Raw genomic sequence first — 57,671 nt, 5'->3', positions numbered from 1 at the left:
AGTTCATGACCGGGTTTGAGCGAACTTCGTTATGCGGCAACGCAACGCGGTCCATCGACAGACGGGTGGGAGTCCGAGTTCGACCTCGAACCCAAAGCTACTGCGGCACAATGTGTTCAAGTCGTCACCGCGGACTGACGCTAGTTAGAACACACTGTGACGGATGAGCGCGGTGACTGGATGCGCGCCGTGTTTGAGAACCAACTAGCTGATTGCGCCACAATTGATGTTGGGAGCGGACCGTGCTTCGTGCGGGTGCTTAGCCAGACCCATCGGTCGGCGGCACGATCAGTTGCCGTAGCGGTACCGGCAGGCCGCGAGTCTGATCTCGTTCTCGTCGATCTTGTAAACGAGTCGGTGTTCGTCCGTGATCCGACGTGACCAGTAGCCCCGGAAGCCGTGCTTGAGCGGCTCGGGCTTACCGATCCCCTCGTTGCCGTTACGGTCGATGTCCTTGATCAACGTGTTGATCCGCTTCAGGACCTTGCGATCTTGGGTCTGCCACCAGAGGTAGTCCTCCCACGCGTTCTCGTCCCACACAAGCTTCATTCGAGCAACTCACGCGCGCTCCCGCTACCGTGCTCGAGTCGATCAATCGAAGTTAGCAATCGACGGGCGTTTTCGGGGCTTCTGAGTAAGTAGGCCGTCTCCTTCAGTGATTCGTAGTCATCGAGCGCGACCATGACCACAGGTTCGTGGCCGGCCCGCGTAATAACTACTTCTTCACGGTCATCAGTGACAGCATTCAAGGTCTCCGCATACCTTGCCCGCGACTCCGAGTAGGTCATGGTCTTCATGGATCGTCCTTACCTGTACGTACAGCATATTGTACGCACTATGGCAGACGGGACTAGAAGCAATTGTCACCGGCTGACATCGATGAGTTCTCGGCCGCGACCGGCGGCGGTCAGATCTCGCGCGACCACGTGGCCCCGACGTCAGTCACCCAACAGCTTGTTGGACAATTGGCGATCGAGGCCAGGCGACCACGATGCCGCGCATGTTGTGAAGAATGCTGCGCGAGACTCGCGCATCGTAGGAAACCCTGGCCGTAAATCCGCAGCTACCCGGTTGACGACTTTCGTTCCACGAGGAAGGCGTTGCTCACGCCAAGGCTGGTATCACGTCAGGTTTCTCCAGCGAGCTTCTTGTCGTAGTGTGCTGGGCGTTTTGATTGGTCCCGACGTGTTTGGCTGTGATCATCTGCAGGTCAAACCATTCGGCGAGGCGTGTGCCCACCGTCCCCGTATCGACACCGAGCTCGTTTGCGACATCGCTGTAAGACCATTCTGGGTGTTGAAGGTAGACAAGCACCGTCTTCCAGATAGCGGGATCGAGCCCTCCGCTCGAATGCGTCATGGGCGACGAAGCTTCAGCGTTTAACCGGTCCAGATAGGGGTGCAGCTGCTGAGGTTGCGACTCCGCCAGGACCTCCTCACGCCTTCGTGGCGCACGCAGGATGACGGCAAGTACCTCGGTCATGCCCAGCAGGAAGATCGGCGCAACAGTCGCGATTGCGGCTGCAACTACAGGCGGAACCGTATTGGGGGTCGACGTTGCGTGATAAGCGTTGCCAAGGATCGAAGCCCCAGCCGCGACTGCCAGCATCCCCAGCACAAAGGTGCGACCACGGACTGTTCTAGCGTCTGTGTGATGCGATAAAGCCAGCGCTATGACCGTCGTGGCGACAATCGCCCCGTCAAGAACGACGGGCAAGACCCACGCTCGTCCTGGGTCGGTCCCGGCCATAATCGCCAGCTCTCGGAGCGCGGCGAAAGACAGCCAAAATGATGATGCTGCGATGCCAACGGTCAAGGCGATACCGGTCATCAACGCGGCGAACAACACCTGCGGATGAACTGCAAACACAGGTGGCGAACCGATTGTACGGCTCTGATCGGTGCGCATGTCCGTTGAGACTCCTTCGAAAGGTGGACTGTGTCTGCTGCAGCTACGTCGGACTGCGCTTGGGAGGCGGAATGGCGTACGTGAGCGGGAGATCGGCCCTGGGCTATACGTTTTCATCAACGCGGAAGCTCCACGGCTTGACGAAAGCGGAGCGCACCTATTCAACGCCAGGAGTCAGGTGACCCGTAGGTACAGACGCAGAGCTTGTTCGACTAGGGCGCTTCGACTGCCCGCGCCCCAGTCACTAGCTAGCTGATCGAGAAGCGCCGCGTCAGAGTTAATGACTCCAGCGAGCGGAACACGAGACAGGGGTGCATTGTGTCGCCTACGTGTGGGCCTTCCGTCCGCCCTTTTGAACAAACCCGTACTTGCGCTCGTGACTGCACCCGCCCAATGTGTCTTCAGATCGTCCGCGTGCTCTTCGACCGCGTCGAGTACGACTTGACCGTATGTACGTGCCGTTACTGCATTCGCAGTCCGCTCCTCCAGCGTGAGTGACCGCAAAGCGCCGTAGACCTCGTAGGGCAAAGCTACCTCGGGTGGTGCGACACGGTTTGCGCTGGTTGTCGCCGAGTCTTTTCTTACGTTCTTTCGTCGTGCGTCCGCCCGGCGCGGCGAGTTCTGCTTGTCGTCGGTCCCGGTTTGCGTAGTGACTGCCGGGGCGTGTTCCTCGAATTCTGCAGGCTCATCTGCTACCGAGCCTCGGTCGGAGTCGTCGTACGTTTCTGGCTGGTCGTCCGCTACTACTGCGAGTGCGTGAGCGCGTCCTGCTCGGTCGCCGTTCGAATCGACGACCTCCTGGGCGGCCGTCGCAACACTATTTTGGTCAGCGTTGTCGCGTTCGGTGTTAACTGCGGTAGCGCTGCCCGCGGCTGCAGCGTCTCGGACGAGATTGAGCGGTGGGAGCAGTTCGTCTAGATCGTTGAGTGCATTTGGATCAAATGCGGCCCGGCGCTTTCGTGTGGTCACGCGACACCGCCGGCAACCTGCTTGCGTTCTGCGTTCGCGACACGGCTGAGTATCTCGCGAGTCAAGCCTTGGTAGTCCGATGCCAGCCCGGATGGATCGCGGGACCACAGGCGGTCGCTGGACTTACCTTTCTGACGCAGTCTCTGCAGACGGCTTTTCTGGTCAGACTCAGCTGCTTCGACCAGTTCTAACGGAGTGAGATGGCGTGTTCGAAGATCCACTGCTGCAGCACGATCCGATCGTATAAACGATTCGAACGGGTCAGCGCCGCTGCCTTCGAGAAGTTCGTTGACTTGGTCGAAGACTTCGCGATTTCGTGCCGTCGCGCGGGGATTTGTGTCAAAAAGGACAACACCCAACAGTTGAATCTTGGATCCAGCTTGCCGCGCCCGTAGGTATCGCATCGCGAGTAGTTCGACACCAGACAAGCTGGCGTCGTCATCCTTGGTGGGTACGACAAGGTATCGAGCCGTCCCGAGTAGGGCCTCAAGAAGGGGGGCATCGCCGGGACCGGAGTCGATTAGAACCAAGTCGTAATTCTCGGTTTCATCCAAGTCGTTCAGCGTCTTCGATAGGTTGCCGCGCAGATCAATTCCAGTCTGCGACGCGGTTGCTGCTACAGACGCAACAACGGCGAGCGCCGGGCCACCTGGGACGACATCGAGGTTTGGGCGAACATTCCGGACAGGAGTCAATGCTTGCGAGAACTGCAACGCCATACTCAAGCCGCGTCCGCCGTCGCCTTCAACCCCGAGGTCAGACGAGGAGACGTTGGCTTGCTGGTCGGCGTCGACGACAAGCACGCGCCGCCCCGCTGCGGCGACCATGCCCGCCACGGCTGACACGATCGAGCTTTTGCCGACGCCACCCTTCTGGTTAGCGACCAGCACTGTCCGTGAAGCTGCGGTTGTCGTCACCCGCATGAAGGTACTGGATTAGCGACGCTCCTGCAGTCTGCGACACGCGCGGCCGCACAACTTTCTGTAGAGCTTTGAGCGCTGCCCTGCGTCAGCGCTTCGGTGTGGCCGGGTAACAGGATGTGCAGCAGAACCTACTACTGGCTTTGTAAGTGGCTTTCGAAACGACCCGACATAAGGCCGAGTGCAGACGCTTTTGCACAGCTGGCTCTAAAGCTGCCTTCACAACCGTCGCAGTAGTCGTGCAGCTAGACGCACGGACCGCTCTTGCGCAAGCCGTTGTTAGCGCATGGCAAAAGGCTTGTTGTGCGGTGCATCGTGCGGGCGCTGATTTAGTTCTACAGACAGCAACTAGAGCGGTTACACAACATGCGTGGCTTGCGTACGGATGACAGACCGAATGCACAGACGTACGCACCGCCGCACAGACGGACGGACTTAAGGCTAGTTATCTGAACGGTGCTACGTCCCGGCCACAGTGCTTCTACATGTCCGCCCATGCGACCGCAGTGGCACCCGTTGCCCGGAGCACTTAAACGACCGCTCTTACGGCCATCGCTTAAGCCACCCTTCGGCCCGTATGTATGGCCGCATGTATGGGCTTACTTGCGGACCTACCGAAGGTGTGGAGAAACCTGCAGGTCACGCCCCAAGTAAAGTGTAGTCGACTTGAATCACTTGCGAGTTACGCGCATACATTGCCCCCGATGGGTTCAAGGAGAAGTTCTACTTTTGGGTGCCAAACTTGGCAGGAGGGAGAACACCCTCCGAGGTAGCGAGAAGTGCAAATCATTCGATGGCGCGACCACGAACCTCGAAGAAGGCTGTGCGTTGAATGCGGGCGTCCGACGACATCCCAGAACGGGGAAGCGAGGCTCCGGTGAACGCGCGCAATTTGGGCAGACGGCCAGAGTACTGGATCGGGCGCACCCGCATCAGTGACGGGATGCGGCGCACGTTGGCAAGCCGCACATATTCCGGCGTGCACGAGGATCGACCCAGATCTTGGCACACGACTGTTGCGAATCCCTAGGGTGCGGGGCTAGTCACCACGCGAGGAACAACTCCGCCGTACCCGCCTACAGGCAGTCGACTAGCGCTTGTGGATCAACCCGAGGCACCCGCGTCTCGTTCGGCCCAAATCGGCCGCCCAAGATTGGGGACCGTCCGGCCATAGCCCTACGCCGGTCAGTGAGTGCACCCTTACGTATGGGCATGCATATGGTCTCTGGTGTTGGGACCGGATTGGTTAGGCGGCTAGAGCAAGGACAGGCGTGAGAAATTTAAAACTCCGGCTGAGACCTTCGACCGGTTGGGTCTACAGCCGTTCCTATGGCGATCCGTATGGGCTTACGTCTGGGCTTACGTATGGCGTACGCGCGTATCGCCCAAAAGTACTAGAAAGACGGGGCACGGCACAGAGCGCGGGTCCTGTTGCGTCACCCCGGCCACTTGAGGTGGTCGAGAGCCTTCCGTCACAGTGACAAATCTTGCTCAGACTCGCCATTGCAACCAAATGCACCCGCATACCTGCATGCGGACCCGAACATTGGCAGTGTCACGGTACCGACGCCACAAATCGGCATCTCCTCCGACGGGGATTGGGCGCGAGTCAGCCCGCCACTACACCCAAAGGTCGAATTCCACCCGAACCCGTCTCCCGTGACGAACGGTTAACGGCGGCCCAGTGCGAACGCTCAACGGGTGACCCGGCGCGAACGATAGAAACGTTCGCCTCCTTGCTCGCAAATCTGGCGAACGGTGCTCGGCGAAGAACGCTGCAGTCGAACCAGGTGCCATCTGCCGGCTCGACCAGGGCCGCCATCACGACAAGCAACGCGTACTCGGCCAGGACCGCCAGACCGCTTACCGGACGCTCGAGACCCTGGGGGATAGGTGCGGGGCGAAGCCGAATCTCAGCCCTCGGATTGGACGACGCGAAGAGCCACAGCCTAAGTGAGTGTCGTTCACTACCTACGAGATATGCCAACTGACTCCATCAACCAGACCCAGTTCGAGAACTCCGCAGGTCAGACTGTTGTGCAGTAAAAGCCCTGGTGATTCTTAAGCACGCTTCTGCGGTACCCAGAACCCGTAACGAGGTTGCTCACCGCTGCCACTGGCGCTCTTACGGCCAGGGCCGAACTCGTTGGTTACGCACCCGCCATAGTCACCCTGCATTTATCGGTTTACACAAATGTAAATTGCATTTTCCGCAACGTGTGCAACAAAACACCAGTTCAGTACAGTTTTGCTCTGCAGTCGTGCCGGTGACCTGCGCTAGGCTGCTTCTATGGACTTCCGACCAGGCCGTGCACCTGCGGTGAGCACTGTCGAGGGCACCGTGGGCGGCACATCGATGGCGGTCGAGCCGGAAATCCCTGCCGCCGTCGCGAAACGGATCGCGGCCGCCGTGCAGTCCTCCCGGTCCGAGGGAACCCGCAAGACCTACGCCGCGGCGTGGAGACGCTTCACCAACTGGTGCGAGACGAATGGTCACGTGACGCTTCCAGCACACCCCATCACCGTCGCCGCCTACCTCGTAGACGCTGCAGACACCCGAACCGAAACAGGGGAGAGGGCCTACGCCGTCGCCACCTTCGGCACCTGGATCGCCGCGATCAACCACCAACACCGCACCACCGGCCACCTCTCGCCGTCAGCACACGAACTCGTCACCGCAACCCTGTCGGGGATTCGGCGGGAATACGCCGCGGCGGGGGACCGCCCCCGCACCCCACGAGATCCGCTGCTGGTCGACGACATCAAGCTCCTTGTCGGGACGGCCCGCGAACGTTGCCGGAGTTGGGCGGACGAAGTTCTGGAGCGCCGGGATTCGGCGATCCTGCTGATCGGCTTCGCAGGCGCATTCCGCCGCAGCGAGTTGTCGGAGATGGTCTGTGGAGACGTCGCTGTGCATCGACACGACGGACTGCACGTGCGGCTACGGAAGTCGAAGACCGACCAGGAGGGCAGGGGAGCAGTCAAGGCGCTGCCGTACACCGACTCTCACAAGACCTGCCCGCCGTGCGCGTACGTCCGATGGGTCCAGGTCGTGGCCGCGTTCGACGCCGGCGGCCGTCCGTCGGTAATCCGCTTGCTCCGGAAGCCCGAGCCGTTCATCGGACACGTGTGCCGCGGGGGAGTACCCCGCACCGCCGCCCGCGCACCACTACTCCGCGCCGTCGCGAAGAACGGCAATCTCAGTGCAACCGCGCTGTCCGGGGCCGCGATCCACCAGACCATCCGCCGCCGCGCTGACCACGCGGGCTTCGACCCCACCGCTCTCGCCAAGCTCGGAGGGCATTCCCTGCGCGCTGGGTTTGTCACACAGGGCACCCGCAACGGTGCCGACGGCTCCGCCATCGCACGTCAGACCGGCCACGCCAGCCTCGACTCCGTCGAGGTGTACCGGCGTGAACACGCCCCGCTCGTTGGCAACGCCGTCACCGATATCGGGCTGTAGACAGGAGCTGCCAATGCGGCGAAAGAAGGCTGGTCGTGCGTTCCTCGGTAACGAGCACGTTCATATATCGACACCAATTGCAGATGTTGAGGCCAATCCAGTGCGGACCCCGCAGCGGTAGTAGCGTGCACACAAAAGTATTTCTGGCGGTGGTCCTGATCTACCGCCATCGGCAGAGTTCGGAGATATGTTGCAAAGCAAGCGTTTGCCGGTCTCGTCACCATGAGCGCGATAGATGCAGTCCTCGCTACTAGACCTAGCGACGATGCCGGTGCCCAAACAGCTGATCGTTATGACTGGCAGGCAGCCATGGCGGCAGTTGATGGTCTATCGTGTTACTACCAACATCTCGAGAGTCCGCAGTCAGGCCCTGTGCGCATAATTTGCGAATTGCATGAAGATTGGGTTGTTCAGATCGGAACCGGTGCGCAACTGGTGTCTGCAAAACATCGAGAACCCTCATCCGGTGCCTGGCCGACAATTAAGGCGTTGGTGGAAGACGGAGGCCTCGGCCACTTGTTTGCGCGATGGCTGCACCTTAAACGAACCCCGACAGTGCGCTTGGTGACCTCCGCCGCCACCGCCACCGGGGATCCCTCCGACCTGGCGCGATGCCCTGACTTACTAAAGCTGCAAACCTCCGGCGAGGAACTAGCAGAAGACGAGACTACGACGCTGCGTCACTGTATCGACCAAACGGCACGATCGCTGATGATGTATCGAAAGGGGCTCCCGTCTAGTTGGCAGGCGGCAGATGGCGCACGAGCCAAAAACCTTATCCCTGGAGAAGACCTACTCGATGCGGTTACCGCATTCGTAAAAGTCCTCGTCATCGACCAGGCGCGTCCGACACGAGACCTAATCGCGCACGCCGCACCAACCTTGTACGCACGACCGATCACCGCAAAAATGGGACACCCAGACCACCTCGCGTCAGCAGTGTGGGAGGCGGTTCTACAACTCTTCAGACTACGCATGCGCGACCGAGGACCGTCGCTCCGCGGAGGGTTGTCCCCAGTCATCGCCCGTCCCGAAAACGAAACTCGTTCAGCCTCGGACTCGGCCCTGGAGACCAGAGTGGTCACCCTGGACGACGTCGTCCTTGCGGTCAATATCGCTCTCTCGCATCCCGTCGCTTACCTGCCTCCTCAGCCGAGCCCGCGGACGACCAAACTTGGCATCAAGATGTCTGTAGGCGATTGCTCTGATACAAGCATCGAACGGGCAGAGCGCCTTCGCCTCGATTACGTACGTTACCGACGAGAAAGGGGCAAAAGCGTCCCCGGCAGTTCCGCGGAACAACGACAGATCGAGCGGAAACTACACCGAATCGCTGACGAAGAAACTGAGCAAGCCCGTGTGTCGACAGGAAACTGGGGTGGAGATCTCTGGTTGTCTCTTTCGCGGCGTTTGGAGGATCCCTCAGCCGACATGATGGACGCTGGGCTTGATGGCGACCTCATGCTCGGGGGAATTTGCGACTTAGCTTCACGCTGTCAGGTGTGGTTCAGCCCGCGTTTCGACGTCGATTCAGTTGCTTCCCACGCGACATCCGCTGCGAGGAGCCCGAAGAAATGACCGTAGACCCTGTAGTCGAGCACCTAGAGGCGTTGCGTGAAGACTTGGCCTATCATCAGATCAGAGTACTTCTGCTGGTAAACGCCGTCGCCGCGACCGAAGGACACAGTAAAAAGATCGATGGCCTGACCAAGCTCGCCAAGCTCGACTTCCTAACCCGATACCCAGCACTTGGACCTCTCGTTCTCGACAAGCTTTCCCCTTCCGACGCGCGTCTCCACATCGATGAGACTGACGGCCTAACACCAACCGACGTCGAGGCTCCGATGACTCGATACAAATATGGCCCTTGGGACGACCGCTACTACCCGATCATCGGATCGTTGGTTGGTCGGGGCCTGCTGAAATACGTGCGAGGCAGGAAAGGTAGTGTCGCCTTGACGCCGACCGCGTTGGGAAAAAAGACTGCACTGGAAATGGGGTCGCTGCCCGACTGGTCGCTTATTAACGATCGCTGCTACGCAGTGGCGGATGGCGCAGCTGGCCTAAACGGTTCTGCACTCAAAAATCTTATCTATAGCAATTTGCCTGCGCTTATGGACCGGCCGCATCGAAAGTTGATCAAGTGACAACGTCATTCCGGTTGAACAGCATCACGCTTCAAACGACACAGGGCACGGTTGAGCACCGCTTTTCAGGAGCACTCACAGTCCTAGCCGGCAGCGTTGGTGTCGGTAAGAGTACTCTTTTCGAACTTGTCAAGTATGGACTTGGCGGAGATGGTCTTCTAGCAGAGGTTGTTACAAAGAGTGTCTTGAGCGTTTCGCTCGACATCTCAATCAACAGCAATAACTATCTGCTGACCCGTACAATCACGCCTACCCATGCAGATGCCCGGGTCGTCAAGGTTGTCGACCTCGTTGAACAGTTCAACCTCCCCGACCATTTCACAGGTTCTGACGAACCCAGTTTGAGCTCGTTACTGCTCGCTGCGATGGACCTACCCGATGACTTGCGCGCAGCTACCACACAATCAGGCAGCACAAACCCTGGAACGCGAATTAGCTTTTATGATGTCTTTAAATACATGTATGTTTCCCAGGGTAATATCAACGAACAAATAGCAGGTAGTGGCGATTCGTGGTATCAACCTAAGCGCAAAGCGGTGTTCGAGCTGCTTTTCGGATTAACAAATCCAACAATTCTAGACCTCCAGTCAGAGGTCGCTCGAACGAGAGGCCAGTACGAGCAAGCTCAGCACGACTATCTAGTTGTAAGACAGTTCTTGGAAGACAGTAATACGCAGAACCGCATTGAAGCCGAAGTTCGCCAACATGAAGCTCTACAGGAAAAACAAAACGCCGAGCAGATCCTAGCGCGGATCCAGACGTCAATTTCTCCAACCTTGGATCACGAGACTAAGACTCTACGAGAATTGCTAGCAGAATCAGAAAGGAATACAGCCGATGCGCGCAACAATTTGACAATACTGATTCAGCAAAAACAAGACTTTATCCGCGAACGTGCACTTCTCCAGCAGGACATTGCCCGTACGAAACGTATGATAGATGCTGGTGAGCGACTGGCCAAATTCGAGTTCGCCGTCTGCCCTCGGTGCATGCAAGACGTGCGCAGTCGACCTATTCCTGATCACGCGTGTCGTCTATGTCTTCAGCAGGATCCCGTTGAGGCTCAGGGGGGAACCCAGAGACCAGAAGATAACCACGAGTTGCTCCACCTCGAAGATCAGATACAAGAGTTCGACACCCAAATTTTCAGCATGGAAGTCGAGATAGCCAACCTGTTCGAGGTGGTATCTAGCAGAGAAAGCTTGATTGCCGACCTTAGTGCGCAGATAGAGCTGCGGACCAGCAACCGAATCACTCCGCAACTGCAAGCTTTCGCCGATGCGACCAGCAAACGCGCACAGTCCGATTTGATTATTCGCGAAATTGAGAAGACACTAGTCCAATGGGATCGAGCAGACGATCTTGAGCTCAAAGCTGTATCTCTACAAGACCGCCTCGCATCACTCCAGGATGACTTATCTGCAGCTCAGAATTTGTTGGATTCTCGCCGAATCGAGATCTTGGATGAGCTGGACGACGAATTTCACCAAACAGCGTCCGCCATTGGAATTCCCGGCGTGCATCAGGCGTCCATTAATCGTAAGACGTATCTTCCAATGCTCAACGGAATAGCATTCCAGAAATTTAGTCCGGTCGGCGGCGTCCGCACCGCAACGCAGGTCGCCTACTGGGTGTCACTCATGAACGTTGCGCTGCGGAGACGTGACACCTCTTATCCTGCGTTCTTACTCCTGGATAGCCCGCGAACCTCGTTAAATGACAGTGACGATCTTTCGTCGGCACTGTATCAGCGACTAATCACAATGGCTGACGCTGCCCAAAGTCGGGTTCAAATTTTGATAGGCGACAACGAACTGCCAGCGCATTACCGGAAAGATTATATGCAACTGGACTTCGACTACGACCATCCTACGATATATACGCTCCATCACCCGGGGCGAGAAGCTGTCACACTTCTCAATGCCGCGCCACCCGATGACGCCGGGACAAGCCCCTCAGACTGATCCCTAGGCCAGGTAGGAACACTGCTGTCGAAACAGCGTCAAGGTGTCTTGACGATGCGGTAACTGCCGTTCACGCGCCGCGCCCCTCGTCGACCGACGCTGTCGGCTGTTTGACTCGACCGACCGCATGTACGTCGTTTGATGAACGGGTGGCTGTCCGTCGAGCAGCTTGTGGCGCGCTCTCAGACCTGGCCGACGGCCACAGAGATTGCGGAATCGGGAAGAATGGTGATGCCGGTGTCGCGTTGCAGCGTCTCGATCAGGTCTGTTTGTTCGGAAACGTCGGTCTCGGTCGCAAGGTTCCGATCGACCAGTGAGGCTACCTACCGCTGCCCGCCGTCCCGATTACTGGCGCGCCGAGCACCGCAGCCGCAATGGTCATTGTCGATCCCGCACGGGCCGGCATGGCGTCGGGTGCCGTCAACGCTGCCCGTCAGCTCGGATCTGTGCTGGGCACCTCTACCCTGGGTGCCGTGCTGACGCCAGCTGTGGCACATCGTCTACCCATAGAGCTCGCCGATCCGGGGGGGGGGAAGCGTCGAAACTCGACTTGCTGTCGAACGACCTATGAGCGAGAGCCGCTCATAGGTCGGTGATGTCGGCGAAAGCGTCTCGGCAGCAATGGGTTCTGCGTTCACCTCCGGCGTCGATACCGACCTGTCCATCATCGCGGTGCTTTTCGTTGCAGGTGCCGTACGACGGTGTTCTTCGTCGACAACCGACCTCACACCCGCACCTTGACGGCGGCGGCAACGCCGGGGGCGGCTGGGCTGCCCCAGTAAAGATCGGACCAATCGCAATGCTTCGTAGGCATATCGCCACGAATCGGGCACGGTGCCTCGCCCGTTCACGCCATCAACAGATCCGAGGAATACATGACCACGCTGTGGACCGGGTTATCGAGGCGCACGGAGGACTCAAGCGCTGGAAGCAATTCAAGACAGTCGAAGCCGATGTGCTCAGTAGCAGTGAGCTGCTCGAGAGAAAAACAGATCAGAGTGCAGGCGGAAGTGTTGTGCGCGCTCCGGTGAACATGCACGAACAGACGGGCTACATCACCCCGGCAGAGGCCGACAGACGCTCGTCCTTTCGCCCCGGCCGCAACACCATCGAGACACTCGATGGCGACTTGATCGTGGAGCGGCTCGATCCCCGTTCGGCGTTCTTCGGCCATGATTGGATACCCCATGGAACGCGTTGGACAGCGCCTACTTCTCCGGGTACGCGATGTGGAGCTATTTGACTGGCACAGAGCCTCGGACCGACGGCAGCGCAGTCAACGGTCGGTGCGCTTCGAGTACGTACCGACGGGACGCGGCCGCGAATCCACCCGGCGGCCATCGTTACGCTCTAGGCCTGGGGCAACGAATATGTCGAGTTGCATCATGTTGCAGTCGTACTCGTCGAAAAGGTGGGTGCGACCATCGACCCAGTCGTGACGGACCGCCGAACTGACCGCACCTGGCAGCGGACCACGCTCAGTGCGTATCTTGCCCGACTCACCCGACTTCATGGGAAGTACTCGACACCCAACGCCGATTGCAACGTCGGCCTCGCCCAATACCGCTGGGGATCAACGAGGTTCCCCGGATGGCTGACTGCAGGCGGTGCAGGAGCCTTCCTTCGACCAGGGCTGAGCGCTGTCGGGGCGTACCCAAGGTAACACCGCAGACAACGCTCAGCCCTGCGAACAAGTGCGGACGCCGCAATCAACGGCGGTTGAACCGCAAGCCACCCCCGGATGGGTGTGCACGAGCACTGTGCGGGCGATTGATTCGTGTTCGATACGCGGTCGTTAGGAAGTGGTCGTCACGGCCGGATCGGTGCCGCTGCGCATAGGCTGGGTCATGAGCCGCGCAAGACCCGGCAGCGTGGACGCTAGGAAGTGGACGCACGTCAAACTGAAGGCGATCGACGCGAAGGCGGCGAGGTATTTCGGACCTGTCGACCAGCCGGAGTTCAGCGCGATAGTGATAGGCCACCCGACTATTCCGGCCGCCGCTCCCAATGCGATCGAGGGCACAAGCACCAGCCACAGCTGGTGAGCCCCTCGCAGCAATCTCAGAAGTACGAACACCAGAGAGCCACCCAGCACGACGTCGAGGGCGTCAATGCCGCCCCACCAGATCGGGTACCCCGCAATCTTCATCGGCGGGTCACCGAAGAACTCCAAAATTCCTATCCAGGAGGACAATCCGATTGCGATGAAGTCGACGATCACGACGAGCGCATAGATTTTCCAGACCTTGCCGGTGCTGACGGACCGCTCGAAAAGTCGTGCGACGACGTAGATCAGTCCGCCGCAGAACCATCCGTATCCGATGGGCACGAATATGGGGACGGCTCGGCCAAAGGATTCGAGGACTGGTAGTCCCTGTATTGGCGGATAGCCGACGAGAACCAGGTTGTCGAGCCACGACTCCATCAAGCCTGAGATCATCCCGCCCACGAGGATCAACGGCAGGGCGGGCCCGATGCGTCTTTCGCGTGGAGAGAACAACCACCAGAGCGCGAACGAGACGGTGATCAACACCATCAGGATCGTGTAGATGAGCAAGGCTGTATCGGGGGAGTCCCGTATCGGCATGACGGGAGCGTTGGCCAGGATCACGATAGGCTTCCTTCCATAGAATCCAGGAATTGCGGTGGGTGTAAAAGGGTTCCTGCCGTCTGTGGCGCGCCGGATCGGACGCGGCGAAGGCGCGCAGTCGCGTGGAGCTGGCCGGCGTCGAGATGGGACTCGGACGAAATCCGCCTGTACGGTTAGCTACCCCACGAGCACAAGGGCGACAGATACCAGCGTTGAGGGCACGCCCTTCATTCTGAACGCTCGTGGCGGTATCGCCGCCAATTCTGACAGACAATCTGTCAGAATTCAACGGGCAAGACGACACTGTTGGATCCTGACGAACTACGCTCCGCGCCAAGCAGTTCGGGCCGTCAAGATAAGCCGACAACGAGTTGCGAAGAAGGAGGCTCGAATGAGTGGACCGAGGAAGTACGGCGGGGTTCGTGCCGAAGAGCGCCGCTCGGAAAGAAGATCGCGGCTACTCGATGCCGGCCTGGACCTTCTCGCAGGACAACCGGCGCAACAACTCACAGTGACGGCGGTGTGTTCGCATGCTGGTCTCACCGAGAGGTACTTCTATGAAAGTTTTGCTGACCGTACCGCGCTACTCGACTCGATCTTCGACGCAACGGCGAAAGATATCGCCGCAGACCTGTCAGCCGCCATCGGCGCGGCTACTACGCCAGCGGCCAGGAGTTCTGCGGCCGTGGGGTCGATACTCGATCAATTCACCTCGGACACCCGGTTTCGGCGAATTGCTGTCAATTCCGAGCAGAACGGCACGCTTTCCCGGATGCGGTACGTACTTGCGCGCAACCTCAGCACGTCGCTGGAGCAACACGCAAGCGACCTGTGGACAACGAACGGGAACCGTACTCGCCTCAGCATCGCCTGCATGGCAGGCATCGCTGCAATTGCCGAACCAATCGCTGCGTGGGCTCGTGGGATACTCGAGATCGACCGTGCCACATTGGTCTTGATTTGCGGCGGCGTCCTCATCTCGACCGGACAGGCTGTCTTCGACGCCGACTCGAGCAGTCGGAAACTTTGAACGACAAAGGCAGACAGGCCGTTTGCTTTCAACTATCGGGTCTCCCCGGTTCGCCCGCTGCATTGTTGCTGATCTGCATAGGCGGGGTAACGCTGACCGGGATCGGTGGTGTCGAGGCTTTCCTGAATGGCGACCTGCGCGTTGTGCGGCAGCGTGTGCATGATCTGACGCACGCGCTCCTGCCTGCGTCCAACGGCCTGGCGCACGGGGGTACTGGGAGTCGCCTTCATCTGCGGCACGATGCCTTCCACGTCGTCGACGCCACCGGCGTGGTGCCCGGCGTCGACCATCGCCTGCTCCTGCGCCATCTGCGCCTCGTCCTTCTCCTCCGACATGCCGATCGGACCGATCATCGTTCCGTTGAGGAACTGCTTGACCACCGGCTCGTCACTGGTGAGAAGCACCTCACGTGGACCGAACATCACCAGCTGACGACGGAACAGCATGCCGATGTTGTCGGGCACCGTCCGAGCCAGGTTGATGTTGTGCGAGACGATCAGGATCGTGGCATCGATCTCGGCGTTGATGTCGATCAGAGTCTGCGAGATGTACGTGGTGCGAACAGGATCGAGGCCGGAGTCGGGCTCGTCGACCAGAATGATCTCGGGATCGAGCACGAGAGCGCGGGCAAGGCCGGCGCGCTTGCGCATACCACCGGAAATCTCGCCGGGCAGCTTGTCTTCTGCGCCGAGCAGACCTGTCAGCTCTAGCTTCTCCATGACGATCTTGCGGATGTCGGACTCGGACTTCTTCGTGTGCTCCCGCAGCGGGAACGCGACGTTGTCGTAGAGGTTCATCGAACCGAACAGCGCACCGTCCTGGAACAGCACCCCGAACAGCGTCCTGATCTCGTAGAGCTCACGCGAGGAGCACTGCAGGATGTCGGTTCCGTCGATGAAAATCTTGCCCTGCTCGGGACGCAGCAGGCCGATCAAGGACTTCAGGAAGACCGACTTACCGGTACCGGAAGGACCGAGGAGCGCACTGACTTCACCCTTCGGCAGGGTCAACGTCACGTCCTGCCAAATCTTCTGTACACCGAAAGACTTGGTCAATCCTTCGACCGAAACCTCGACTCCCATTTAACTGGCAACCTTTCTGCTGGAACTTGAATTCGACGCTGTCAGGGCGAGGTACGACCGAAGGACCTCGGACTCACCGTGCGCGTCGGTGAATCGGTGAACCGGTGAACCGATCGAAGTCAAGCCATCTCGTCTGCGGGGCTTTCGACCCAGGGCAAGAAGCTCGGCAGGTCCGCACTGACCTTTCCGGGAAAATTCGCCCGACGCCGTTCGAGGAACGAGGTGACGCCCTCGGCTGCGTCCGCGGTGGTCAGCACGTTTGCGATAAGTTTCGAGTGCAACAGCTGGGTCGAGAACGGTAGATCTTGTGAGCTCATCCGATACAGCAATTGTCGGGTGATCGCGACCGAGACGGGCGCAGTGTTAGCGACCAGCTCATGGGCGATTTCGTATGCGCGTGCCAGTAACCGACCCTCAGGCTGGATTTCGGTAACGAGGCCGGCGGCGCGGGCCTCCTCGGCACCGAACACCCGGCCCGAGATCATCCAATCGACGGCCGTGGGTAGACCGACCAAGCGGGGTAGGAACCATGTCGATGCACCCTCGGGCACGATTCCGCGACGGGTGAAGACGAATCCGAACCGTGCGTCCTCTGCTGCAAGCCTGAAGTCGGCGGACAGGAGGATGCTCGAACCTGCCCCGACGGCTACACCTCGTATGGCCGCGATCACCGGCTTGTTCATGCGGAAAATCTGCATCGAGCACTGTCCGGCGGGCTCAAGGAACGTCTCATCGAGATCGGCGTCGCCCGTCGTGTCGAAGGATCCGCCCGAGAGATCGGCACCGACGCAGAAATCTTTTCCTTCACCGGTGAACACGACCACCCGCACGGAGTCGTCGCTGTCCGCAACAGCGAATGCGTCGGCGAGCTCCTTGGACATCATGACGGTGTACCCATTTCGTGCAGCGGGTCTGTTCAGCGAGACGGTCACAACCGGACCGTCGACCGAATACTTGATCTGTTCGTACTCACGCATCGATGAACCCTTTCGTATGTGACCCGAAGCATGCTCTTCTGTTGACAGAGTGTCAATACAAAGGACATGATCGAGCCGGAATTAGGAATTTGAACTGGACATTCTCGTTAACAGGAGGTCAACATGACAGTTATTCAAGGGTTCGCGCGGATGAGGCCGTCGTGGATGGACGAGGAACTGGACGCGGTGGCGGACTTGGCGCGGTCGTTTTTCGCCAAGGAGGTCGAGCCCCACCAAGCGCGATTCGCACAACAGGGATTTCCGGACAAGGACCTCTACCGACGAGCCGGAGACCTCGGGTTGTTGTGCATGTCGGTTCCGGAGGAATACGGCGGCGGCGGCGGCACTTTCGCGCACGAAGCGGTGCTGTTCTCCGAGCAGGTATTCGGCGGGGACAATTCGATGCACCTCGGAGTGCACGCCGGCATCGTCCCGCACTATTTCTTGGCCTACGGATCCGAACAGCAGAAGCAGCGCTGGTTGCCGAAGCTCGCCTCGGGGGAGTGGGTGGCCGCTATCGCCATGACGGAGCCGGGAACCGGCTCGGACCTGCAGCGGATCAAGACCCGTGCGGTGCGCGACGGTGACGATTACTTGATCAGCGGTGCAAAGACTTTCATATCGAACGGGCACAACGCCGATCTGATCGTCATTGCCGTCAAGACCGACCCCGAAGCAGGTGCAGCAGGTGTCTCCCTCATCGTCGCCGAGGTCGACGATTCGACTGAGGGATTCACGCGCGGTCGCATCATTGACAAGATCGGGCAGAAGGGCCAGGACACCACCGAGCTCTTCTTCGACGATCTGCGCGTCCCGGCCACCAACCTGCTCGGTCCGGGCGAGGGCCAAGGCTTCAAGCAGTTGATGACCCAACTGGCACAGGAACGCCTCATTTGCGGCATCGCTGCGGTGACTGCTATGGAACGCGCGGTGGAGCTGACCGTCGAATACACCAAGAGCCGTCAGGCATTCGGCAATTCGTTGTTCGATCTGCAGAACACACGATTCGAGCTGGCCGAATGCGCCACCCTCGCTCGAGTCTCACGCAGCTTTCTAGACGAGTGCATCGAGAAACATCTTCGTGGTGAGCTCGACGTGTCCACTGCGGCGATGGTGAAGTACTGGCTCACCGATCAGCAATGCATCGTGGTCGATCGATGCCTGCAGCTTCATGGGGGGTACGGGTACACCACCGAGTATCCGATCGGGCATATGTACGCCGACGCGCGTATCCAGCGCATCTACGCCGGCGCGAACGAAGTGATGAAAGAACTCATCGCACGCACCCTCTGACATTTCATTTCCGAAAGGCAAACAACAGCGTGAGTACCGAAGCATTCATCTACGACGCGATCCGCACCCCGCGCGGTCGCGGTAAGTCCAATGGGTCGCTGCACGGCACCAAGCCTGTGTCGTTGGTGGTCGGCCTGATCAACGAATTACGCAGCAGGAACACCGGTCTGGACCCGGAAGCGATCGAGGACATTATTCTCGGAGTGGTGACGCCGATCGGCGACCAGGGATCGTGCATCGCTCGAACGGCTGCACTTGCCGCAGGCCTGCCGCACACTGTTGCCGGGTTTCAGCTCAATCGGTTCTGTGCGTCCGGACTCGAAGCGGTCAATCTCGCCACGCAGAAGGTGCGCTCCGGGTTCGAGCAGCTGGTGATCGGTGGTGGCGTCGAATCGATGTCGCGAGTTTCCATGGGTTCGGACGGCGGAGCCTGGGCCATGGACCCTGCCACCAACTTCGCTACCTACTTCGTTCCGCAGGGAATCGGAGCCGACCTGATTGCCACGATCGAGGGCTTCACCCGCGAGGACGTCGACTCCTACGCACTGCGTTCCCAAGAACTCGCCGCGAAGTCCTGGGCCGGCGGATACTTCTCCAAATCAGTTGTGCCGGTACACGATCAGAACGGGATCGTGGTTCTCGACCACGACGAGCACATGCGTCCGGACAGCACGTTGGAGGGCCTGGGGAAGCTCAAGCCGTCATTTGCCACTGCCGGTCAGCTCGGCGGGTTCGACGCCGTCGCGCAGCAGAAATACCACTCGGTCGAAAAAGTCGAACACGTCCACCACGGCGGAAATTCCTCGGGAATCGTCGACGGTGCAGCCCTGGTGCTGATTGGCAGTGAACGGGCAGGCTCGGACCTCGGACTGACCCCGAGGGCGCGAGTGGTGGCCACGGCCACCTCGGGCGCAGACCCGACCATCATGCTGACCGGGCCGACGCCGGCAACCCAGAAGTTGCTCGCGCACGTTGGACTCGGCGTCGACGACATCGACCTGTTCGAGATCAACGAGGCATTTGCGTCAGTCGTCCTGAAGTATCAGAAGGACCTGAACATCCCCGACGAGAAGCTCAACGTCAACGGCGGGGCCATCGCAATGGGTCACCCGCTGGGAGCAACGGGCGCGATGATCGTCGGCACCATGGTCGACGAGCTCGAGCGGCGGGACGCGCGCCGCGCGGTAATCACCCTCTGCATCGGCGGCGGAATGGGCGTGGCCACGCTCATCGAACGCGTCTAGTCACATCCGAAGTCTCCGCGGAGCCACTAGTTCAGACCATTCTCGAGAAAGCGAACACATGACCGACCAGAACGCCATCAAATGGGAATCGAGGCCGGACGGCATTGTCGTCCTGACCATGGACGACCCGAACCAGAGCGCGAACACGATGAACGCCGCATACATCACCTCCATGAAAGCCACGGTCGACCGTCTCGAGGCCGAGCGTGAATCCGTGACCGGTGTGATCCTGACGTCGGCGAAGAAGACGTTCTTCGCCGGTGGCGACCTCAACGATCTACTGGCAGTTACCCCCGAGCAGAGCGAAAGCTTCTTCCGATCGGCCGAAGGAATCAAAGCCGATCTCCGACGACTCGAGAAGCTCGGCAAGCCGGTCGTTGCCGCCATCAACGGCGCCGCACTCGGCGGCGGACTCGAGATCGCGTTGGCGTGCCATCACCGCGTGGCGCTGTCCGGTAAAGGAACACAGATCGGTTTGCCCGAGGTCGGTCTGGGACTCCTCCCCGGCGGCGGCGGCGTCACCCGCACTGTCCGCCTCCTCGGCATCACCGAAGCGCTGACCAAAGTCCTTCTCCAGGGCCAGAAGTACAGTGCCGAGCGCGCCGCCGAGGTGGGCCTGATCGACGATACTGCGGCCTCGCCAGAAGAACTGATCAGCAAGTCCGTGAGCTGGATCGAGGCGAACCCCGAAGCCGCCGCTCCGTGGGACGTCAAGGACTACCGAATCCCCGGCGGAACACCGTCCACTCCGGCATTCGCCGCCAACCTTCCTGCCCTGCCAGCCAATATCCGCAAGCAGACACGGGGGACCAATCTCCCTGCGCCTCAGGCGATCGTGGCTGCCGCCGTCGAAGGTTCGCAGGTCGACTTCGACACCGCGTCCACCATCGAGTCGCGCTACCTGACCGAACTGGCGACCGGTCAGGTCGCCAAGAACATGATCCAGGCGTTCTTCTTCGATCTGCAGCACATCAACTCGGGCGGGTCTCGTCCCGACGGGTACCCGAACCACACAGCGCACAAGGCAGTTGTGCTGGGTGCAGGAATGATGGGCGCGGGCATTGCCCATGTCTGCGCCAAGGCCGGCATCGACGTCGTGCTCAAAGACGTCTCGCTCGAATCCGCGGAGCGGGGCAAGGCCTATTCGGTCAAGATCGTGGACAAAGCGGTCGCCCGCGGAACCATGACACGTGAGAACGCCGATGCGCTGCTCGCACGGATCCATCCCACGGACAAGCCGGAGGATGCCGACGGTGCAGACCTCGTGATCGAGGCCGTGTTCGAGGACCCGGCTTTGAAGGCGTCGGTGTTCAAGGAGATCGAGCAGTACCTCGCACCCGATGCCGTTCTCGGCTCGAATACCTCCACTCTGCCGATCAGTGGACTCTCACAGAACGTCAGCCGGCCGGCAGACTTCGTCGGTCTCCATTTCTTCTCGCCGGTCAACAAGATGAACCTGCTCGAGATCATCGTCGGAGACCAGACATCCGATGCCACGCTGGCCAAGGCCATCGACATCTCGCAGCAGATCCGCAAGACGCCGATCGTCGTCAACGACAGTCGCGGGTTCTTCACCAGTCGCGTGATCGGCAAGTTCCTCGATGAGGCTATCGCGATGGTCGGCGAAGGCATCGACCCGTCGTCGATCGAGCAGGCAGGCCTGCAGGCCGGCTACCCGGCAGCTCCACTGCAGTTATACGACGAGTTGACGCTCACCCTTCCTCGCAAGATTCGCGAGGAGACCAAGGCGGCAGCAATCGCCGACGGAACTGGTTGGCAGACACACGGTTCGGAACCTGTGGTCGATCGCCTGATCGACGAGTACGACCGGAAGGGCCGTTCGACCGGTGGCGGTTTCTACGCATACGCGGACGGTAAGCGCACCGAGATCTGGCCGGGGATTCGCGAGCACTTCACCAAGGACGGATACGAGATCCCGTTCGAGGACATGAAAGAGCGGATGCTCTTCGCCGAAGCCATCGACACGATCAAATGCTTCGACGAGGGCGTGCTGCGGTCGGTGCCCGACGCCAATATCGGTTCGGTGTTCGGCATCGGGTTTCCGGCGTGGACCGGTGGCGTCATGCAGTACGTCAACGGTTACAAGGGTGGACTGGCGGGATTCGTGGAGCGGACTCGCTACTTGGCCGACAAGTACGGCGCTCGATTCGAGCCGCCGGCCAGCCTGATCGAGAAGGCAGACAAAGGCGAGTTGTACACCTGAACAGGCTGCCGGTGACGAGTTCGGGTGCTGCAGTCCGGATCATCGGTGCGGCACCGCCCGGCCGACTATCTCGCGCAGCCCCGGAGTCGATCGCCCCCCGACGAGTACCCACCAGTGAGGAGTACCCATGAGTGTCGTGGCATTCACCCGCGGCGGTGCAGGCGAGTCCCTGTTGCTGATCCACGGGATCGGTAGCCGAAGACAGGTGTGGGATCCACTCCTACCGGCACTGACTATGCAGCGCGACGTGATCGCTGTCGACCTTCCCGGCTTCAACGGCACCCATGTGGGGGATGTGACACCGACGGTGGCGGGCTACGCCGGCGCGTTGGCGGAGTGGTGCGTGGACCAGGGGATCGAACAGCCGCACGTCGCGGGTCACTCGCTGGGGGGTGCCATCGCCCTCGAACTGGGAAACCTCGGGTTCGCGCAGTCGGTGACGGCGTTCGCGCCCATCGGTTTCTGGGGTCGGGCAGGTCGAGCGTGGTGTCGGGGAGCGCTGTCGTCGTTACGGCGAGCGGCGGTGCCGCTGCAGCCGCTACTGCCACATCTTGCCCGATCGAGGCCGGGCCGCGTTGCAGCAGCGGGAATGCTCTATGGGCAAACCCATATGTTGACTGCCGACTCGGTGGTCGAAGACTCGCGGGCGTTTCTGGCGGCCGCGGCATTCGACGACGTGCTCGCGTCGTTCGGCGAGTACACGTTCTCACCGCACAGAAACCTTGGACTGATACCGGTCAACGTGGTGTGGGGTACACGAGATGCATTGTTGCCCTGCATTACTCAATCATCAGAGGTCAGCCGACGCTTACCCGGCGCTCGTCAGGTGCGTGTTCGGAGCGGCGGACACGTGTCCTTCGTCGACGACCCGACGCTGTGTGCTCAGGTTCTGCTCGGCCGACATGCCGGGTGTGGATGTGCCGTCGATGTGGCCCTCCGCTGACCAGTGTCTGCACTGGACGACGCTACGTGAAACGCTTGAGATACGGACTGAAGCGGACGACGTCGACCATCGGTAGTGTCTCCGAGCCCAGGACGCCGTCGATCGAGCGGACGCACTGCGACACGAGGTCGGTTAGGTCGGTGTGGCTGCGTGCGGTCACCGTCATGGTCATGGCGGCGGGCCCGATCGTAGTTGCCAGGAACACTGTCTCGGGCAACGTGAGGAGTTGTTCGGCGATCGAAGCGAGACGCGAACGTTCGACGCTGAGCGTCACGTTCGCTACCACACCTGCGTAGCCCATCGAAATCGGTTCCGCCATAGCGACAATGCGGCACAGGCCACTTTTGTCCAGTCGTTCGATGCGGGCGCGGATGGTGCCCTCGGCAACACCGAGTGCGCGCGCGACCGCCCGAGACGACTGTCGGCTGTCGTTCAACAGGGCTTTCATCACGGCAATGTCCAGGTCGTCGATTTCCAGTGACGGGTTGGGTAATCGGATCGGCGCAGGGTTGTATGCCATGAAGAACTGGCGGCCTCGATCGGTGATTGCCGTCTCGGTGGCTATGTCGGCGGTGATCTCGCTCAGTCCGTCGATCGCAGGCAGATCATCGTTGACGAGTTGGTTCAGTTCGGCGCGATCGCGGACCACGAAATACGCGACGAGGTCGTACGCGCCCACGACCACTGCTACGGCCTCACAGCTGTCCAATTGCGTGATCGCTGCCGCGACGGGAGTAGGCGAGCCCCTCGTCTTGAGGCGAGCGATGACGAACCAGTCGAAGCCTGCCACCTCCCAGTCGATCAGGGCGGTGAAGATGAGACTGCCCGACGACATCAGTTTCTTTAGGCGAATGCTTACCGCAGATTCGCTGATTCCGGTCGCAGTAGCGAGCTGGCGGTTGGTCGCGCGGCAGTCCTCGAGCAGATGCCCGATCAGAACTCGGTCCATGGAATCCACTTTGCCGCCACCATCGAGCTGTGAACCGCGCTCGACCGTGCCTATTCGGGGTTGACGGGACATCGCGGGCGGCGCGATCCGTGCGACGTCGGCTCGCAGGGTGAGCATCGCATGTCTCCTATTCGGACTTCGAGAGTCGACGGTCCGCCGATTATGTGCACAAGCCTACTTCCGGCCGCCATCCGACGGAAATCGCGTGCTACGAGGCGTCTTATAGTGCGCATGTTTGACATGGCACGTGATCTGAAGCATAGTTAGCGACGAAAGTGCGCTTTGCGTAGTAACAAAAGCCTGAATCTGTGCAAACTACTGCGTCTGGCGATCCACACCGCGGTTTTGCAGGTGCGAGGTGGGTGTTCAAAATCCACCCTGAAAAGTGAACGGTTGAGACGAAATGGCAGTCAAGGGAAAGAGTCGATCAGCGATGCGTCGTTCGGGCATCGCCACTTCGGTCGCGATCGTCGGAACAGGCTTCGGCGGACTCGCCGCAGCAATCGAGCTGAAACGTGCCGGCTTCGACGACATCACGCTGTTCGAGAGGGCATCGACTGTAGGCGGGGTATGGCGCGACAACACCTACCCCGGTGCAGCATGCGACGTGCCCTCGGCGATCTACTCGTTCTCCTATGCACTCAAGCCCGACTGGTCTGCGTTGTTCGGCACCCAGGCGGAGATTCGGGACTACTTGCAGTGGGTGTCGGACGAGTTCGACATCACCCGCCATATCCGATTCGACGCCGAGGTCACGGCTGCCGAGTACGACGACGCCACCCGAACATGGACCGTGACGTCGCAGTCCGGGGCGACCGAGACGTTCGACGTCGTGATCATGGCAACCGGCCAATTGAGCAGACCGAAGATGCCGTCCGTCGAGGGGCTCGAAACGTTCCTGGGTGATTCGTTCCACTCCGCCCAGTGGCGCAGTGATGTCGATCTGCGTGACAAGAAGGTCGCAGTCGTCGGAAGTGGAGCCAGTGCAGTACAACTCGTACCAGCCATTGCCGACGTGGTCGGTGACCTGACGGTCGTGCAGCGCTCCCCGAACTGGGTCATGTGGAAGAGCCGCCGCGTCCCCAGCAAGGTCCAGACGGCCATGATGCGTCGCTCGGCGTCACTGCGCAAACTGCATCACAACATTCTGTTTCTCGCCTACGAAACTCGTTACCCGCTGGTGCTTCGGCTGGCAAACCCGGTGCGCGCCCTTTCGTCGTGGTGGCTGATCAGGACAATTCGCAAGAACCTGTCGGATCCGGTGGAAGCGAAAGCAGCCGTGCCCGACTACAAACTCATGTGCAATCGACTGCTGTTGTCCAACGAGTGGTATCCCACACTGGGCCGGGACGATGTGCACCTTGTCGGTTCCGCCGTGACGAGGGTCGATCCGACCGGCTTGCTCACGGCAGACGGACGCCACATCGATGCCGACGTGATCGTGTGGTGCACCGGGTTCAAAGCCAGCGAGTTTCTCGCTCCGATGACCGTCATAGGTGAGGGCGGCGTCGACCTGCACGACGAATGGACCGAAGCAGCCACCGCGTACCTAGGAATGTCGGTGCCCAAGTTCCCCAATTTTTTCATGCTGTTCGGGCCCAACACCAACAGCATCACCAACACCATCGTGTTCTTGCTTGAACGGCAGGCCGCATACATCCGGCAGGCGCTCGAATATCGCGAGGATGCGAACGTTCAGACCATAGCGGTGAGTGCGAAGACCAACGCAACGTTCCAGCTCTGGCTTGAGGGGAAGATGGCACAGACCGTTTTCACCGATGGCTGCCCGGGTTGGTACACCAACGCCAGCGGCAAGGTGACCGCGATGTGGCCGGCCTCGCATCTGGCCTACGCGCGAGCGACGGCTCGATTCATTCCCGACGAATACGACCGAACGCCCGCGGCAGAGCACACCACCCCGTCCGAAAGGCCCGAAACCATGTCTGTCGACACCCATGTTCTCAGCCCTGCAACCCTATGCTCGGCATTCGAGCGAACCGTGCAAGCGCACCCGCACCAGCGCGCGCTGAGCACCCCGGATGGTTCCGAGTCCTATACCTACCAGCAATACCTGGAGGCAGTGCGCGATACGGCCGCAGCGCTGAGTGGATCGGGCGTCCGCCGAGGCGATGTGGTGCTACTGATGTTCGAGAACCGCCCCGTTTTTCACATCGTCGATCTCGCGGTCGCACACCTCGGTGCGATCACGTGCTCGGTGTACAACACCGCACCGGCCCGCGACATTGAACACATCGTGGCCGATTGCCGTCCCGTCCTCGCGATCTGCGAGCCCAAATTCGTTGCAACTCTGCGTTCGGCGGTGAACGGCCGGGCGCCATTGATCACAACCGGTGAGGCCGAGCCGTCGGCTTCGGCACTCGCTGAAGTTGATCGTCCGACAAGTTTTGATTTCGATACCTGCCGGCGTGCGGTCGAACCCGACGACGTGCTGACACTGATCTACACCTCGGGCACAACCGGTACGCCGAAGGGCGTCGAGTTGACGCACCGGTCGATGATGGCAGAGATCATGCTTGCCGGTGAGCGGCTGGAAATGCGGCCCGGCGATCGGGTGCCGTCGGCGATGCCGATGGCGCACGCGGCGCAACGTTGGGGAACCCATTACAACGGAGTCACGTTCGGGCTGGACGTGGTGTGTATCGCCGACGTACAGCAAATGGTGGCAGGTCTGCAGACCATCGCGCCGCACATCTGGGGAACTGTTCCTCGTGTACTCGAGAAAATCGTCGCTGCACTGTCCGCAAAGTTCGCTTCCGAGCCGGACGAGGCAAAGCGCAACGCCGTCGCCTCTGCCCTTCGAGTAGGCGAGCAAGTCGTTCTCGCCCGCCGCGAAAACGATTCCCTCTCGGCCGATCTGGCGGCCCAACATGCCAAGGCCCTGCCGGTGTTGAACGCGATCGTTGCCTCACTGGGTCTGGCGAACCTGCGCTGGCTGATGGTCGGTGCAGCACCGACCCCTCCGCACGTGCTGCTATTCATGGAGGCATTGGGAATCGAGATCGTCGAAGTCTGGGGCATGACGGAACTAGGTGCCGTCGCGACGATCAACCCGGTCGGCGAGCAGCGAACAGGAACAGTCGGGCGAGCGCTGCGTGGCGTCGAGCTACGACTCGCCGACGACGGTGAGATCTTAGTGCGCGGGCCAATTCTGATGCGGGGCTACCACAACGACGCGGAACGCACTGCCGAAGCGATCGATACGAACGGCTGGTTGCACACCGGCGACATCGGATCGCTCGACGACGCCGGGTACCTCTCCATCGTCGATCGGAAGAAAGAACTCATTGTCACCGCATCCGGGAAGAACATCTCCCCGCAACGGGTCGAAGCTGCAGTCAAGGCCGAGAGCCCGATCATCGGGTCGACCGTAGCGATCGGGGATGGCAAACCGTTCATCTCCGCGCTCATCGTGCTGGACCCGGAGGTTGCGCACGCGCGAGGTGCGGCGCTGGGGCTGCCGCCACTGGATCTGCAGTCCGTAGCCTCCCACCCCGATGTCGTCGCCGAGATCGAGGCCGCGGTCGAACGAGCCAACACACAGCTGGCCCGCATCGAGCAGATCAAGCGCTATACCGTCGTCTCCGACGTCTGGGTTCCCGGGGGGACCGAGCTCACCCCCACCATGAAGCTGCGTCGTCGGCCCATCGCAGAGAAGTACGGCGATGTCATCGACGAGTTGTACGCATCAGTGGAGGCAGTGCGATGAGGCTCGCGATACCTGACATCGACACCGCGGAATCAACAGCGGTGTTCCACTCGCATGCCCCGGCCGACGGCGTGGTCATCGCGAGCTTCCCGGACATGGACTCGGCAACTGTCGATGACGTTGTTGCGCATGCGCGTTCGGCCGCGGACCGTTGGGCCGCGGGAGGTGCCGTTCAGCGCAAGCGAGCGTTGTCGGCCTGGGCCGGTGAACTTTCGCGTGTGAGCTCGGACCTGAGCGAGCTCGTTCACCGCGAGAACGGCAAACCCCGCGATGACGCGTTCATGGAACTCGTCATCGCGCTCGAGCACATCGACTGGGCTGCACACCATGCTGCGCGTGTGCTGGCTCCGCGCCGTGTCTCGGCGGGAATCTTGATGGCAAATTTCGGAGCGCGAATACAGCACGAACCATTCGGGGTCGTCGGCGTCATCAGCCCGTGGAACTACCCGGTTTTCGCACCCATCGCGCCCATTGCGTCTGCGTTGGCCGCGGGAAACACCGTTGTGCTCAAGCCGAGCGAGTACGCGACCGGTGCGGCACGCGAGATCGTGGACGCGTTTCGTCGGGCCAATCCCGGGCTCGACCCAGCAGTGCTGAGCCTGGTGACCGGTCGTGGCACCACCGGTGCTGCGTTGGTGGCGTCCGATATCGACAAGCTCGAGTTCACAGGATCTCCTCGCATCGGACGCATCATCGGTGCGGCGTGTGCCGAGACCTTCACGCCGGTTGTCATGGAATGCGGAGGCAAGGACGCCTTGATCGTCGCAGCCGATGCCGATGTCGAGGCGGCTGCCGACGCGGCCGCCTGGGGCGGGTTCAGCAACGGCGGGCAGACGTGTGTCGGCGTGGAACGGGTCTACGTCGATCGAACGGTGTCGGAACGGTTCATGGAGGCATTGACAGTACGTCTGAAGGATGCCCATGCCGGCACTGCGGGGTCATGCACGTACGGCCCCATGACGTTGGAGGCACAGTCGGAGGTCGTTCGTCTGCACGTTGATGCCGCGGTCGCCGGGGGAGCCACCACCCCGCTGGGCGGGATCGAACGAATCAACGGCAGGCTGATCGATCCGATCGTTCTGCTCGGGGCCGACGAAAGTGGACCTGCAGTGCAGGAGGAGACCTTTGGGCCAACGGTGACAGTCAAGATCGTGGAGTCGATCGAAGAGGCCATCGCGCGCGCGAACGGCACCGAGTTCGGTCTGGGTGCGGCCGTGTACTCCAGGTCCGACGGCCACCGCATCGCAGACAAGTTGCGATGCGGAATGGTGTCGATCAACTCGGTGCTGGCCTTCGTCAGCATTCCTGCGCTGCCGTTCGGCGGCATCGGATCGAGTGGGTACGGCCGCATTCACGGAGCCGAAGGATTGCTTGAGTTCAGTCGCACGAAATCTGTTGCGGTCAAACGGTTCGGCATACCCGGCATGAACGGGATGTTGCTCGATCGTGCTGCGATCACCATACCGGTGTTGAAGATCATGACCAGGCTGCGATACTCCTGGCGTCGGGGCGGCATCGCGTGAGCCGAACCAGGAAGTTCAGTCATTCGGCGACCACCGTGGCTCCGGTATCGGTAGTAGCGCAGACACTGTCCGATGCCGACGGTTGGGCGCGCTGGGCACGGCCGTACATCGCGCGATCTCGGTTCGAGCGATGGGGAACCGACAGTGTCGTCGGAGTGGGCTCGGTGCGAAGGGTAGGAGCCGCGCAGGTGTGGATACGTGAGCTAATCATCGGTTGGGATCCAGCGGCTTACCAGACCTACACGATCGTGCGCCCCTACCTCTTCGTGCGCTATCGAGGTGCCGTGAACTTCACCGAGCTCGCCGGCGGTGGAACGCAGCTCACCTGGTCGGTCGAGTTCGAACCACGTCCGATGCTGTCCGGTCTCGCGTTGAAATCCGTCATGTCGTTCGTCATCGCCGGTGTAGTCGCACGTTTGACCGCCGAGTGCGACTCGGTTCACCGAGGTCGGAAGTGGGAGGTACGCCGATGAGTGTCGACATTCGACCGGCAACTCTGGCAGGTCGTACCGCGTTGGTCACCGGCGGATCCCGGGGTGTCGGTGCCGGCGTCGCTCGTGAGTTGGCGCATCTGGGAGCCGATGTGGCGATCACCTACAACAGGCGGCCCGAAGACGCCGAGGATGTCCTGACGGCGGTCCGAAGAACCGGTGTTCGCGCCATGGCACTGCAGCTCGATGTCGCGGACACGGACAGTGCTGCGGGTGCGGTAGAGCAGATTGCCGAGACCTTGGGCGTTGTCGACCTCTTCGTGAGCAATGCCGGTATCGCGAGTACCGGTCGCTCGATTGCGCGTACCTCACTTGAGGAGTTCGGGCGTCTGATGGCCGTCCACGCATGGGGTCCCATCGCACTCATCCAGCATTTGCTTCCGGGGATGCGGGCGCTCGATCGTAGCGACATCGTGATGGTATCGAGCGCAGTCACCGCAACGCACCCGCCCGCAACAGGCCCGTACGTGATTGCCAAGCAGGCCATGGAATCAGCGTGCAAAGTGCTTGCTCTCGAAGAACGCGAGCACGGGGTGCACGTGAACATCGTTGCACCGGGGCTGGTGGCAACCGACATGGGCCGCCGGTTGGTCGGCGCGGGCGGTGAGAGTTCGGACTTCGACTCGACGGCAGCGACGAGCCCCTTCGGGCGCGTGTGCACCCCTGCCGATGTGGGTGCTGTGGTCGGTTTCCTGACCGGTTCGGCCGCCGAATACCTCACGGGTGTGCGGCTCGCAGTCGACGGGGGCGGCGCGACGGCATCGATCTACTGACTGACACGAAAATCCGACTACCGATCGAATGGAGCGAGATGACGAACCTTACCGAAAAAACAAACTCAAGGCCCGCACCGCGTGCGAAAGATGCGCCGCCAATCGACTGGGCGCTCGGCCCTGGCTCCGTGACGTGGAAAGTCATGGAGGACCCGGCAGTGTTCTTCATCGGCCTACTTCGGGAAGCGCTGCTGTTGACACTGCATCCCGATTTCGCAGCTGCGGCGGTCGATCACGACAGCTTCGCCGACGACCCCATGCTGCGCTTTCAGCACGTTGCGATGTACACATACGGCGCGACGTACGGCACCGTCGAAGAAGCTGCGCGTTACAGCGCGATGGTCAACAGAACCCATACTCGTATCGTTGGAATGGAGCCGATGACGGGTAATCCGTACCAAGCGCACGCCGAGTACGAGCTGGCGCTGACTCAGGTGATGCTGGTGGACTCGTTCCGAGAAGCGTACGAAGCGCTCTACGGCGAGCTTTCCGCAGTCGACAGAGACCAATTCGTGCTCGAACAACAGGTGCCCGCTGCCATGCTCGGGGTTCAACCCGACCACATGCCCAGCACCTTCGGGCAGATGGTCGACTTCCTCGCGCACGCACGAGTGAAATTCGCCTCGGGCCTGCAAGCCCGCGCAATTCTGGAGCCGTTCGCGTCCGGTAGCTATTCCCGTGGGACCGCTATCGGCGATCTGCCGACACACCTACGGCTTCCGGCTATGTTCGGACTCCGTGCCATGGCCGACATCGCGATATCGATCATGACACCCGAAGAACGCACCCTCATCTCGATCGGCCGGCGCCCGAAGCTCGGTAGCAAGACGGCGGTGAAACTGTCGTATCGAGCTCTGTCGGCATTCGTACGCAGTACGCGCGGGACACAGCTGTTCAGTTCGTTCGTCAAGCCCAACGTAGCGGGCATCATCGAGACCGCGCGCATCGCGCAACACGCACCGGGTGCGCGAACACGTGCCGCTCAGTTCGTAGTTCCCAACGCCTATGCGGTGCTGTGGGTTCCACCCGTGCTGGTTCCCAACTGGCCGGGTTCGACCGCCGCCTACAGGTTGGGTGACAGAACAGTGGCGAAAGTAAGTACGCACGCAAGCAACATCAGCTGACCGACCGTCGCCGGTCTCATCTCAGCCGAGACCGGCGACGTCGACCACGATGGTGCGCAACGTGGACGTCAGCAGCAGCTGAACCTCGTCGCGAGTCAGCGATTGTTCTTTGAGCCACAAGCGGCTGGCCAGCTTTGCCAACGCGCCGTACGCGAGCATGTGAACGGCCAGTTTCTGTTCCTTCGGTCCGTCGCCGCGAATTGCCAGCGCATCGAGCATCCTGCTCACGGCGAGCTGATCCGCCTCGCGCATTATTCGTCCGACGTCGTCCGAGCTCGATCCCGAGTCGATGGCAATGGTCGAGACCCAAATGTTCCGGTGTCGCCATGCCACGGTGAGGTAGCGGGCAATCGAGGCCTCGATTCGATCGTCGAGCGAATCCCCTCTGATGCCGGCGGGCACCACGGCTGGGATGTGCGAGAGCCTGCGGACCACTTCCAAGTAGAGGTCGCGCTTGGTGCCAAAGTAATGGTGAATCAAGGGCCGCCCGACGCCGGCAGCGTCGGCGATCTCACCTATCGATACCTCCGAAAAACCCTTCTCGAACAGGCGCATCGCGACGCTGATTATTTGTTCGCGGCGCTCGTACCCGTCCATGCGCTTGTTATCGGCAGTATTGATGGCCATTGTCACTGGGCTCTCGGTCGAGTGACGCGCCGGAAATAATTCGTGTCGCCGATGGTAGCCGTCATTGCGTCACCGGGGTCCGCGTCCAAGTCGATGGGAGCGGACAAGCTGGCCGAAAGCATCATTTGATTGACACTATGTCAAGGATTCTGAGCCTGCAAGTGGAGCGAAACATTGCAGATTTACCCGCAAAGGTGTTGACACCTTGTCAGTAATACGTCACATTGGTTCCACTCCCTTTCGGTGTGATCGCCACAACATTTTGGGCCGTCGGGGTTCAGTGCCACAGTACGAACGAGTCGCAATGCAGAACGGACCACAAAGCCGCAATGAATTTCCAACGTACTGTCCACGACACTCCGGCCTTCGCCCATGGGGCGACTCGATGACCACCGCGGACGTCGGCGTCTCGAAAGCCGAACGACGTACGAACGCCGCCCGAGCCGGTGTGCTGCACACGGTGTGGACCTACCTCAACACGGCACCTGCCCAGTCGGCGGCAACGATCGGACGAGCTGTTCTGCTGGCGGGATCGGTGATTCGCCATCTGTTCGCCGACATCGCCAGACGCAAGTTTCCCGTGGACGAGGTCCTCGACGAGATGTGGCTGCTACTCAAGGTCACCATGTTGCCTGCACTTCTGATGGCGGTGCCCCTCGGTGCCGAAGTGTCGGTTCAGGTGGGCGGTCTGATGAATCAGGTCGGCGCAAGTTCGTTGGCCGGTGCGGCGTCGGGTCTTGGCGTGGTGAGTCAGGGAGCACCGATGGCTGCGGGCTTGCTGATGGCAGGTGCCGCGGCGTCGGCCATAGCCTCCGATCTCGGCTCCCGAGCCATCCGTGAAGAGATAGACGCCATGCGGGTCATGGGCATCGACCCGGTTCAGCGACTGGTCATGCCGCGATTCATCGCCACGATCGTCATCGCGCCCATGTTGTGCGTGGTCATCATCGCCGCGGGTGTGGCGGCCGGCCTCCTCATTGCAGTCAATGCCAATGACGTTGTGCCGGGCAGCTTCTGGCAATCCTTCGGTGCCTTCACCACGCCCACCGATATCTGGTTCGCGATCGCCAAGTCCTTCGTCTTCGCCGCACTGGTGGTGCTGATCGCGTCGATCCGTGGCCTCGAGGCACGCGGTGGACCTCGAGGCGTCGCCGACGCAGTCAACGCGTCCGTGGTGCTGAGCGTCGTGGCGATCTTCCTGGCCAACCTGGTGATCAGCCAATTCCGATCGATGTTCTTCCAAGGACAGTTGGGTTGAGATGACAATCGCGAGATATTACCCGGCAGAGCGGATCGTCAAGCCTTTCGTGTTCGCGGCGGACAAGACGTCCGACGCGTTGTCGGGAGTGGGGCGGGTGCTGCTGTTCACATTCAGAGCGTTCGTGTCCTTGCCGTTGACGATCCGGCACTACCGCCAGCAGACCTTCAAGACGATGAACACCATGGCCTGGGGCAGGGGCTCACTCATCGTGGATGGGGGAGTCGTCAGTCTGTTGGTCATGCTCGGCGTTGCGGTCGGTGCCGTGATCGCGACCGAGGCGTACGACGCTCTGGACCTACTCGGTTTCGGCGCGTTGAGCGGAATCATCGGTTCCTTTGCCAACATTCGTGAAATCGCCCCTATTCTCACCGGTATCGGCTTCGCGGCGCAAGCCGGCTGCCGGATGACCGCCGAGATCGGATCCATGCGAATCTCGGAGGAGATCGATGCCACCGAAGCGCTCGGCATCCGCGCGATACCGTTCGTGGTCGGTACTCGAATCATCGGTGGCCTGCTGGTCGTGTTGCCGAGCTACCTGCTCGGGTTGGTGGTCAGCTTTCTCACCGGCGCTTTTCTCATCAAGACGATTCACAGTGAGTCACCCGGCACCTACGACCACTACTTCGCACAGTTCATCAGCTTCGCCGAGGTGGGCACCTCGGTTCTCAAAGCGGTCGTGTTCTGCGTCCTCGTGACGGTCATTCACTGTTACTACGGCTTCTTCGCCAGCGGCGGCCCCGCCGGGGTCGGCATTGCTTCCGGCCGTGCCATCCGCGCCAGCCTGGTCGTGATCGTAGTGGCCAACTTCGTTGTTTCCGTATCCATTTGGGGCCTGAGCCCCGTCATGGTCTTCACAGGGTAGGCGGACGTGCACCAAGATTTCATTCGAGGATCGGACTCGACTCAACGTCGCGTCACGCGCAACACTGCACTCGGAGCCATAGCAACCGTGCTCACACTGGTATCGGTCGTTCAGCTCGTGAACGCACTGTCCGACGACGACAGCGGCGTTGTTCGGATCGCCATCGAGACTCCGGCGATAGCTCCGGGGGTCAGGCCGGGAACGACCGTAATCCTGCACGGCACACCTGTCGGATCCATCGCGGGTCTGCAACGCAGCCGAACCGATTCGATCAGTATGGATGTCGAGTTGGATGCCACCAAGATCGTCGGACTGACCGACGGGTTCGCGATCGACTTCCGGCCGGAGAACTACTTCGGAGTCACCGCACTCAATGTGGTACCCGGATCGGACGGGTCTCCACTCGTGAACGGGGCCAAGCTGATTCGGAGTTCCGCGGCCGACTACACGATGTCTACGATGATTGAGAGAGGCTCCATCGTCGCTGCCGGTTCGTTATCGCAAGACATGGTGGACATCGTCGAAAAGATTCTCCGGTACACCAACGGACTAACTCCATTGTTGCGGTCAGGCTTGATCTTCACGGACGTGCTCGCCAAGACACAGCGGGAACTACCGGCTGAGCTGCTGGCGAATGCCGACGACATCATCGAAACGCTCCCGGATTTTCTCGGTCGGACGGTGGACGGCGCGCAGGAAATCTTCGACGGCGAATACAACCGCCAGGCCGACGGCACGCTGGGTGCCAATACCGCGACGCTTGACAAGTCGAATGCCGGTTTGGCCATCGCATCCGGGGCGTTGTTCTCGGCTGCAGGAACGCTTCTTCGATCTCATGCCACCGAGCTCACGCCGGCGGTGGAGATCGTGCGTCTGTTCGCCGAGCCCGTACCGGGAATCGTCGGCTCCGGCACGCTCGGACCGCGACTGCGTCAGACGGTAGGTGTGCTGAACGACGCGCTGGGAGGTGGCGGTGAGAATCCGACGGTCCGCCTCAAAGTAATTCTCAACGATTTGCCGGGCATGGCGGCTCCGCTGGCACTCGGTGGACTCACCGGAGAGGTGCTGGGACAGTGAGAATCTCGCGTCGATCCTTGCGTTCGCTCGCCAAGATCTCAGTCGTGGCTGCAGTCTCGGTCCTGCTGTTCGGCATCATCATGAACGCGGTGGTCAATCCTGTTGCGGGAGAGACGAAAACGTATACGGCCGACTTCACCGACGTCTCCGGCCTGCGCCCCAACGGCGACGTACGGGTCCGAGGTGTCCAGGTGGGCAAAGTACAAGAGATCGACATCGTGCAGCAGGACGGACAGACCATCGCCCGCGTTCGGTTCACCACGACGATGGAGCAGCCGGTGACCACTGCGACCAAGCTCGCGGTCAAGTACCAGAACCTCACCGGAGTTCGATACGTCGACATGGAGTCCCCGGACGGCGGCGCACCCACCGATACCGTGCCGCTGGCCCGGACCACCCCGTCCTTCGATCTCACCACTTTGTTCAACGGACTTCAGCCGGTGCTCGCGACGATGAACACCAACGAAATCAACGAGATCAGTCAGAACGCTCTGACCCTGTTGCAGGGAGACGGCGACGGATTGGCACCAATGCTGGACTCGCTGCAGAAGCTGGGCGATTTCGCGACGGATCGACAACAGGTGATCTCGACACTGGTGGCCAACCTCGCCCGCATCTCCGACAGCTTCGGTGGAAAGTCCGACGCGATCATCGACATCCTGCGTTCGCTCGAAGTACCCGTCGACGCAGCCATCGCAGTATTGGACGAGTTCGTCGGGACTTCGGTACTCGGGCCCCAGTTCCTCGGGCCGGTTGCGTCGATACTGCGCACCCTCGGACTGGAAAAGGGACAGGACTTCAACAAGATGATCTCGGATGCATTCGGCACCGTCGGTAGCTTCGGTCAGGCGCTGCAAGTGCTCCCGGGCACGCTCAGCATCCTGGACTCGCCGCGAATCGGAATTGGCGGTGCGTCGGACATGCAGTGCACGCACGGGCCTGCCGATCTACCCGCCGACGTCACCGTCCTACTCAATGGAAGCGGGGTCACCGTATGCCGTCTCTGACACGACGCCCGCGGCGAGTTCGCGACTTCTCCGAACGCCAACACGCCATCGGACTCTTTGCGATAGTGGTGACGCTGGCGATCATTGCGGCAGCAACGTACGTCTACCTCGAGCCGCCCGGACAGCAGGTCGTGTCGTTCGAGTCGACGGATGTCGCGTCACTGAAGACCGGGGCCGACGTGCGAGTGGCCGGTGTCTCGGTCGGTTCGGTGGACGAACTCGTCCTCGGGGAAAATTCGGTCGAGGTACGAGCCAAGATCGACGATTCTGTGTTCGTCGGCGACACCACGTCGGTCGACGTCCGGCTGCTCACTGCCGTCGGCGGCTATTACGTGACGCTCTTGCCCAACGGCAAGGATGCTCTCGATGGTGCCGTCATTCCGCAATCGCGTGTAAGCGTGCCGTACTCGATCGCAGATGTGCTTCAGCAGGCACCGCGCATAACCGATGCGGTGGATCCGGTGGACGTCAGCGCCGACATCGAACAGGTGGCATCGGGACTGTCGAACAATGCACAGTCGGTCGGTTCGGTGATCAGTGGACTCGATTCGATCGCGGAGGTCATGAATCACCAGCGCGAACAGATCACGACCACACTGAATCTGGCGCAGTCATATGTGCACACCTTCAATGTCAATCGTGAGTACGTGTTCGCATTGATGAAGAAGATCGAGCTCGTGCTTGCGCGGTACAACGCAACCTGGCAGGGGTTCAACGAGACGTACCAGTTGCTCGGCGAAATTCTCGAACGAGTCAGTCCGATCGCGTGGTTCTATTACGACAACCGAGCGCGAGTGAAGGAAGCAGTGACAACCCTGAGAACCGGATTCAGGTCGATGCAAGAACAGATGAATCCGGTAATCGATCAATTGACGTCGATTTTGACGGCTTTACGCGGAATTGCCGATCGTGGTGGACCCGATGATGTGGGTAAGAACGTGATTCTGGCATCCGATGTTTGCGTACCTCTGCCGGGCAAGGGGTGCTGACAGTGGTTGGACGGATGAGTATTGCGGCGGCGGTTGCGGTGACCGTGTCGCTCGCAGCGGCAGGCACGGTCATGTTTACTTCTGCACAGGGCGAACAGGATTCGAGCTTCTGCGCCTACTTCGCCGATTCGATCGGGCTGTATGTCGGAAATCCGGTGACTCAGATGGGATACGACATCGGTTCCGTCCACAGCATCGACCCGCAGGGTGATCGTGTGCGAATCGATTTCGACATCGATACCAATCGCAGTTTCCCGGCCGACGTCAAGGCCGTGATCAGATCGAAATCGTTGTTGGCCGATCGCAGCCTCGAACTGGTGGGTAATTACGGCTCGGGCCCGGAGCTCCCGCATGACGAGTGCATCGCACTCACCGATACGGCGACACCCAAGTCGCTTTCCGAAATAACCGGGTCGGCATCGGATTTCCTGCAGGCCGTGTCCTCGGATGACACCGAGTCCGTCGCGACCGCAGTCGAGGGACTCGACGATGCGCTGAAAGGCCAAGGCGAGAACATCGATGAGCTCTTCGCCAACGCCGAGGGCGCGATGACCAACCCGGATCGTGCCGTCGCCGACGTCGGTACCATTGTCACCGACCTCGCTCCGTTCACCACAACCACTCTCGACAACTGGGATACAGCGAAGCAGTTGCTCGCCGTTCTGCCCGAGGATCTGGAGGTCGGCGCGTCCGGGCTCTGGGACGGCGTGACCAAGTTCATCGGAGGACTTTCCCCGGTGCTCGCCGACATTCTCGACATTCAGGTCAACTACGGCGAGGACATCAACGGTATTCTCGGCGACGCATCCACCGCGTTGCGACTTGCCTCGACGCGGTCGGCGGACGTGAGCGAACTGTTCTCCGTCATTCCCGTGACGAGTCAGCTGGTGTCGGAGCAGCTCGATGGATCACCTGCTCTGCACGCGGCGCCGCCGCAGATCGCGGTGAACGCTCCGGATCCCCAGTTGCTGTGCACAGCGCTCAACACCGTTGCGCCCACGACGTGCACCCCCACAGCCGACGGTGTGTTGCTGCGTGATCTCGGTGTGCTGGACGGCGTGCTGGCAGGTGCTCAGCCATGAACTTTCCACGACGAAACGCGGCAGTGCTCGCGATCGGGATGGCGACAGCCGTCGTGTTGACCACCTCGTGTTCGATCGGCCCGGAAGACCTGCCGTCCCCCCGCGGCGGAGCGATGGACGGTTACGGTATCGAACTGGACTTCTCCAGCGCACTGAACCTTCCGACCGGAGCCAGTGTGATGTTGGACGGGCTGCGCATCGGCGAGGTGGAAGAAGTTCGCACCGGCGATGAGTTGGTGGTAGTTGCCGCGATCATCGCCGCCGGGAACGAGGTTCCCGGTGCGGCCACCGCGACCATCCGTCAGGACACCGTGCTAGGCGATACCTACGTCGCCATCGCGCGCCCCGGGCCCGATGAGAGCGACACCTCCGTACTGGCACCCGGGGAGTCGATCCCCCTCGATCGAACGGCCTCGGCTCCGACGCTCGAAGACACCCTCGCGGTACTGGCAACTTTCGTCAACGGCGGAACCATTCAGCGCGTGGAGAGCTCCATCGCGCAGGTCAACGACGTGATGCCGAACGCGGTAGACCTGCAGAAGCTGGCCGCCACTGTGGCTACGGACCTCGAAGACCTCGGGGCCAACACCGGGCAGGTGGACCGACTGCTGCGCGGGCTGGACGACACCGCGATCGAGGTGAACCAACGAGAAGCCAGGATCGACGCGATGCTTGCTCCTGAAGGAGTAATGTTCTGGGACAAACTTTCTCGCCAGATCATCGTGCACATCGGCACGTTGCTGCCCTCCATCGGCAGTATCTTCGCGGGCGGAACATGGCTCGTACCGATGCTGGAAGCTGCAGATCGAGCTCTGACCTCGGTCGTCCGTAGTGGCATTGACCCGGTCTCGGATTCCGAACTGGTTTCCGATTTCGTCCGGAAGACCGTGGTGCCGTTCGTCGAACAACCGTCCGTGGACATCGCCTCTGTCGAGACCTCGGATGGCCTTCCTTCCGCCGACGTGGAGAACGTATTGCGAATATTGGGAGCTACTCGATGACGATGCGAACCGTGTACTCAATGCTCGCCATGCTCATGGTCTCGCTGGGTTCGCTGGTGTACATGACCTCTGTCGGCCTGCCCATCGACTTCGAATCCGAGCGTCGCGCGTCGATGACCATCGAAGCCACGAACGGATTGGTGGTCGGATCTCGAGTGCTGTTGCGCGGCGTCGACATCGGCACGGTGACCGCTATCGAACCGAACGCGGATGCCGTGCGTGTCGAATGGAAGTACAAAGCGAAATACCGATTGCCGGTCGACAGTGACTTTCGAGTCGACACTCTTTCGGCACTGAGCGAGAGCTACGTGGGCGTCTTGCCCGCCGCAGATCTTGGTCCGTACCTCGGAGACGACGCGGTGATCGACTCGGCCCGCGTGACGGTTCCCTCGACGATCAACGATCTGTCGGAGCATCTCACTCGGCTGCTAAATCAACTGGACACCGAACAGATTCGCTCCATCCTCGGTGAATTGGAGATCGGTCTCCCCAGCGGATCCGGCACGATCGACACGATTGAGCGAGCCGGCGCAATCACCGCCGCCATGCTGGAGGACACGACAGCTCCGCTTTCGGAGGTGCTCGTCAACGCGCAGAGCATGCTTGTCGACAGTTCGTTCATTCCACCGGGGCTTTCAGGTACTGCGGGCCATATCGTGGACTTCGGCCGCGGATTCGACGGAACTATGTCCGCTGCAGTTCTACTCACCAATTTCTCTCCTCTTCCGGACTCCTTGGTGTTGGGAACCGGACCCTTGATCGGCAACCTTCAGGCCTTCCTGGACCGATCTGCGGCGGATATCAAGATCCTCGCAGTGGATTCTCTACCCGCAGCGCAATCCGCCGCTCAATCAATGCGCACGGTGAACCTCTCGGCGTTGCTGGACGGCGCTCTGGCACCGATCGGAGAGGACGGTGTTGTCACGGTGAACATAGGCGCAGGCAGATGAACAACCCCATCGATGCAACGAAGAACAGGAATGAAAAAATGACGACGAAAGAGAAAAACCTGTCCTGCGACACCACCGACGAGGGCGGCGGTGACGCCTCTTCTGCCACACCACCGCCGAACCGGCTGGGTGCGGGACGTCAGGTCAGCGTCAGGTCGATCATCACTTCTGTCATCGCTGCAGTCTTGGTTGTCGCTATAGCAGTGCTGGGTTGGATGTTGAACACCAAATCCGATGAGTTGTCGTCGTTGCAAGCCGCTGCGGCCAACGACACGCGGGCGGAGGACATAGCGTCCAATTACGCTGTCGGAGCGGCACAAATGGACTTCACCAAGACGGACGAGTGGAAAACCAGGCTCGTTGCCGGTACGTCGCCGGAACTGGCGAACAGGTTGACCCAGGCTGCGACGTCGATGGAACAGATCACCGCTCCTTTGCAGTGGACGTCGACCTCCACACCCATCACCGCAACGGTCAGATCAGAAGCGGACGGGACGTACGTGGTCGACTGTTTCGTCAACGTCGTGACCAAGAACAATCAAGCGCCGGAGGGCGTCCAGTCCACCGCGACGTACTCGGTGACCATCGACAGCGCAAACAACTGGCTGATCACCGACGTCGGCGGAATCGGAGCCATGATGGAGGCCAAGTGAGCGCCCGCCGCCTCCTCGCGTTACCGTCGAGCAATCGGTCTTGCTTGAACCCGGGATACAGTCCTGCGCATCGAATAATGCCCATTGTTGTAATAGCTACACAGCAATCCGTTGACTATCGGGTGACTACGTAGTCGATCGATTCGTATCGTGCTCAACGTACTGGCTATGTCGTCGATCGTGCTCACCGGGCAGTTGATCTCCGATCCCACCTCACTGGAAGAAGACATGATCTCTCAACCTCCGACGCTCGAATCGGCTGTCGACCCCTTCTGGATTCTGGCCGTATTCAGCGTGATCGCCTTTCTTGCAACGATATACGCGCTTTGGTGGAGCTACAGAGGGCGTGACGCCCTTCCGGTGTTCGCCTGCTTCGGAGCATTCGTATGCTCGCTCAACGAGCCGTTCTATGATTCCCTCGGCAAGATCGTCTATGCCGATAATGCGCACATGGCGTTCACCGGATTCGAGCGCGAAATTCCATGGTTTCTGGTACTCGGATATATTCCGTGGGTCGGTCTCGGCCCTTGTTTCGTGGCACGCATGTTGTCGAGGGGTAGTGCACCGCGAACACTGTATTTCTGGGCTGCTGCGTCATTCGTCTCCGTGGTGGTCGTCGAATCACTGGGCAACGCGGTCGACGGTTGGGACTACTACGGCGACGCGCCTCTGAAATTTCTGGTCGTCGCTCCTCAACTCGCACCGGTTCCGATAGTGGGCGGACTTCTCATCTTCGCACTCGCATACCCACTGCGTGGATGGCAAAGGTATGCAACCACATTCGTCGTCTCGACGGTGGGTCTCCCGATGGTTTTCGCAGCAGCCTCGTGGCCTCTGTACGTCGGATTGAACTTCGAGTTGCCTACCTGGCTCGATTGGATTCTCGGTCTGGCAATGCTCGGATTGACGGCAGGCTTCGTGTGGGCAGCAGTGCACATCGGTGCAACTGTGCGCACGGCGCGCGCACAGGAGGTTTCGATCGACGCGATACCGATACAGTCCGCTGTCTGACATCGGGAATGCACGGGCAGGGCCGTGTCGACTTCAGCGCAATCGTTTCCACACCCCACAAGGAGTTTTCATGCGAACAGTCGGTCGCAGGACACCGCACACCCGCCGGGGAGATAGGGCGGTCGTCATCGGCGCAGGCCACAACGGGCTCACCGCGGCCTGCTATCTCGCCCGCGCGGGAATGGACGTGACCGTTCTCGAGGCGTCACCACGCATCGGCGGAATGACGTCCTCATACGCAGCGCTCCCGGAATTCCCCGAGCATCTACTCAGCGCGGCGTCGATCGACGCTGTGTACTGGCGGGCGTCGACAGTCCACTCCGAACTCGATCTCGACAATCACGGTTTGCGATTCGTAGAGCACGATCCGGCGTGGGCATGGCTCGACGAATCAGGGCGCTCGTTGATCTTTCAGCGCGATGTCCGCAAGACCATCGACGACATCGCGAGGTTCTCTCGCCGTGACGCCGAGCGCTACGCGGAGTTCGTTCCGGCAGCACGGCGTGCGCTCGACATTCAGGATCTGTACGGAACAGGTGCGTCCAACAAGGTCGGCGCATCCATGCTTCGGGCTGCGTTCCGAGGCATCCGCAATTCCGCCACTCGCGACCTCTTGGGATCTGCCCTGACAAGGTCCGGTACCGAGGTGATCGAGGCCTTGTTCGAGAGCCCGGAGATGCGGGGCGCTTTCGCCGCAATGGGCAACATTCTGGGATCCATCACCATCGACGGCAGCGGAATCGCCGCCCTGGCAACCGCGCCCCTCCACAAATACGGCGTGGGCCGAGCGGTCGGCGGGATGCAGGCTATCCCCGACGCGTTGACTCGTTGTCTGGCATCGCATTCGGGCCGCGTACTCGTAAACAGTGAAGTGGATTGCATCGTGGTGAACAACAGGCGAGTGACCGGTGTTCGACTCTCGAATCAAGAGTTCATCGCGGCCGACGTCGTCGTGTCCTCGGTCGCCCCCCAGATCACCGGATCGCTGTTGCGCGATGCCGACGTGGACGAGTCTGCGATCTTGCGGCGCGCTCCGGCGAATGCGCTCAACATCGGTTGCTTCAAGGTCGACATGGCGCTCGGCGGAATGCTCTCGCTGCCGCGGCATCAGCGCAGCGACGGTATCGACATGCGCAAGCCGACAATGATGTTCGGCAGTTTCGAGCAGGTGATCGAAGCCGAACGCCATTCGCGCGAGGGTCGATTCCCTATCGACCCACCATGGTGGGCGACCATTCTCTCGGCGACCGATCCCACGCAGGCACCGGAAGGTCAGGACGTGCTCTACCTGTACGCCCCGTCGCCGGTGCATCCGGTGACGCCGTGGATTGCGCAACGCGAGCAAGCCGCGAGCGTCTTGGTCGACGCCGTAGCCGGAGTGATCGACGGAATAGCCGAACACGAGCTGGGTCGCGTGGTGGAAACGCCGGAGGATCTCGAGACTCGACTCAAGGCACCCAACGGATGCATCTACCACGTCGACCAGATCGTCACCAGACTCGGACCGATGCGACCCGGACTCGGATGGGGAAGCGGTGACAAGCAGGTAAAGGGCCTGTTTCTCGGTGGTGCCGGCTCACACCCCAGTGGTGGTGTCTCCGGTATTCCCGGGCAGATCGCTGCGCGATCCGTTCTTGCCGACCCTCGATAGCGCCGAGTAGGGTTGTGCGGCAATCGTTGTCGCGAGCGGATCGAGACCGGTCGCCCAGTCCGCTTCGCTTCGATCGTGCTCGACGGTGAGCGGGTCGGTCGGGGTGAGGGTGCGCCATCGCGTTCGAGGGTGCGTGGCGTTCGGGCAAGCACCTTCTGCTGACGCCGGTGATCCGTATCGTTCCCTTTTCGGTCGCAGTAGCGGGCGTCCGGTGTCCCGGCGAAACAAGGGAACGGGAGTGCCGTGGCCGAACACCCAGCGCAGTCCCGCAACCTCGAAATCCAATCGACCACTGCAGCAACGACACCGATGTAAGCGGGCGCTGCCGTCACGGTCTTTGCAACGGCGGTTTTCGCCGTGACCGCCACCGAATATGCCCCCGCCTGGGTGGTGCTGGAGCAATCTCCAATGACTTGGGTGTCAGTCGGTATACGCGGCTTCTGGCTGTGCGTTTCATTGCTGGAATTGCCCACGGGGACCGAGAGCGCCCACCATTTTCCGGGCGGTGCTTTGCGCTCTCGGGGCCGTCATAGCTGGTGGTTCGATCGCACGTCACCGACTGCTGTCATTGTTCGGTGTCAACGGGATGAGCCGGATTGCAGTCCGACGCCGACTTTCGCCAAGAGCACGTCCCGCAGCGTTGCGTCCGGGTCGATCTCGATGCCTGCTCGCTTCTGCGCTCGCGCGATCTCGGCGATGACCAACCAAACGAGCAGCGCGGTGAGAACGATCGTGGTTACTCCGCCCACATAGACGAGCACCATCGACGCGTTGCCATTGACCTCGGCGGAGTAATTACTGTTCAGCGCCGTGAATACGGGCCATCCGAGTGCGCCGTTCAGACTGGCGTACAGCCCCGGCAGAATCGGAATGACGATCAACTTGCCCCAGCCGACAAGTCGGTGACGCAGCAGGAAGAATACCAAGCCCGCCGTCAGCTGCAGAGCTCCGTCGATCGTGTACCACCACGCCGGCGCACCGAAGATCAGGAATGGTTGCTGCCCGTAATAGCGGTACAGGCCGAGTTGAGCCCCTGCGATCTGCAGCGCCGCATCGAACAGCCAAGAAAGCGCGTAGGCGTATACAAAAAACTTGACGCCTTTACCCAGAAAAATAGCCCGATAGATCACGAAGCTCTGAAGTCCGAAGAAGAAAGCGTAGCCCAAAACGACGTACAAAGGAATGTGACGCCCGAACAATTCGACGGTGACCGCTACGTTGTCGGCTGCAAACCACAGTAGGCCGAGGTAATCGAGATATGGTTCGAGCAGCCCCATGAACAGGCCAGCGATCAGGAACACCAATCCCAGCGTCTCGCCTTGCAGGGCCAAACGGATGACCCAGGCCGCAGCGGCCGCGAAGAATGCAACACAGACAACCGTGAAGGTCACGCTCCACGAGAACGGTGCCGAGAGATCGGTAGGCGGGATCGGGTACATCGGTGCTACTTGGCCGAGCACTTCGACAATCAAATTCTCCTCCTGCGTCCCCCGTCGACGGGCTGACGGTTTCGACAGTATGTCACAGTATCCCCAAGAATCTGATACATACGCATCAATTACTCTGTTCTGCTACGCAAACTGCGCCTTTCGTCCGGTTTTGTATCAAAGTTAGCTGATGCCTCGCACGCGATGCCGGAAACTGTCGAGCCGGGCTGCGAGCCGTGCTCGTAGCGTCGGCGAGAGTGAGCAGCCAGTTGCCACCGGTCACGTGCGGTTGTGTCGGACTGAAGTGCAACTTTTCATCCCACCAGCTCGGAGTCGTGTTCCCAGACTGCGATGTGGAAGAACCGGCGCGGGATCGTCGCGCCCCGGTGCACCGGATCGTCGGCGGCGAAGATGCATCCGGGAAATATCGGCGGCCGCTCATCGCCCACAAAGCAGGCACCATCACCGACCTGAGCGTCACCGCAGGTGACGCCATCACCCAAGGCACCGTCCTCACCGAAATCAAGTAGCCGGGTTTTGCAATGCATCCGGGTTCTATCAGCAGTGTTCGATCGGGCAAGCACGACTTCGAAGACACGCGTCTCGCTCTGTCTGCGTTGCTGCATGTCGCGGACACGGTACGGGCGCATCTTGAGGCGTAGCTCGCAGGTCTGGGCTTGAGTTGGGCACGTTACGAAGTACTCGACGCGGTTGGAGAACATGGGCGAATGACGTGCGGCGATCTCGGACGTCATTCGCGCACGATCGGTGCCACGGCAAGCGCTCTTGAAAAGTCGGGGTTGGTCTCATGCGAATCGAATCCGAACAAACCGCAGCAGTTGGTCGTAGCGCTGACCAGGAGGGGCGACTCCCTCCTCATCAGGGCCAATCGGGCACTGATCGACCGAACGCAGGGTGACACCGATACCACTCCCGTGTACGACGCGATACACATCATTGAACGGCACTGCACCAGGGCTCGACCGACCGCTCACGTCCACTCGGTTCATTCAAGAGTCTCCACCCGAGATGCACCAGTGAGTAACACATAGTTCATGTCGACATCTGGCGACCTCAGAGGCATCCCCGGTCGGTAATTGCTTCGTGACCGGCGACAGTGAACGTGCTCTGCAATTCCAACCAATCAGTCTGTCGCCCGAACACGCCCAGTTGGAAATGGCGTCGGGTTCGCGGTTGGCCGATCCCGACGTCGGCGTCTGCCGGGCGGTCGGTGTCGTTCTGGACGACGTGACCGGATACGTAGTCGTATAGGGGATCTCGGCTGACTCGTGGCCTGTAAGTCTGGGCATCCGCGTGGACTTCCTTCGTGACCCGCCGATAAACGGAACGCCGATCACAGCGACCGGCGACACCGTCGCCCGTGACGCCACCAGCGGAACGACACAGGGGGGCCGCTCGCGACCCTCGCGGCTCCCTTCTTGCGTTGATCACCCACCGACAACACGTTCGAGAACAAATGTTGCCGGCGGCGAATTCACCGCCGCTTCGGCGCGCCCGCGTCTGCCAGATGGGTGAGCGGTACACCGTACGTCAGAACGGGTCTGGCGGCCCGGTATCCATCACGGCGAGGATGTAGTCGTGGTCGGGTGGATCGGCCGGGTGATCGTCAGCGATCGCGAACAATGACCGATCGGGCTCGGGCGGGGTGCGTGCCTCCTCGCGGGTTGCGAGCCATTCTCGCCAGACGATGCGTTCGGCGCGGTGGCGCACGATGCGGGCACGGACGGCCGATGTGAGGCCGTGACGATGGCCGATGTCGTCGAGTTCGACCGGCCCGACCGCGATCTGGTTGTTTTCGACCGTGAGTAGACCGGCGACGCGCAGATCCAACAGAGCCTCGTATCCGCTGGTTCGGCCGACCCCGACGACGGTGAACAATTCATCCGGGGTGAGGGGTTCTGGTGCGGCGACCACTGCGTCGTAAAGGACGCGGTGACGCCAGCCGATGACACTCCAGGCCGGGTGTACCGACTCAACCTCTGCTGCCCCTGTCACGGTGTCCATTACCGCCGCTCGACCCGCGTGAGTCGGTACCAACGCGTACCGATCCGGGTTCTGGCCCACTCCTCGTTCGATCAGCAACAGCGGTGCGCCCTCCAGGTCTCGCAGCCGCTCCAGAACTGACCACACGGTTGATTCAGGGAGCATGCCGGCGGCGATGGACAGTGACCGGCCACCGACACCGACAGTGGGAACACCTTCCACTATCTCCCCTGAGACTGCAGCGGCCCACGCCAAGGCTTGAACGACTGCATGGGTAGTCCAACGGTCTCGCCGATGGAGAAACTCGGAAGCGACCCAGGTTTGAGCGTGGGTAAGCCATGAACGAAATACCGGATCGTAGGTACCCCCTGTGTGCTTTTGCTTGTGCCCGGTATCCCGGACTGGATCGGGGAGTGTCGATGCGGCCCAGTCGAGGGCGCGGGCGGTGTCGCGGCGGATGGCGCGTTCGGGCTCGGCGTAGCGGGCGTACGCGGCGCGCACGCCCGCCCAGGCAGGTTCGGCGACGCGGGTGAGGACGTCGGCGGTGCTGGCGCCGGCGAGGACGGCGTGGGTGATGACGGACTGGCGTGCTTCCGAGCGTGAGGGCCAGCGGCGGGTGTCGATGCGGCCGGTGCTGGCGAAGTCGAGGACGCAGCGCGGCGGCGGGGTGGAGCGGCAGAAACGCGGATGCAACCGGGCGTCGCCGTCGCTGCCGAGGACGCGTTCAGCTGACGTCTCGGCGCGGATGTGGGCGTCGATCGGGCTGGTGATCGCTCGGCCCGTTCCTCCGAGCAGGGCTTCGAGCCGCTGGAGTGTGCCGACATCGGACCCGACGGTCAGGATGTCGGACGCTGCAGGCGGGTCGAGCTCGACGAGGGTGCGGTGGCCACCTTCTTTGCACTGCGAGCCTGGGACTGTGATGCACCCGGTTTTGTGGTTGGTCATCGGTGTGATGTCCAACGTGGGAAGTCGCGCTGCGAGAAGGCGCAACAACGGCCGGATCTCGTCAGCGGTGACCGTTTTTCCCGGTGCCAGCGGTATCAATACGTGTCGGCCGCCGCTGGTCGATTCATCGACGACTGCGCGGCCACCGCATTCGGTCAACCAGGCCAACAGACGCTGGGTGTCGGCGACAACGCAGGCGTGGCCGTGGTGTTTGGTGTCGAAGTCCAAGGCAACGATGCCAGCGCGCCCGCGCGAGAACAACGGCACAGCTGATGGCAGTGCCGGCCTTTTGACCGTCAACGGCCCCGCGGACACGTATTTACGCGTCGTCGGGTCGTACAGCCTCATCGATCGGCGCGCCGCAATGGCCGGTGCGAATCGATGCCACAACCGGTCCGCAGTCGCATCCCGATCGACGACACGAGCATTCAATCTTGTACCTACTTCAGGGCACGATGTACCCTGAGACATGTCCGCCAAGACAGTCCCTTCGGGGAAGAGCACCACAGAACGAGTTGCGAGCTAGTCACTCGCTTCTCTGACTTCAGAAGCCCTCGGCCCGCACGCCGGGGGTTTTTGTCATCTCAAGGTGCTGCGTAGATTTAGTTGGACGTAAGACCCAAATGTCGATTCAGGTCGAGACGGCTACGCAGTCAAGGGCAGTACCCCCTGTTCATGCGCGCGATTCAGTTCGCGCGCAAGATCTTCGCGGTCGCTGGCAATCGCGATCAGATCAGCGACGTATTGACTCAGAGATGTCGCGCCAGCCGAGCTTCGCTGCGCCTTGAGCGTGTCAATCAGCTCCGAAGGCAGTCGGACAGTCAGCGACGTCCGGTCACCCTTACTGGGCATCGGCATGGCACGGCCTCCTTCGTCTACTTCCGCGGTCCCAACCGGTGTCTATCCTGAACCAGAATCATTTTCGAAGCGTTGAGACACGCCGAGGAAGTCACCAGGAATTACACCTCTGTCATTCAAACGGTCTTCACGCGTTGCCCGGTTCGCACTCATTTGATGCGTCAGACATGGTCGCCGACCAGTGTCTGTAAACGTGGGGGACACTGTCTGGCATGGAGATCGCCCAAACCATCTCGAAGACTCTGCCTCATCCGCGCTACCGACTGCCGTTTGCCGGAGACATCGTTGGCCTCGATACTGCCAAGCCAGTTCAAAAAGAGATGACAATGGCCTCTGAACTTGGGGGGATCTACGAACGCAAAATTTTTGGCCACCGACTCGTGGTGGTCTCGGAACCGGAGCTTGTCGCGGAAGTCAACGACGAGAAGTACTGGGCCAAATTTCTGGCCCTGCCACATCGAAAGCTACGCGCCATCGGCGAAGACGGTCTGTTCACCGCGTTCAACTCAGAGCCGAACTGGCATCGCGCGCACGCCGTGCTCGGGCCGGCGTTCAGCAAAGCGGCCATGCGCGGTTACCACGAAGCCATGCAGGAATCAGTCAACAAACTTCTGACCTCGTGGGACAGCGGATCGGGTCCGGTAGACGCCTACGACGAGTGCTCGAAACTGGCCTTCGACGTGATCGGGCGTTGCGCCCTATCGCATGATTTCGGCTCGTTTCGCCAGCCCGTGCCCTTTGCGGACGCCATCGCTCGCGTCCTTCAATTTGTCAACAAGTCATCGAACGATGTACCGATCATTCGCTCTGTCCTAGGGCGAGGGGCGACGAAGCAGCACGACGAGGACCTCCAGTTCATACGCCACACTGTCGACTCCCTGATCGAACAGCGAATGGCCCAACCTGACTCCAACACAACGTCTTCGGATCTGCTCGAACACATGCTCAACACGCCGGACCCCCATACGGGCGACAGACTGACACTGGAGAACATCCGCAACCAGATCATCACTTTCTTGATCGCGGGGAACGAGACAACAGCATCGACCATCGCCTTTGCGTTGCATTTCCTGAGCACCCGACCCGATGAGATGCAGCGGATACGGGCCGAAGTCGACGCCGTCGCTCCTGATGGCACCGACATCGAGTTCGAGGATGTGCCCAAGCTGCGACGGACACGACATGTAGTCGACGAAACTCTCCGCCTGTGGCCAGCTGCACCCGGTTACTTCCGCAAGGCACGTGAACGCGGCGCAACTTCGCTGGGTGGATACGAGGTGCCCGAAGGATGGGTCTTTGTGCTCCTTCCACAGCTTCACCGCTCGCCGGAGTGGGGGCCAGAGGCACACACCTTCGACCCCGACCGGTTCGCCACAGGCCAGGCCAGCGACACCAACCGCCGCATCTACAAGCCTTGGGGCACTGGTCTGCGAGCGTGTATCGGCCGCCAATTCGCCCTACACGAGGCGGTGCTTGCGTTGGCGTCCATCGCTCGTCGGTACGAGATTCGGGCAGACCCCGATTACCAGCTCGACGTGCGAGAAGCCGTGACAATGAGGCCACATGGCGTCAGACTTTCTGTTTCGCGGCGGCCGTGACTGTACCGTCGTCGGTCTAGGTCGATCAGGAAGGGGAACCTGTGGACATCGTGAATAGCTGGCACCTGGTGGAAACCTTGGTTCCAGGACAGATGACAGTCATCAGTACTGGGGGGAAGGTCCGAGATTGGACCAAAATCGATCGCTTGTCACCTGGGCCTGAGTTCGATCTGCATGGTTTTCTGGAACTCACACGCAGTTCTTGCGCCGAGCAAGATGTGCTCTTCAAAGGCCGTCGGCGTCAAGCTCGGATTCGCGCAGTACCAGTTCTGGGGCCGTCAGGGGAAACCCACGGCATACAGGTCTGGGTGGGGGACCCGAAGGTCGAACCCGATCCTGTGCGCACCGTTTCCGGAATAGCCTGGCTACTCGAACGCACCGTCATCGAGCAGACAGTCGAGGCTTCCGCGATGTCCGGTGTCTCTGCCGCTGATCACGTGCCGGAACGAACCCCGGCGGAGTACAACGCCAAGGCCGTCAAATTCGATGGGTGCGAAGAGTTGTTCGCCCAGGCACTGGTCCCTACCCACGGTCAGAAGTGGGAGGGCCCAATGTCCGTTCTTCACGCAGATGGCCGAATCATGCGTTGGCATTGCTGGGGCCGGGGGAGAACTGACCCTCCCAACGTCGGTCTGAGGCTGCTCTGGCACGACGTGACAGACACAACGGAACCCGACAAACCGACATTGGCTGAGCTGGGAATGCCGAGCGGCCTCGAGAGCGGTGGCACACGCATCGCTGTATTCGACGGCCGCACCGGGATTTTGACGATGTGGCTGCCGGAAGCTCCAACCTGGGTGAAATGGCGTGACCTCACAAGCGGCTGCGGCGTGTTGCACGACGACGACCGAGCGACACTGTCAGATGCTCTAGAAAAGTGGACTCACGATACGTCACCTGTGTCAGCTGATGTACGCGTCCGTGCAATCGAGGGCGGCGACGCAACCGGCTGGAAGTGGCAGCAAACCCGACTCGAACTACGGCCCTACCCTGGACAGCTTGGTGACCGGCTGGTCCTTGCGGTGCTCCCCGCGCTACAACCTTCCGAGCAGGTGCTCGAGGTTCCCACTCCCTAACAGATCGTGATAGCTTCGCCCTCGGCACCTTCCGCTCTCCCGAAGAGCTGAAGATTTCCTGTCGGCCGCATGGCCCTCAGACGCAGCCTTTGAGCACCACGTGGAACACATTTCACGTGGCTAATAAGCACGCGTCTTGGAGCCAGAATGTCGATCCAGAGTCAGGTCCCCAGTCAGGCCGGTTCGCCCCGTGGCCGCTTCCGCACACGCTCGTATGCCTCGCTAACCCGTTGCGCCGGGTACCCCAACGCTTCCGCTATCTGGCGGGCGGCCGGCGCGCTCAGCTTGCTCTGCCCGCGCTCAAGCGCCCCGATGTACTGGCTACTGACGCCGATTTCGCTCGCCAGCATCCCCTGGGTCAGCCCCCTGGATATTCGCAGATCACCGAGGTATTCCTCGCCCTCCGGCACTGAGACGAAATCGCTGATCTCGCTCCCAAATTCCTTAGCGCATCGAGCAAGAGTGTCTATGCGGGGATGGGACTGGCCTCGCTCCCATTGTGAGTACGTCGTCAAAGCCACTCCGAGAACGCGCGCAACCTCGGCACCACTCAGCTTGAGTTCAATTCGTCGTGCCCGCAGCTTGTCAGGTGCGAAACCACGCAACCGACGCCTCACAGAAGGAACCTCACGAGAGGACACGATGCCACTTGTCCCAATTCGGTAGCACATAAAGCATGTTTAGATGATAATGTATAGAAACAGTTGTTTAGACAATGCGATCGAGGTTCGCCCCTGGGTGTCGGCAGAGCAAGATTCGGCTTACAGACGCACACCGCATCAACCGCAGCGTCTACGCATCACTGATACGCCAAAGAAAGCGAGAATCCAACTGGCACAGAGTTACTCGAATTAGCAGACTCCAGATGCGCCGTGATTGGTCGTCCCGAAACGCATCCGGAGTCCCCTCCACCTACAGAACAAAGCCCAATATCGGGCCCAACTTGTATCCGCAGGGGCTCTCCCAGCCTATGCGGATCTAGCAGAACCGCAATCGGATCGGAGACACCTATGACATCTGTCGCGCAACCGCGAACGTTACATCCGAGCTCCACCTGCAATCCCGGCACCGCTCTCTGCCCCTCGGTCAACGACCATGTTGCGGGCCTGGCCGTGTGTTCGCTCCCAACCGTGCCCCACCACAGCCACCACAGGCTGATCTGCGAAGAGACGGGCGCGGTAATCGGTGAATGGACTGACGCCAATGCGACGTTCCTGGAACCACTCCCACGGTCTCCGCTCTTCAGCCACGTGGCCTAGTACCCCCAATCTCGACTGACGCCTGAAGAGGCGATCAGTCGCGAGGGTCTACGCGGCGAACTCACCGCACTGAGGCTCCCGTGTAGCCCTTCAGTTGGTGGACCGGCGCGAGGGTCGCGTGGTGACGCTTCGACCTCATCGTGTGCCGAACTGCGCGACCCCGCCGGGACATCGAACACATTCCACAACTCCACTGACAGAAAGGAATACGACCGATGCCTTGGATCTTCTCGCAGCTTTGGTTCTGGCTCGGCCTGCTGGGCTGAGCGCTCGTGGATGCCAGCGTGCAACGGACGCACGCTGGCATCCACTCCCAAGGCATCACCCATCGTCCGCGCTGAGGGATCACCCGAAGGCTGACCCTCGTTTTCGGTCGTTCTCCCAGCGCGGACGGTGGTGGTTCCACCACCAATTACTCCTGCCACACCCGCCCAACACCGCTGCCTCGCAGCGACTTACGAAAGGAACCACCACACATGTCTCCCCAGCAAGGAATTGGCGGACGTCACCGCCGCCGCAGAGAACGGGCACTCGTCCTCACTGCCGTACCCGTCGCCGTCGCACTGGCATGGGGCACCGCAACCGCACACGCGGCACCGCAGGACTTCGTGACTGCACCCGACACCGCCCAGTCCGACACCACCGACACCACCCCCGTCGCGCCGCCGCCGGCCCCGACCCAGGAACGCCAGTTCCTGCCCGGCTACCAGGCCTCACCCCAGGTGCAGCAGTCCCAGTGGCGTAGCTACGACGACTACCGGTCCGGCAACCAGCAGTCCTCGTACCAGAACACCTACTACGAGCCCGCTCCCGCGCCGCAGGCCGCGCCGACCGACGCACCCCCTGCCCTGCAAGCGGCCCCGCCGCCCCCGCCGCCGGTTCCGACTGTGCAGCGCAAGGTCATTGCACCGATCAACGCACCCGAGGGCTACGTCCTCGTCGGCGGCGAACTCGTGCCGTACGACCCGAACCTGCTCGATCCGAACCTGGTCAAGCAATTCAACAACACCGGAGCCGCAATCCAGGCCGACGGCGGAAACTGGCTGGTGGACAACGGATTCGCCGATGCCTCTCGCGCCGACCGTATCGCTGCGGGCACCATCACCGGCGTCGTCGCAGGCGGCGCTGTCGGCCTTGCCGCTTCCGTGGCCCCTGCCGCAGTGATCACCGGCACCGCAGCCGCCATCGGCGGCGGACTCGGCGTCGCAGCCACTACCGGCACAGGTGCGATCGTCTGGGGCGGACCGGTCGGATGGGTCTTCATCCCCGGCGCAGCGGCACTCGCCGGAGCAGGAGTCGGCGCTGCCCTGTCGGCTCCGATTGTGCTGGGCCTGACCGGCACAGGTGCGGTCATCGGCGGCATCCTCGGAGCCACCGTCCTCGGCGGCGAGCAGCAGATCATCGAAGAGCCCGCACCGCTTCCGGCACCCGAGAGCATTCCGGCTGCCCCCGCTGCGCCCCTGACCGTCGATTCCCCCAGCGTCGAGAACGCCATCGACACCACCGTCGACCAGATCCAGGGCAGCCTCGACCTCGCCCCGGCCGACGTCGACCAGGCCGCCACGGCGGTCCAGGGGTGGACCGAACCCGCCTACGAGCAGGTCCAACAGTTCACCTCGACGGTGCTCGAGCAGCCCGCCGTGGCGGACACCGTGGCGGCGGTCAACACCGCAGCCGCGCCCGTTCTCGACCAGGCGAAAGCAGCACTGCCGGGTCTGAACCTCGCGATCTGACCGCCGGGTGCAGCCCGACCTCTGGTGGCCGGGCTGTATCCGAAGGTTCGACCCCGTTCGTTCCTCACCTCGACCCTTGGAAAGGCCTGTTGTGGCACCTCGAGACCGCACCACCTACGCCGACACCCACCACGACACCGACGACTGGTTCGCCGACCCGGTTGTCGCCGAGGCCGAGAGTGCCGCAGCAGCTTCCGAATATCCGACCGAACGCAGACTGACAGTCCTGACCGAACATCAGTCCGCCGGCACCGATCCGGACGACGACTGGTTCGTCGAGCACCCTACCGACGACATCGCTGTGGACCACCCTGACCGTGGCCCCGCATCCCAGCCCTCGAAAGGATACGGCTCCTTCGACGAACGGACCTCCCTACTTCGCGCCGGAGGCCCCTACACCGCACCCAGACCGGCTCCACAGTCATGGTGGCGACGCCACCGCTCCGCCGTCGCCGTCACGACCGCACTCGCGGTCCTGATCGGGGGAGTAGTGGGAGCCGGGCTGGTGCTCACCGGATTCGGCGACGAACCGCAACCAACGCCCGTACTGCTTCCCGACGAGATCGTCACCACCACAGCAGCTCCGACCTCGACCGCTCCCGCGGCGGCCGGTGCGGCCGCCGCCGATGTCACCTGGTGCCGGGGCCAGGCTGACGGTGACCCGGTCACCGAAGACAGTGACGACCCCGGTGCGGTGGCGATCTGGCGGTTCGAGAAGGCCTTCTACTTCGACCGCGACGGGGCCGCTGCCCGCGCCGCAGGTGCACCCGATGCGGTGATGGCGTCCGCGCAGCGCCTCCAGTCAGGGATCGACCAGCTCGAACCCGATATCGAGTTCTGTGTCCTTGCCGACCCGATCGACGCCGGGATCTACGACGTCACCGTCGTCGAGCGCGGGCCCGGCATCGACGGGCGCATGAGTCGCCAACGGATCACCACCACCAAGCAGCAGGACGGCACGACGCTCATCTCCGCCATCGTCTCCCGCTGACCCCCATGACCAGGCACATCCGCTGGATCCCACCGAAGAAGAGAGAAGCCGTGCACACACCCATCGACCAGGTTCGCCGCCTGACCGTGCGCCTGCTCGCCGCCACCGCCGCAGTGACCATCGTGGTCTCCGCGAGCGGTGTCGCGGCCGCGCAGCCGTCCGCGACACCCACCCCACCGGACACTGACAGCGGGGACTGCCCGGTGCTGCATCTCGTGGTGGTCCCCGGTACCACCGAGATCGACGAGAACTCCTCTCCCGACTCCGATTCCGGCTTCTTCTCCCGGCTGACCGTGCCCGCAATGCGCGATGCGAACTCCGGTGACGGGCCCGCTCTAGAACGCAGCTACGTCCCGTACCCGGCAAGTTTCGGCGGCAAGCCAGGCGATCGCTCCGCCGTTCCGTACGCCCAGTCCGTCGACATCGGCGTCGAGAACACCACCAAGATGATCTCCGACATCGCCGAACGCTGCCCCGGCACGAAGGTCTTCCTCTCCGGCTACTCCCAGGGCGGCGAGGTCGCCTCCCAGGTCACCCGCGAAATCGGAGCAGGAACCGGACCCGTCGACGCCGAGCACTTCGCCGGCGCAGCACTGTTCTCCGACCCCACCCGCGCCGAAGGCGAAGACGTCATCGCCAGCGGGGGATCGACCCCCGCTCCGGCACCGGGAACGAGCGGCGCAGCCGTGGACACCGTCCAACTCGCCCCGGCCGTCGCCGCAGCCGCCCCCGCAGGCGGCGGTATCGCACCGACACCGAAGATCGCCGGATTCGGCGCAGTCTCCGACCGGGTCGCCTCGTACTGCACCGCAGGCGATCTCGCGTGCGACACCCCTATCGACGCCCCCGCGGCCAAGCTCGTTGCCTCCATCGCCGGACAGTCCTCGATGGACACCCGCGACCCCGTCCGGATCCTCACCGACGTCTCCACCGCCGTCGGACGTACCGCGCTGATGACCGGTGCGTCGATGATCAACGACAACATCGACTTCGATTCCAAGGCTGGACGATTCGAGGTCAACTCGTCATCGGAGACCGTGCTGTCGAAGATGGCGAAGTACTCCGACCCCTCCGCCACCTCGACCGACGAGATGATCGACGAAGCGGTCGGCGCGGTCACCAAGATCGCCGGCATGGCCATCGGCGCGGCGATCACCGTCGCCAAGGACGTCATCACCCCCGAGACCATCGGCCAGCTCGCCACCGTCGGGCTCACCAACCCACCCGCAGCCCTCGGCATGCTCGCCACCAAAGTGCTGTCCTCGGCGGTCAAGCTCGTGCCCCCGGCGACGATCGACTCGGCCGTCGACGTCGCGTTCCAGGAAGTGTCGAACACCATCGACGAGAACGCCGGTCTCGCGCAGCTCGTCACCGACACCTCGTACTGGAACACCGCAACCAAACACGGCTCCTACGACAGTGTGCCGGTCGGATCCAAAGGTGAGACCCCCATCGAGCTAACCGTGCGGTGGATCGTCGCGCTCGCCGCAGACCTGACCGGCGATCAGAGCCTCGCCGACAAGGTCGGGGCAGTGATCGAACAAGGCGCGTCGCTGTTCGCCACCACCGACACCGTCCGCAGTGCCGGAAGCATCCTCGCCGCCCACGCCACCGTCGGAGCAACCGGCACCGCCACGACGACCACAGCGGCCACCACGACGACCCCCTCTGTTTCTGCCGCTGTGCCGACCACCGTCTCACCAACCACCACTCGGTGACCGAGAACGCCGGAGAAGGAGGTGCGCCCGAGATGGCCGCACAACCAGCTGAGCACCATGACTATTACCGAGACGACGACTTGTCGGTCACCCCGGCAGGGCTGCGGACACCGCCGCCCGAACGCCGAGCACCGATTCACGACGACCCGATCGCAGTCCACGGTCGCCCGCCCGTGATGTGGCTCCTCGCCGCTCACGGGCGCTCCGGCGCAGGCACACTCGCCCAGATCTGGGCCCCGGCGGGCGATGCCCGCCGAGGCTGGCCCGCCGCCGACCGGCACCGCAACGTCGTCGTCGTCTGCCGCACCGACCGCGCCGGCCTCGACGCCGCGCACGACCTGCTCCTGCAATCGGCCGCCGGCCAGACCGGTGGCTGCACTCTCCTCGGACTGGTCCTGGTACCCGACGCCCCCGGCCTACTCCCGAAAACCCTGCGCCGATGGGCGGACGTCGTCGCCTCCGCAGCACCAGCGGTGTGGCGGATCCCGTACGTCGAGGATCTGCGCATCCACAGACAGAACGAACTCGCGATCTGGACCCCCACCGAACC

The 57,671-nt window shown here is 61.5% G+C and carries 47 protein-coding genes (1 of these 47 running past the window's edge); 32 read left to right on the top strand and 15 right to left on the bottom strand.

Annotated features, from left to right (window positions below; genetic code table 11):
• On the top strand, positions 1-9 hold the end of the coding sequence (locus CH306_RS29635; RefSeq protein ID WP_256981276.1) for a hypothetical protein. It extends 219 nt beyond the left edge of the window; 9 of the gene's 228 nt are visible here — the last part of the coding sequence; its start codon lies off the left edge, out of view; its stop codon occupies positions 7-9.
• A gap of 279 nt (positions 10-288) precedes the next feature.
• On the opposite strand, the gene CH306_RS26035 is transcribed toward CH306_RS29635, so the two are convergent.
• The 4 genes from CH306_RS26035 to CH306_RS26015 form a co-directional block, all read right to left on the bottom strand.
• Entirely contained in the window at positions 289-549 is a 261-nt protein-coding gene (locus CH306_RS26035) for a Txe/YoeB family addiction module toxin (protein WP_094648243.1), read from the bottom strand.
• Positions 546-797, bottom strand: a complete 252-nt coding sequence (locus tag CH306_RS26030; RefSeq protein WP_094648242.1) for a type II toxin-antitoxin system Phd/YefM family antitoxin — start codon at positions 795-797, stop codon at positions 546-548. Before CH306_RS26030 ends, CH306_RS26035 begins: the two co-directional genes overlap by 4 nt.
• 307 nt (positions 798-1,104) lie before the next feature.
• A complete protein-coding gene (locus tag CH306_RS26025; protein WP_094648241.1) occupies positions 1,105-1,908 on the bottom strand; it encodes a DUF2637 domain-containing protein in 804 nt (267 codons plus the stop codon).
• 965 nt (positions 1,909-2,873) lie between these two features.
• Complete coding sequence (locus CH306_RS26015) at positions 2,874-3,800, bottom strand: ParA family protein (RefSeq protein ID WP_094648239.1); 927 nt, start codon at positions 3,798-3,800, stop codon at positions 2,874-2,876.
• A gap of 2,287 nt (positions 3,801-6,087) precedes the next feature.
• Here CH306_RS26015 and CH306_RS26005 point away from each other — a divergent pair.
• The 3 genes from CH306_RS26005 to CH306_RS25990 all read left to right on the top strand — a co-directional run bounded on the left by CH306_RS26005 (position 6,088) and on the right by CH306_RS25990 (position 11,371).
• Positions 6,088-7,260: a tyrosine-type recombinase/integrase gene (locus CH306_RS26005; RefSeq protein WP_094648237.1), complete on the top strand. Its 1,173-nt coding sequence runs from the start codon at positions 6,088-6,090 to the stop codon at positions 7,258-7,260.
• A gap of 1,574 nt (positions 7,261-8,834) precedes the next feature.
• Positions 8,835-9,407, top strand: a complete 573-nt coding sequence (locus tag CH306_RS29630) for a hypothetical protein (RefSeq protein ID WP_256981259.1) — start codon at positions 8,835-8,837, stop codon at positions 9,405-9,407.
• On the top strand, positions 9,404-11,371 hold the full coding sequence (locus tag CH306_RS25990; RefSeq protein WP_094648235.1) for a hypothetical protein: 1,968 nt from the start codon (positions 9,404-9,406) through the stop codon (positions 11,369-11,371). Before CH306_RS29630 ends, CH306_RS25990 begins: the two co-directional genes overlap by 4 nt.
• Before the next feature lie 847 nt (positions 11,372-12,218).
• Here the strand turns inward: CH306_RS25990 and CH306_RS25985 are convergent.
• Together CH306_RS25985 and CH306_RS25975 are read right to left on the bottom strand one after the other, a co-directional pair.
• A complete protein-coding gene (locus CH306_RS25985; protein ID WP_143545420.1) occupies positions 12,219-12,545 on the bottom strand; it encodes a hypothetical protein in 327 nt (108 codons plus the stop codon).
• Between the two features lie 621 nt (positions 12,546-13,166).
• Positions 13,167-13,982: a hypothetical protein gene (locus CH306_RS25975; RefSeq protein ID WP_094714400.1), complete on the bottom strand. Its 816-nt coding sequence runs from the start codon at positions 13,980-13,982 to the stop codon at positions 13,167-13,169.
• Between the two features lie 370 nt (positions 13,983-14,352).
• On the opposite strand from CH306_RS25975, the gene CH306_RS25970 reads away from it, so the two are divergent.
• The gene (locus tag CH306_RS25970) at positions 14,353-14,991 is read left to right on the top strand and encodes a TetR family transcriptional regulator (protein WP_143545421.1); all 639 of its coding nucleotides are present in this window, start codon (positions 14,353-14,355) and stop codon (positions 14,989-14,991) included.
• Between the two features lie 32 nt (positions 14,992-15,023).
• On the opposite strand, the gene CH306_RS25965 is transcribed toward CH306_RS25970, so the two are convergent.
• On the bottom strand, positions 15,024-16,073 hold the full coding sequence (locus CH306_RS25965) for an ABC transporter ATP-binding protein (RefSeq protein ID WP_094648230.1): 1,050 nt from the start codon (positions 16,071-16,073) through the stop codon (positions 15,024-15,026).
• 119 nt (positions 16,074-16,192) lie between these two features.
• Positions 16,193-17,050 carry an enoyl-CoA hydratase-related protein gene (locus CH306_RS25960; RefSeq protein ID WP_094648229.1) on the bottom strand — a complete coding sequence of 286 codons (858 nt, stop codon included), beginning with the start codon at positions 17,048-17,050 and terminating at the stop codon, positions 16,193-16,195.
• Positions 17,051-17,173: 123 nt separating this feature from the next.
• Here CH306_RS25960 and CH306_RS25955 point away from each other — a divergent pair, with 123 nt between their 5' ends.
• From CH306_RS25955 to CH306_RS25940, 4 genes are all read left to right on the top strand, one after another.
• Positions 17,174-18,343 carry an acyl-CoA dehydrogenase family protein gene (locus tag CH306_RS25955; protein WP_256981258.1) on the top strand — a complete coding sequence of 390 codons (1,170 nt, stop codon included), beginning with the start codon at positions 17,174-17,176 and terminating at the stop codon, positions 18,341-18,343.
• 29 nt (positions 18,344-18,372) lie between these two features.
• Complete coding sequence (locus CH306_RS25950; protein WP_094648227.1) at positions 18,373-19,587, top strand: acetyl-CoA C-acetyltransferase; 1,215 nt, start codon at positions 18,373-18,375, stop codon at positions 19,585-19,587.
• Between the two features lie 58 nt (positions 19,588-19,645).
• The gene (locus CH306_RS25945; protein ID WP_094648226.1) at positions 19,646-21,811 is read left to right on the top strand and encodes a 3-hydroxyacyl-CoA dehydrogenase NAD-binding domain-containing protein; all 2,166 of its coding nucleotides are present in this window, start codon (positions 19,646-19,648) and stop codon (positions 21,809-21,811) included.
• Positions 21,812-21,938: 127 nt separating this feature from the next.
• A complete protein-coding gene (locus CH306_RS25940) occupies positions 21,939-22,754 on the top strand; it encodes an alpha/beta hydrolase (RefSeq protein WP_094648225.1) in 816 nt (271 codons plus the stop codon).
• A 22-nt stretch (positions 22,755-22,776) separates the two neighbouring features.
• Here CH306_RS25940 and CH306_RS25935 read toward each other — a convergent pair whose 3' ends face one another.
• Positions 22,777-23,820, bottom strand: coding sequence for an Lrp/AsnC family transcriptional regulator (locus CH306_RS25935; RefSeq protein WP_094648224.1), 1,044 nt, complete (start codon positions 23,818-23,820; stop codon positions 22,777-22,779).
• A gap of 286 nt (positions 23,821-24,106) precedes the next feature.
• Here CH306_RS25935 and CH306_RS25930 point away from each other — a divergent pair, with 286 nt between their 5' ends.
• The 5 genes from CH306_RS25930 to CH306_RS25910 all read left to right on the top strand — a co-directional run bounded on the left by CH306_RS25930 (position 24,107) and on the right by CH306_RS25910 (position 31,341).
• On the top strand, positions 24,107-27,430 hold the full coding sequence (locus CH306_RS25930; protein WP_094648223.1) for an AMP-binding protein: 3,324 nt from the start codon (positions 24,107-24,109) through the stop codon (positions 27,428-27,430).
• Complete coding sequence (locus CH306_RS25925; RefSeq protein WP_094648222.1) at positions 27,427-28,953, top strand: aldehyde dehydrogenase family protein; 1,527 nt, start codon at positions 27,427-27,429, stop codon at positions 28,951-28,953. The genes CH306_RS25930 and CH306_RS25925 overlap by 4 nt, the downstream gene beginning before the upstream one ends.
• Positions 28,950-29,426: an SRPBCC family protein gene (locus CH306_RS25920; protein ID WP_179272965.1), complete on the top strand. Its 477-nt coding sequence runs from the start codon at positions 28,950-28,952 to the stop codon at positions 29,424-29,426. The genes CH306_RS25925 and CH306_RS25920 overlap by 4 nt, the downstream gene beginning before the upstream one ends.
• Positions 29,423-30,217 carry an SDR family NAD(P)-dependent oxidoreductase gene (locus CH306_RS25915; protein WP_094648220.1) on the top strand — a complete coding sequence of 265 codons (795 nt, stop codon included), beginning with the start codon at positions 29,423-29,425 and terminating at the stop codon, positions 30,215-30,217. Before CH306_RS25920 ends, CH306_RS25915 begins: the two co-directional genes overlap by 4 nt.
• A 128-nt stretch (positions 30,218-30,345) precedes the next feature.
• Positions 30,346-31,341, top strand: a complete 996-nt coding sequence (locus CH306_RS25910; RefSeq protein WP_179272966.1) for an oxygenase MpaB family protein — start codon at positions 30,346-30,348, stop codon at positions 31,339-31,341.
• Positions 31,342-31,362: 21 nt separating this feature from the next.
• On the opposite strand, the gene CH306_RS25905 is transcribed toward CH306_RS25910, so the two are convergent.
• The gene (locus CH306_RS25905; RefSeq protein WP_094648218.1) at positions 31,363-31,968 is read right to left on the bottom strand and encodes a TetR/AcrR family transcriptional regulator; all 606 of its coding nucleotides are present in this window, start codon (positions 31,966-31,968) and stop codon (positions 31,363-31,365) included.
• A 385-nt stretch (positions 31,969-32,353) separates the two neighbouring features.
• On the opposite strand from CH306_RS25905, the gene CH306_RS25900 reads away from it, so the two are divergent.
• The 11 genes from CH306_RS25900 to CH306_RS25850 all read left to right on the top strand — a co-directional run bounded on the left by CH306_RS25900 (position 32,354) and on the right by CH306_RS25850 (position 43,512).
• Positions 32,354-33,226 (top strand): MlaE family ABC transporter permease, encoded by an 873-nt coding sequence (locus tag CH306_RS25900; protein ID WP_094648217.1) that lies wholly within the window; start codon positions 32,354-32,356, stop codon positions 33,224-33,226.
• Between the two features lies 1 nt (position 33,227).
• Positions 33,228-34,091, top strand: a complete 864-nt coding sequence (locus tag CH306_RS25895) for an ABC transporter permease (protein ID WP_094648216.1) — start codon at positions 33,228-33,230, stop codon at positions 34,089-34,091.
• Positions 34,092-34,097: 6 nt separating this feature from the next.
• Positions 34,098-35,168, top strand: a complete 1,071-nt coding sequence (locus CH306_RS25890; protein ID WP_094648215.1) for a hypothetical protein — start codon at positions 34,098-34,100, stop codon at positions 35,166-35,168.
• Positions 35,169-35,212: 44 nt separating this feature from the next.
• A complete protein-coding gene (locus CH306_RS25885; protein WP_256981256.1) occupies positions 35,213-36,175 on the top strand; it encodes an MlaD family protein in 963 nt (320 codons plus the stop codon).
• On the top strand, positions 36,163-37,164 hold the full coding sequence (locus CH306_RS25880) for an MlaD family protein (protein WP_094648214.1): 1,002 nt from the start codon (positions 36,163-36,165) through the stop codon (positions 37,162-37,164). Before CH306_RS25885 ends, CH306_RS25880 begins: the two co-directional genes overlap by 13 nt.
• A gap of 14 nt (positions 37,165-37,178) precedes the next feature.
• On the top strand, positions 37,179-38,246 hold the full coding sequence (locus CH306_RS25875; RefSeq protein WP_143545422.1) for an MlaD family protein: 1,068 nt from the start codon (positions 37,179-37,181) through the stop codon (positions 38,244-38,246).
• On the top strand, positions 38,243-39,247 hold the full coding sequence (locus tag CH306_RS25870) for an MlaD family protein (protein WP_256981255.1): 1,005 nt from the start codon (positions 38,243-38,245) through the stop codon (positions 39,245-39,247). The genes CH306_RS25875 and CH306_RS25870 overlap by 4 nt, the downstream gene beginning before the upstream one ends.
• Positions 39,244-40,197: an MlaD family protein gene (locus CH306_RS25865; RefSeq protein ID WP_094648212.1), complete on the top strand. Its 954-nt coding sequence runs from the start codon at positions 39,244-39,246 to the stop codon at positions 40,195-40,197. The genes CH306_RS25870 and CH306_RS25865 overlap by 4 nt, the downstream gene beginning before the upstream one ends.
• A 38-nt stretch (positions 40,198-40,235) precedes the next feature.
• Positions 40,236-40,850, top strand: a complete 615-nt coding sequence (locus tag CH306_RS25860; RefSeq protein WP_094648211.1) for a hypothetical protein — start codon at positions 40,236-40,238, stop codon at positions 40,848-40,850.
• A 168-nt stretch (positions 40,851-41,018) separates the two neighbouring features.
• Positions 41,019-41,861 carry a hypothetical protein gene (locus CH306_RS25855; RefSeq protein WP_094648210.1) on the top strand — a complete coding sequence of 281 codons (843 nt, stop codon included), beginning with the start codon at positions 41,019-41,021 and terminating at the stop codon, positions 41,859-41,861.
• Between the two features lie 70 nt (positions 41,862-41,931).
• Positions 41,932-43,512 carry a phytoene desaturase family protein gene (locus tag CH306_RS25850; protein WP_094648209.1) on the top strand — a complete coding sequence of 527 codons (1,581 nt, stop codon included), beginning with the start codon at positions 41,932-41,934 and terminating at the stop codon, positions 43,510-43,512.
• A 578-nt stretch (positions 43,513-44,090) separates the two neighbouring features.
• Here the strand turns inward: CH306_RS25850 and CH306_RS25845 are convergent.
• Both CH306_RS25845 and CH306_RS29900 read right to left on the bottom strand, forming a co-directional pair.
• Complete coding sequence (locus tag CH306_RS25845) at positions 44,091-44,984, bottom strand: hypothetical protein (protein WP_143545423.1); 894 nt, start codon at positions 44,982-44,984, stop codon at positions 44,091-44,093.
• Positions 44,985-45,253: 269 nt separating this feature from the next.
• The gene (locus CH306_RS29900) at positions 45,254-45,694 is read right to left on the bottom strand and encodes a hypothetical protein (RefSeq protein WP_179272967.1); all 441 of its coding nucleotides are present in this window, start codon (positions 45,692-45,694) and stop codon (positions 45,254-45,256) included.
• A 349-nt stretch (positions 45,695-46,043) separates the two neighbouring features.
• On the opposite strand from CH306_RS29900, the gene CH306_RS29245 reads away from it, so the two are divergent.
• On the top strand, positions 46,044-46,211 hold the full coding sequence (locus CH306_RS29245; RefSeq protein WP_179272968.1) for a hypothetical protein: 168 nt from the start codon (positions 46,044-46,046) through the stop codon (positions 46,209-46,211).
• Positions 46,212-46,490: 279 nt separating this feature from the next.
• Here CH306_RS29245 and CH306_RS25835 read toward each other — a convergent pair whose 3' ends face one another.
• Together CH306_RS25835 and CH306_RS25830 are read right to left on the bottom strand one after the other, a co-directional pair.
• Complete coding sequence (locus CH306_RS25835; RefSeq protein WP_143545424.1) at positions 46,491-48,236, bottom strand: hypothetical protein; 1,746 nt, start codon at positions 48,234-48,236, stop codon at positions 46,491-46,493.
• 297 nt (positions 48,237-48,533) lie between these two features.
• Positions 48,534-48,746 carry a hypothetical protein gene (locus tag CH306_RS25830; protein ID WP_032370879.1) on the bottom strand — a complete coding sequence of 71 codons (213 nt, stop codon included), beginning with the start codon at positions 48,744-48,746 and terminating at the stop codon, positions 48,534-48,536.
• Positions 48,747-48,958: 212 nt separating this feature from the next.
• Here CH306_RS25830 and CH306_RS25825 point away from each other — a divergent pair, with 212 nt between their 5' ends.
• Positions 48,959-50,344, top strand: coding sequence for a cytochrome P450 (locus CH306_RS25825; protein WP_179272969.1), 1,386 nt, complete (start codon positions 48,959-48,961; stop codon positions 50,342-50,344).
• 41 nt (positions 50,345-50,385) lie between these two features.
• On the top strand, positions 50,386-51,420 hold the full coding sequence (locus CH306_RS25820; protein ID WP_256981254.1) for a GAF domain-containing protein: 1,035 nt from the start codon (positions 50,386-50,388) through the stop codon (positions 51,418-51,420).
• A gap of 173 nt (positions 51,421-51,593) precedes the next feature.
• Here the strand turns inward: CH306_RS25820 and CH306_RS29895 are convergent, their stop codons facing one another.
• Positions 51,594-52,091: a helix-turn-helix transcriptional regulator gene (locus CH306_RS29895; RefSeq protein ID WP_094648205.1), complete on the bottom strand. Its 498-nt coding sequence runs from the start codon at positions 52,089-52,091 to the stop codon at positions 51,594-51,596.
• 1,064 nt (positions 52,092-53,155) lie between these two features.
• On the opposite strand from CH306_RS29895, the gene CH306_RS25810 reads away from it, so the two are divergent.
• The 4 genes from CH306_RS25810 to CH306_RS25795 all read left to right on the top strand — a co-directional run.
• Positions 53,156-54,412: a hypothetical protein gene (locus CH306_RS25810; RefSeq protein ID WP_256981253.1), complete on the top strand. Its 1,257-nt coding sequence runs from the start codon at positions 53,156-53,158 to the stop codon at positions 54,410-54,412.
• 91 nt (positions 54,413-54,503) lie between these two features.
• The gene (locus tag CH306_RS25805) at positions 54,504-55,403 is read left to right on the top strand and encodes a hypothetical protein (protein ID WP_094648204.1); all 900 of its coding nucleotides are present in this window, start codon (positions 54,504-54,506) and stop codon (positions 55,401-55,403) included.
• Between the two features lie 5 nt (positions 55,404-55,408).
• Entirely contained in the window at positions 55,409-57,121 is a 1,713-nt protein-coding gene (locus tag CH306_RS25800; protein ID WP_094648203.1) for a cutinase family protein, read from the top strand.
• A gap of 32 nt (positions 57,122-57,153) precedes the next feature.
• Positions 57,154-57,671 (top strand): DUF6668 family protein (locus CH306_RS25795; protein WP_094648364.1); only part of this gene is annotated, 518 nt, incomplete at its 3' end.

It is taken from the genome of Rhodococcus sp. 15-725-2-2b (assembly GCF_002259075.1).
GTDB lineage: Bacteria > Actinomycetota > Actinomycetes > Mycobacteriales > Mycobacteriaceae > Rhodococcoides.
Note: the sequence above shows the minus strand (reverse complement) of the source record. Positions and strands in the feature narration are given on the sequence as shown.

Coding starts and splice junctions, on each gene's coding strand:
- CH306_RS26035 (WP_094648243.1), bottom strand. CDS start 549: ATGAAGCTTGTGTGGGACGAGAACGCGTGGGAGGACTACCTCTGGTGG.
- CH306_RS26030 (WP_094648242.1), bottom strand. CDS start 797: ATGAAGACCATGACCTACTCGGAGTCGCGGGCAAGGTATGCGGAGACC.
- CH306_RS26025 (WP_094648241.1), bottom strand. CDS start 1,908: ATGCGCACCGATCAGAGCCGTACAATCGGTTCGCCACCTGTGTTTGCA.
- CH306_RS26015 (WP_094648239.1), bottom strand. CDS start 3,800: ATGCGGGTGACGACAACCGCAGCTTCACGGACAGTGCTGGTCGCTAAC.
- CH306_RS26005 (WP_094648237.1), top strand. CDS start 6,088: ATGGACTTCCGACCAGGCCGTGCACCTGCGGTGAGCACTGTCGAGGGC.
- CH306_RS29630 (WP_256981259.1), top strand. CDS start 8,835: ATGACCGTAGACCCTGTAGTCGAGCACCTAGAGGCGTTGCGTGAAGAC.
- CH306_RS25985 (WP_143545420.1), bottom strand. CDS start 12,545: ATGGCCGAAGAACGCCGAACGGGGATCGAGCCGCTCCACGATCAAGTC.
- CH306_RS25970 (WP_143545421.1), top strand. CDS start 14,353: ATGAGTGGACCGAGGAAGTACGGCGGGGTTCGTGCCGAAGAGCGCCGC.
- CH306_RS25965 (WP_094648230.1), bottom strand. CDS start 16,073: ATGGGAGTCGAGGTTTCGGTCGAAGGATTGACCAAGTCTTTCGGTGTA.
- CH306_RS25960 (WP_094648229.1), bottom strand. CDS start 17,050: ATGCGTGAGTACGAACAGATCAAGTATTCGGTCGACGGTCCGGTTGTG.
- CH306_RS25955 (WP_256981258.1), top strand. CDS start 17,174: ATGACAGTTATTCAAGGGTTCGCGCGGATGAGGCCGTCGTGGATGGAC.
- CH306_RS25945 (WP_094648226.1), top strand. CDS start 19,646: ATGACCGACCAGAACGCCATCAAATGGGAATCGAGGCCGGACGGCATT.
- CH306_RS25940 (WP_094648225.1), top strand. CDS start 21,939: ATGAGTGTCGTGGCATTCACCCGCGGCGGTGCAGGCGAGTCCCTGTTG.
- CH306_RS25935 (WP_094648224.1), bottom strand. CDS start 23,820: ATGCTCACCCTGCGAGCCGACGTCGCACGGATCGCGCCGCCCGCGATG.
- CH306_RS25930 (WP_094648223.1), top strand. CDS start 24,107: ATGGCAGTCAAGGGAAAGAGTCGATCAGCGATGCGTCGTTCGGGCATC.
- CH306_RS25925 (WP_094648222.1), top strand. CDS start 27,427: ATGAGGCTCGCGATACCTGACATCGACACCGCGGAATCAACAGCGGTG.
- CH306_RS25915 (WP_094648220.1), top strand. CDS start 29,423: ATGAGTGTCGACATTCGACCGGCAACTCTGGCAGGTCGTACCGCGTTG.
- CH306_RS25905 (WP_094648218.1), bottom strand. CDS start 31,968: ATGGCCATCAATACTGCCGATAACAAGCGCATGGACGGGTACGAGCGC.
- CH306_RS25900 (WP_094648217.1), top strand. CDS start 32,354: ATGACCACCGCGGACGTCGGCGTCTCGAAAGCCGAACGACGTACGAAC.
- CH306_RS25895 (WP_094648216.1), top strand. CDS start 33,228: ATGACAATCGCGAGATATTACCCGGCAGAGCGGATCGTCAAGCCTTTC.
- CH306_RS25880 (WP_094648214.1), top strand. CDS start 36,163: ATGCCGTCTCTGACACGACGCCCGCGGCGAGTTCGCGACTTCTCCGAA.
- CH306_RS25875 (WP_143545422.1), top strand. CDS start 37,179: ATGAGTATTGCGGCGGCGGTTGCGGTGACCGTGTCGCTCGCAGCGGCA.
- CH306_RS25870 (WP_256981255.1), top strand. CDS start 38,243: ATGAACTTTCCACGACGAAACGCGGCAGTGCTCGCGATCGGGATGGCG.
- CH306_RS25865 (WP_094648212.1), top strand. CDS start 39,244: ATGACGATGCGAACCGTGTACTCAATGCTCGCCATGCTCATGGTCTCG.
- CH306_RS25860 (WP_094648211.1), top strand. CDS start 40,236: ATGACGACGAAAGAGAAAAACCTGTCCTGCGACACCACCGACGAGGGC.
- CH306_RS25855 (WP_094648210.1), top strand. CDS start 41,019: ATGTCGTCGATCGTGCTCACCGGGCAGTTGATCTCCGATCCCACCTCA.
- CH306_RS25850 (WP_094648209.1), top strand. CDS start 41,932: ATGCGAACAGTCGGTCGCAGGACACCGCACACCCGCCGGGGAGATAGG.
- CH306_RS29900 (WP_179272967.1), bottom strand. CDS start 45,694: ATGACGTCCGAGATCGCCGCACGTCATTCGCCCATGTTCTCCAACCGC.
- CH306_RS25835 (WP_143545424.1), bottom strand. CDS start 48,236: ATGAGGCTGTACGACCCGACGACGCGTAAATACGTGTCCGCGGGGCCG.
- CH306_RS25830 (WP_032370879.1), bottom strand. CDS start 48,746: ATGCCGATGCCCAGTAAGGGTGACCGGACGTCGCTGACTGTCCGACTG.
- CH306_RS25825 (WP_179272969.1), top strand. CDS start 48,959: ATGGAGATCGCCCAAACCATCTCGAAGACTCTGCCTCATCCGCGCTAC.
- CH306_RS29895 (WP_094648205.1), bottom strand. CDS start 52,091: ATGTGCTACCGAATTGGGACAAGTGGCATCGTGTCCTCTCGTGAGGTT.
- CH306_RS25810 (WP_256981253.1), top strand. CDS start 53,156: ATGTCTCCCCAGCAAGGAATTGGCGGACGTCACCGCCGCCGCAGAGAA.
- CH306_RS25800 (WP_094648203.1), top strand. CDS start 55,409: ATGACCAGGCACATCCGCTGGATCCCACCGAAGAAGAGAGAAGCCGTG.